Annotated in this window: 53 protein-coding genes, 1 tRNA gene and 3 pseudogenes (1 of these 57 running past the window's edge); 19 read left to right on the top strand and 38 right to left on the bottom strand. The window is 39.1% G+C overall.

Translation table 11 applies throughout. From position 1 onward, the window contains the following. The 7 genes from H0W62_11160 to H0W62_11130 form a co-directional block, all read left to right on the top strand. Nucleotides 1-78: the 3' portion of a response regulator gene (locus tag H0W62_11160; protein ID MBA3649088.1), read on the top strand. It extends 666 nt beyond the left edge of the window; 78 of the gene's 744 nt are visible here — the last part of the coding sequence; its start codon lies off the left edge, out of view; the stop codon is at nt 76-78. Between the two features lie 143 nt (nt 79-221). Next, complete coding sequence (locus H0W62_11155) at nt 222-764, top strand: hypothetical protein (protein MBA3649087.1); 543 nt, start codon at nt 222-224, stop codon at nt 762-764. A gap of 72 nt (nt 765-836) precedes the next feature. Next, entirely contained in the window at nt 837-1,052 is a 216-nt protein-coding gene (locus H0W62_11150; protein MBA3649086.1) for a hypothetical protein, read from the top strand. A 219-nt stretch (nt 1,053-1,271) separates the two neighbouring features. Beyond that, nucleotides 1,272-1,892, top strand: a complete 621-nt coding sequence (locus H0W62_11145) for a GNAT family N-acetyltransferase (protein ID MBA3649085.1) — start codon at nt 1,272-1,274, stop codon at nt 1,890-1,892. 252 nt (nt 1,893-2,144) lie between these two features. Continuing rightward, nucleotides 2,145-3,311, top strand: a complete 1,167-nt coding sequence (locus H0W62_11140; protein MBA3649084.1) for a glutathione-dependent formaldehyde dehydrogenase — start codon at nt 2,145-2,147, stop codon at nt 3,309-3,311. A gap of 44 nt (nt 3,312-3,355) precedes the next feature. Then, nucleotides 3,356-3,853 (top strand): DUF892 family protein, encoded by a 498-nt coding sequence (locus tag H0W62_11135; GenBank protein ID MBA3649083.1) that lies wholly within the window; start codon nt 3,356-3,358, stop codon nt 3,851-3,853. Between the two features lie 181 nt (nt 3,854-4,034). Continuing rightward, a complete protein-coding gene (locus H0W62_11130) occupies nt 4,035-4,820 on the top strand; it encodes an alpha/beta hydrolase (GenBank protein MBA3649082.1) in 786 nt (261 codons plus the stop codon). 49 nt (nt 4,821-4,869) lie between these two features. Here H0W62_11130 and H0W62_11125 read toward each other — a convergent pair whose 3' ends face one another. Further along, nucleotides 4,870-5,856, bottom strand: coding sequence for a helix-turn-helix domain-containing protein (locus H0W62_11125; GenBank protein ID MBA3649081.1), 987 nt, complete (start codon nt 5,854-5,856; stop codon nt 4,870-4,872). Nucleotides 5,857-5,964: 108 nt separating this feature from the next. Between H0W62_11125 and H0W62_11120 the strand changes: the two genes are divergently transcribed. The 5 genes and pseudogenes from H0W62_11120 to H0W62_11100 all read left to right on the top strand — a co-directional run bounded on the left by H0W62_11120 (nt 5,965) and on the right by H0W62_11100 (nt 8,421). Next, nucleotides 5,965-6,459 carry a DinB family protein gene (locus H0W62_11120; GenBank protein ID MBA3649080.1) on the top strand — a complete coding sequence of 165 codons (495 nt, stop codon included), beginning with the start codon at nt 5,965-5,967 and terminating at the stop codon, nt 6,457-6,459. A 101-nt stretch (nt 6,460-6,560) separates the two neighbouring features. Further along, nucleotides 6,561-6,948 (top strand): annotated as a pseudogene (locus tag H0W62_11115) (DUF1801 domain-containing protein). 118 nt (nt 6,949-7,066) lie between these two features. Next, nucleotides 7,067-7,517: pseudogene (locus tag H0W62_11110) on the top strand (SRPBCC family protein). 142 nt (nt 7,518-7,659) lie between these two features. Beyond that, nucleotides 7,660-8,048: pseudogene (locus H0W62_11105) on the top strand (VOC family protein). A 154-nt stretch (nt 8,049-8,202) separates the two neighbouring features. Beyond that, on the top strand, nt 8,203-8,421 hold the full coding sequence (locus tag H0W62_11100; GenBank protein MBA3649079.1) for a DoxX family protein: 219 nt from the start codon (nt 8,203-8,205) through the stop codon (nt 8,419-8,421). Nucleotides 8,422-8,754: 333 nt separating this feature from the next. Here the strand turns inward: H0W62_11100 and H0W62_11095 are convergent, their stop codons facing one another. The 3 genes from H0W62_11095 to H0W62_11085 form a co-directional block, all read right to left on the bottom strand. Next, nucleotides 8,755-10,113, bottom strand: coding sequence for a dihydroorotase (locus tag H0W62_11095; GenBank protein MBA3649078.1), 1,359 nt, complete (start codon nt 10,111-10,113; stop codon nt 8,755-8,757). 65 nt (nt 10,114-10,178) lie between these two features. Beyond that, nucleotides 10,179-11,162 carry a 6-phosphofructokinase gene (gene pfkA, locus H0W62_11090; GenBank protein MBA3649077.1) on the bottom strand — a complete coding sequence of 328 codons (984 nt, stop codon included), beginning with the start codon at nt 11,160-11,162 and terminating at the stop codon, nt 10,179-10,181. A 76-nt stretch (nt 11,163-11,238) separates the two neighbouring features. Further along, the gene (locus H0W62_11085) at nt 11,239-11,898 is read right to left on the bottom strand and encodes a VTT domain-containing protein (protein ID MBA3649076.1); all 660 of its coding nucleotides are present in this window, start codon (nt 11,896-11,898) and stop codon (nt 11,239-11,241) included. Nucleotides 11,899-12,124: 226 nt separating this feature from the next. Between H0W62_11085 and H0W62_11080 the strand changes: the two genes are divergently transcribed. Further along, on the top strand, nt 12,125-13,774 hold the full coding sequence (locus tag H0W62_11080) for a hypothetical protein (protein MBA3649075.1): 1,650 nt from the start codon (nt 12,125-12,127) through the stop codon (nt 13,772-13,774). A gap of 60 nt (nt 13,775-13,834) precedes the next feature. Here the strand turns inward: H0W62_11080 and H0W62_11075 are convergent, their stop codons facing one another. Then, nucleotides 13,835-14,212, bottom strand: a complete 378-nt coding sequence (locus H0W62_11075) for a MerR family transcriptional regulator (protein ID MBA3649074.1) — start codon at nt 14,210-14,212, stop codon at nt 13,835-13,837. A gap of 192 nt (nt 14,213-14,404) precedes the next feature. Here H0W62_11075 and H0W62_11070 point away from each other — a divergent pair, with 192 nt between their 5' ends. After that, nucleotides 14,405-16,039 (top strand): sulfatase-like hydrolase/transferase, encoded by a 1,635-nt coding sequence (locus tag H0W62_11070; GenBank protein ID MBA3649073.1) that lies wholly within the window; start codon nt 14,405-14,407, stop codon nt 16,037-16,039. Between the two features lie 34 nt (nt 16,040-16,073). Continuing rightward, on the top strand, nt 16,074-16,859 hold the full coding sequence (gene mazG / locus H0W62_11065) for a nucleoside triphosphate pyrophosphohydrolase (protein MBA3649072.1): 786 nt from the start codon (nt 16,074-16,076) through the stop codon (nt 16,857-16,859). A gap of 40 nt (nt 16,860-16,899) precedes the next feature. On the opposite strand, the gene H0W62_11060 is transcribed toward mazG, so the two are convergent. Continuing rightward, on the bottom strand, nt 16,900-17,679 hold the full coding sequence (locus H0W62_11060) for an enoyl-CoA hydratase/isomerase family protein (protein ID MBA3649071.1): 780 nt from the start codon (nt 17,677-17,679) through the stop codon (nt 16,900-16,902). Between the two features lie 127 nt (nt 17,680-17,806). On the opposite strand from H0W62_11060, the gene H0W62_11055 reads away from it, so the two are divergent. From H0W62_11055 to H0W62_11045, 3 genes are all read left to right on the top strand, one after another. Further along, on the top strand, nt 17,807-19,702 hold the full coding sequence (locus H0W62_11055; GenBank protein MBA3649070.1) for a tetratricopeptide repeat protein: 1,896 nt from the start codon (nt 17,807-17,809) through the stop codon (nt 19,700-19,702). A gap of 76 nt (nt 19,703-19,778) precedes the next feature. After that, the gene (locus H0W62_11050; GenBank protein ID MBA3649069.1) at nt 19,779-20,714 is read left to right on the top strand and encodes an isoaspartyl peptidase/L-asparaginase; all 936 of its coding nucleotides are present in this window, start codon (nt 19,779-19,781) and stop codon (nt 20,712-20,714) included. An 81-nt stretch (nt 20,715-20,795) separates the two neighbouring features. Beyond that, nucleotides 20,796-20,868, top strand: a tRNA-Lys gene (locus H0W62_11045). Nucleotides 20,869-20,947: 79 nt separating this feature from the next. Here H0W62_11045 and H0W62_11040 read toward each other — a convergent pair. From H0W62_11040 to H0W62_10990, 11 genes are all read right to left on the bottom strand, one after another. Then, on the bottom strand, nt 20,948-21,238 hold the full coding sequence (locus H0W62_11040) for a thermonuclease family protein (GenBank protein ID MBA3649068.1): 291 nt from the start codon (nt 21,236-21,238) through the stop codon (nt 20,948-20,950). A 779-nt stretch (nt 21,239-22,017) separates the two neighbouring features. Further along, nucleotides 22,018-22,629 carry a mercuric transport protein MerTP gene (gene merTP / locus H0W62_11035; protein ID MBA3649067.1) on the bottom strand — a complete coding sequence of 204 codons (612 nt, stop codon included), beginning with the start codon at nt 22,627-22,629 and terminating at the stop codon, nt 22,018-22,020. Further along, nucleotides 22,626-23,003, bottom strand: coding sequence for a helix-turn-helix transcriptional regulator (locus H0W62_11030; GenBank protein MBA3649066.1), 378 nt, complete (start codon nt 23,001-23,003; stop codon nt 22,626-22,628). Before H0W62_11030 ends, merTP begins: the two co-directional genes overlap by 4 nt. A 447-nt stretch (nt 23,004-23,450) precedes the next feature. Next, the gene (locus H0W62_11025) at nt 23,451-24,689 is read right to left on the bottom strand and encodes an efflux RND transporter periplasmic adaptor subunit (GenBank protein MBA3649065.1); all 1,239 of its coding nucleotides are present in this window, start codon (nt 24,687-24,689) and stop codon (nt 23,451-23,453) included. A 4-nt stretch (nt 24,690-24,693) separates the two neighbouring features. Beyond that, entirely contained in the window at nt 24,694-25,815 is a 1,122-nt protein-coding gene (locus tag H0W62_11020) for an efflux RND transporter periplasmic adaptor subunit (protein ID MBA3649064.1), read from the bottom strand. A gap of 12 nt (nt 25,816-25,827) precedes the next feature. Further along, nucleotides 25,828-27,066: a TolC family protein gene (locus H0W62_11015; GenBank protein ID MBA3649063.1), complete on the bottom strand. Its 1,239-nt coding sequence runs from the start codon at nt 27,064-27,066 to the stop codon at nt 25,828-25,830. A 5-nt stretch (nt 27,067-27,071) separates the two neighbouring features. Then, nucleotides 27,072-28,970, bottom strand: a complete 1,899-nt coding sequence (locus tag H0W62_11010) for an efflux RND transporter permease subunit (protein ID MBA3649062.1) — start codon at nt 28,968-28,970, stop codon at nt 27,072-27,074. Next, nucleotides 28,967-30,253: an efflux RND transporter permease subunit gene (locus H0W62_11005; GenBank protein ID MBA3649061.1), complete on the bottom strand. Its 1,287-nt coding sequence runs from the start codon at nt 30,251-30,253 to the stop codon at nt 28,967-28,969. The genes H0W62_11010 and H0W62_11005 overlap by 4 nt, the downstream gene beginning before the upstream one ends. 24 nt (nt 30,254-30,277) lie before the next feature. Then, nucleotides 30,278-30,517, bottom strand: coding sequence for a hypothetical protein (locus H0W62_11000; protein MBA3649060.1), 240 nt, complete (start codon nt 30,515-30,517; stop codon nt 30,278-30,280). Between the two features lie 128 nt (nt 30,518-30,645). Next, nucleotides 30,646-31,035: a hypothetical protein gene (locus H0W62_10995; protein MBA3649059.1), complete on the bottom strand. Its 390-nt coding sequence runs from the start codon at nt 31,033-31,035 to the stop codon at nt 30,646-30,648. A 503-nt stretch (nt 31,036-31,538) separates the two neighbouring features. Continuing rightward, entirely contained in the window at nt 31,539-31,730 is a 192-nt protein-coding gene (locus H0W62_10990) for a hypothetical protein (protein MBA3649058.1), read from the bottom strand. A 499-nt stretch (nt 31,731-32,229) separates the two neighbouring features. Here H0W62_10990 and H0W62_10985 point away from each other — a divergent pair, with 499 nt between their 5' ends. Continuing rightward, nucleotides 32,230-32,754: a CopD family protein gene (locus tag H0W62_10985; GenBank protein ID MBA3649057.1), complete on the top strand. Its 525-nt coding sequence runs from the start codon at nt 32,230-32,232 to the stop codon at nt 32,752-32,754. A 16-nt stretch (nt 32,755-32,770) separates the two neighbouring features. On the opposite strand, the gene hemH is transcribed toward H0W62_10985, so the two are convergent. From hemH to H0W62_10880, 21 genes are all read right to left on the bottom strand, one after another. Further along, nucleotides 32,771-33,823 (bottom strand): ferrochelatase, encoded by a 1,053-nt coding sequence (gene hemH / locus H0W62_10980; protein MBA3649056.1) that lies wholly within the window; start codon nt 33,821-33,823, stop codon nt 32,771-32,773. Between the two features lie 42 nt (nt 33,824-33,865). Further along, on the bottom strand, nt 33,866-35,146 hold the full coding sequence (gene hemL / locus H0W62_10975; GenBank protein ID MBA3649055.1) for a glutamate-1-semialdehyde 2,1-aminomutase: 1,281 nt from the start codon (nt 35,144-35,146) through the stop codon (nt 33,866-33,868). Next, nucleotides 35,133-36,122, bottom strand: a complete 990-nt coding sequence (gene hemB / locus H0W62_10970; protein MBA3649054.1) for a porphobilinogen synthase — start codon at nt 36,120-36,122, stop codon at nt 35,133-35,135. Before hemB ends, hemL begins: the two co-directional genes overlap by 14 nt. Nucleotides 36,123-36,132: 10 nt before the next feature. Then, nucleotides 36,133-37,038 (bottom strand): oxygen-dependent coproporphyrinogen oxidase, encoded by a 906-nt coding sequence (gene hemF / locus H0W62_10965; protein ID MBA3649053.1) that lies wholly within the window; start codon nt 37,036-37,038, stop codon nt 36,133-36,135. Beyond that, complete coding sequence (gene hemE, locus H0W62_10960) at nt 37,038-38,069, bottom strand: uroporphyrinogen decarboxylase (protein ID MBA3649052.1); 1,032 nt, start codon at nt 38,067-38,069, stop codon at nt 37,038-37,040. Before hemE ends, hemF begins: the two co-directional genes overlap by 1 nt. Further along, the gene (locus tag H0W62_10955) at nt 38,066-38,767 is read right to left on the bottom strand and encodes a uroporphyrinogen-III synthase (protein ID MBA3649051.1); all 702 of its coding nucleotides are present in this window, start codon (nt 38,765-38,767) and stop codon (nt 38,066-38,068) included. The genes hemE and H0W62_10955 overlap by 4 nt, the downstream gene beginning before the upstream one ends. Before the next feature lies 1 nt (nt 38,768). Then, a complete protein-coding gene (gene hemC / locus H0W62_10950) occupies nt 38,769-39,698 on the bottom strand; it encodes a hydroxymethylbilane synthase (GenBank protein MBA3649050.1) in 930 nt (309 codons plus the stop codon). Then, complete coding sequence (hemA, locus tag H0W62_10945) at nt 39,695-40,729, bottom strand: glutamyl-tRNA reductase (GenBank protein ID MBA3649049.1); 1,035 nt, start codon at nt 40,727-40,729, stop codon at nt 39,695-39,697. Before hemA ends, hemC begins: the two co-directional genes overlap by 4 nt. A 759-nt stretch (nt 40,730-41,488) precedes the next feature. Continuing rightward, nucleotides 41,489-42,121, bottom strand: a complete 633-nt coding sequence (chrA, locus tag H0W62_10940) for a chromate efflux transporter (GenBank protein ID MBA3649048.1) — start codon at nt 42,119-42,121, stop codon at nt 41,489-41,491. Next, entirely contained in the window at nt 42,031-42,333 is a 303-nt protein-coding gene (locus tag H0W62_10935) for a hypothetical protein (protein ID MBA3649047.1), read from the bottom strand. Before H0W62_10935 ends, chrA begins: the two co-directional genes overlap by 91 nt. A 17-nt stretch (nt 42,334-42,350) precedes the next feature. Continuing rightward, nucleotides 42,351-43,622 (bottom strand): efflux RND transporter periplasmic adaptor subunit, encoded by a 1,272-nt coding sequence (locus H0W62_10930; protein MBA3649046.1) that lies wholly within the window; start codon nt 43,620-43,622, stop codon nt 42,351-42,353. 12 nt (nt 43,623-43,634) lie between these two features. Next, nucleotides 43,635-47,960, bottom strand: coding sequence for a CusA/CzcA family heavy metal efflux RND transporter (locus H0W62_10925; GenBank protein ID MBA3649045.1), 4,326 nt, complete (start codon nt 47,958-47,960; stop codon nt 43,635-43,637). Between the two features lie 142 nt (nt 47,961-48,102). Next, nucleotides 48,103-48,411 (bottom strand): hypothetical protein, encoded by a 309-nt coding sequence (locus H0W62_10920; protein ID MBA3649044.1) that lies wholly within the window; start codon nt 48,409-48,411, stop codon nt 48,103-48,105. A 440-nt stretch (nt 48,412-48,851) separates the two neighbouring features. Then, entirely contained in the window at nt 48,852-50,054 is a 1,203-nt protein-coding gene (locus H0W62_10915; GenBank protein ID MBA3649043.1) for a chromate transporter, read from the bottom strand. 73 nt (nt 50,055-50,127) lie between these two features. Further along, nucleotides 50,128-51,216: an outer membrane beta-barrel protein gene (locus tag H0W62_10910; protein MBA3649042.1), complete on the bottom strand. Its 1,089-nt coding sequence runs from the start codon at nt 51,214-51,216 to the stop codon at nt 50,128-50,130. Nucleotides 51,217-51,275: 59 nt separating this feature from the next. Then, nucleotides 51,276-52,406 (bottom strand): sn-glycerol-3-phosphate ABC transporter ATP-binding protein UgpC, encoded by a 1,131-nt coding sequence (gene ugpC, locus H0W62_10905; protein ID MBA3649041.1) that lies wholly within the window; start codon nt 52,404-52,406, stop codon nt 51,276-51,278. Between the two features lie 5 nt (nt 52,407-52,411). Next, nucleotides 52,412-53,554 carry a glycosidase gene (locus tag H0W62_10900; protein MBA3649040.1) on the bottom strand — a complete coding sequence of 381 codons (1,143 nt, stop codon included), beginning with the start codon at nt 53,552-53,554 and terminating at the stop codon, nt 52,412-52,414. Beyond that, nucleotides 53,551-54,852 carry a hypothetical protein gene (locus tag H0W62_10895; protein MBA3649039.1) on the bottom strand — a complete coding sequence of 434 codons (1,302 nt, stop codon included), beginning with the start codon at nt 54,850-54,852 and terminating at the stop codon, nt 53,551-53,553. The genes H0W62_10900 and H0W62_10895 overlap by 4 nt, the downstream gene beginning before the upstream one ends. A gap of 5 nt (nt 54,853-54,857) precedes the next feature. Next, nucleotides 54,858-56,291, bottom strand: coding sequence for a glycosidase (locus H0W62_10890; GenBank protein MBA3649038.1), 1,434 nt, complete (start codon nt 56,289-56,291; stop codon nt 54,858-54,860). Nucleotides 56,292-56,432: 141 nt separating this feature from the next. After that, on the bottom strand, nt 56,433-57,260 hold the full coding sequence (locus tag H0W62_10885) for a carbohydrate ABC transporter permease (GenBank protein MBA3649037.1): 828 nt from the start codon (nt 57,258-57,260) through the stop codon (nt 56,433-56,435). A 34-nt stretch (nt 57,261-57,294) separates the two neighbouring features. Next, nucleotides 57,295-57,671: sugar ABC transporter permease (locus tag H0W62_10880; GenBank protein ID MBA3649036.1), on the bottom strand; the 377-nt coding region annotated here is incomplete at its 5' end.

Raw genomic sequence — 57,671 nt, 5'->3', positions numbered from 1 at the left:
GCAGTTCTTAAATCGGGCAAGCAAATTCCGGTAAGCAAAACCGGGTATATAAAATTAAAGGAAGTTTTAGGATGGTAATTCAACAATAATTTTGAAAAAGCACATCTGCTTGTAGAAAATTTTCCCCCATTATAGCGGCTCAGTTTGTTAACACCTACTATAATCAATGGCATAGTATTTATAATTAGCATTCATATTAATTTAACCAAATAACATTACAAATGGAAAACTTAAATTCTAATACCACTAATCGTCCAATGCTGACAGGAATGTTTAGCGATAGGGATAGTGCTGAACAAGCATATAAAGCCCTTCATGAGCGTGGTTATCAAAAAGACGACGTGAATGTAATGATGTCTGATGATACCCGTAAAAAGCATTTTAAAAATGATGATCGTCCTTCTACCGAATTGGGCAGTAAAGCAATGGAAGGCGCAGGAACAGGTTCTGCTATAGGAGGAACCTTAGGTGCTATTATAGGAGCCGTAGCGGCTATCGGTACCAGTTTGCTCATTCCGGGATTGGGATTGGTAGTAGCAGGTCCTTTAGCAGCAGCACTTGCCGGTGCAGGTGCTGGTGGAGTTGCAGGTGGCTTAATTGGTGCATTGATAGGAGCGGGGATTCCTGAAGACCGTGCAAAGAAATATGAGGAAGGAATAAAAAATGGACGTATTGTAATGGGGATACATCCCCGTAATGATGAAGATGCCTCTTATATAGAAAATCAATGGAGGTCAAGTAAAGGAGAAGAAATCTATCGTTGATAACTTAAAACAAAAAACTAACAGGATTAAAGTGATCCTGTTAGTTTTGTTGTTCAATCTAAAATTCCAAAAATGAAAAAGATTCTTATAGCCGTAATTTTGCTGAGTGGTTTTGCTATCACCTCCTGCAAATCAACTACACAAACAGATAATCAGACCATGAGTAACGATACTATGGTTATGAGACCCGACAGTAATAATATGCAACAGGATCATACCTCAATGAGTACTGATACCGGAATGCACCATGATGGTGGTATGATGAATCAGGATACGATGCACCGCTAAAAGCGATGTACAAGTCTGGTTTAAAATTGCTTAATAAACTAATGCCTTCAAATGAAGGCTTTTTTTATTTATTTGTAATGAATCTAATGCAGTAATTACTGTCATCACTACCTGTTCAATCCTTTTCAGGCAAAAAATTGGACCATACATTCACTTTTGCTTGTTGAATTTTATTTCTATTTAGACGATGATCCTAAATAAACTCAATCTAGACAGGTAATGGATGAATGGATAAAACATCCGGTTATTTTGCAGGGACAAATTATAAAATTGATGCCGCTGGAGAAACCTCATTTTGAGGAACTGATGAATGCTGCATCAGATAAAAAGCTGTGGGAGTTTACGCCAACCGATGCCTCAATTCCCGAAAACTTTAGAGCGCTTTACAATACAGCTTTAGCAGAAAGAGACAAGCGAAATCATTATCCCTTTGTAATTTTGGATAATCAAACGCAAAGACTCATTGGTTCAACCAGGTTATTTGATATTGTACCTAAAGACAGAAAGCTCGAGATTGGATGGACCTGGATAACATCAAATTATTGGTCGTCAGGAGTTAATTTCGAATGTAAATTTCTGTTATTGAAATATTGCTTCGAAGTTTTAAAAACCATCCGGGTTCAGTTAAAGACAGATGAAACAAATCTGCGTTCCAGAAAAGCAATTGAAAAAATCGGTGGCTGTTTTGAAGGCATTCTAAGAAAAGACAGGATTAAGGATAACGGTATAGCGCGAAATACTGCTTATTATAGCATAATAGATGATGAGTGGAATTTAGTAAAAGAAAAAATAGGCAAACAGCTTGATGATAAGCTAAAATTGATTTCATCCGTTAGATAATAATATATGCCCCGTAATGCCTTAGTCCACACATTTATTGTAGTTCATTAGAATATACACTAACCTATATACTTCCTTAATTGCCGGGTTATTCAACAGCAACCATTTCCACATCCATTAAAAAGGCGGGAAATGTTTTTCACAAAAAAAAGTACTCCTCCTATAGAATTCCTCCATTTATTGCTGGCTTAGTTTTTATTCAATTATTCTCATATTCTCATCCTTATTTTAATTCCCAACTAAAATCTTATTATGAAAGCAGCAGTATTTCACAAAATTGGAGATATCAGTGTCGATAACGTAGATGATCCCACTATTGAAGTTCCTGATGACATTATTTTAAGAGTTACTTCTACAGCTATATGCGGTTCTGATCTTCATATTTATGATGGATTTGTACCTCAGCTCAAAGACCAGGTATTAGGACATGAGTTTATGGGTATAGTGGAAGAAACAGGTTCGGCTGTAACAAAGCTACGGAAAGGTGACAGGGTGGTAGTTCCATTTACCATTGCATGCGGACAATGTTTTTTTTGTGCGCAGGGTTTTCATCCAAGCTGTGAGCATACCAATCCAAAAATGTATGGTCCGGAAGGTGATCTTTTGAAAGGAAAGGGTGGCGGCATGTTTGGTTATACAGACATGTACGGCGGTTACAATGGTGGTCAGGCAGAATATGTTCGTGTACCAAAAGCAAACGCAGGCCCTAAAATTATTCCGGATGAATTCACTGATGATCAGGTTTTATTTCTTACAGATATTTTCCCTACCGGGTGGAGCGCCGTTAAATGGGGTAAAGTAAAAGAAGGGGATAGTGTTGTAATTTTTGGGAGTGGACCCGTAGGGCTGATGGCACAAAAAGCTGCATGGGCTCACGGTGCTGCCCGGGTTATTGCAGTAGACCCTCTGAAATACAGACTGGATAAAGCAAGATCGGTAAATAATGTAGATACAATTGATGCAAACGATGATGACCTGATGGAACAGATCCGATCAATGACTAATGGACGGGGTGCTGATGTAGCTATTGATGCTGTTGGCATGGAAGCAAACAGAAATGTTTTTGAAAAGGCTAAGGCAGTTCTGAATGCAGAAAAAGGAACGGCAAAGGTTATTGAAATATGTACTGAAGCGGTACGCCGGAATGGTACTATAGCAGTTGTAGGTGTCTATGCAAGTCCTTATGATAATTTTCCTATTCATCGCATTTTCGACAAAGGTTTAATCCTGCAGTTTGGCCAGGCCCAAACGCACCTTTATATAGATCAGTGCTTTGATTACGTGCGAAGCGGTAAGGTAGTATTGGATGATATCATAACTCACAAATTACCACTTACCCAAGCGTCTGAAGCTTACGACATGTTTAAGAAGAAAACAGATGATTGTGTGAAAGTGGTTATGAAGCCGGGCCTTTCTTAGATTACATAATGAATCTTTATCTGTAAACAATTAAAATAGAAATTATGAAAGAAATAAATGACCTGGAAGACCTTTTCTACCATGAAATACAGGTGTTGTGGAGTGCTGAAAAATTGCTGGTAGAAGCCATACCAAAAATGATTGAGAAGGCGAAACATCCGGCATTAAAAAATAGCCTCGCATTTCACCTGGCTGAAACTGATCAGCATAAAGTAGCAATGGAATTTATAGCAAAGCAATTCGGAATAGATCCCGAAGGAGATTTCAACCCGGGTATGAAAGGAATCATTGAAGAAGGGGAAAAGGTAATGAGTAAAGACGTAACCGACGAAGCGCTCGACGCGGCTATAATTGCCGGTTCACAAAAGGTAGAGCATTATGAAATATCCGGTTATGGCTCCGCAGCTTGCTACGCCGAAATGCTGGGTTATGACGCCGTTGCATCCAAATTGCGAATGATATTACAGGAAGAGCAACAAGCTGACACGAAGTTGAATTTTCTGGCTAAAAATATAATAAATCAGAGAGCGCAAACTGCTTAACGGTTATTAATTATGCTGAATAATAATGGCCTGTGAACAGAAATACCAGGCTATTTTTTTTTACTCTCTTTATTTAATCATTATACACAATTTATATGTGAAGTATTTGTATCCTTTTTAGGTGGATCAGTTATCTGGCTAATATATCTTAATAAAAGACTTTATTTCAGTTCTACTCCTTATGACTAAAACAATAATATTTATCCACGGAATGTTTCAAAATGATAAAAGCTGGGAGAATTGGGTTATTTTTTTTGAACGGGTGGGTTACAATTGCATTGTGCAATCATGGCCTTTTCACGAAGGAGAACCTTCTGAACTAAGAAGAAATATACCGGATGGGTTAGGAACATTAGGGCTTCAAACTGTGATTAAGAAATTTGGAGATATTACAGCAAAGAATCCAGATGCCATTTTGATCGGACACTCAGTGGGAGGCTTGATTGTACAAACGTTAATTAATAAAGGATTAGGTGTTGCAGGTATTTGTATTGATTCAGTTGCTCCAAATAAAATGCTTGCTTTCGATTGGGGCTTTTTTAGAAACAGTATGTCTATAGCCAATCCATTAAAAGGTGATGAGCCCTATTTAATGACAGCTGAAGGTTTTCATAAGAATTTTGCCAATGCAATGTCCATGGAAGAGTCGAATCGTGAATATGAAAAGACTGCCACTCACGACAGCCGCAATATACTTCGTGATTGCATGATGGAAGACAGGCATGTGGATCTTGCCACCCCACATTCTCCACTGCTTTTTATTGGGGGCGAAATTGACGAAATAATACCTCCTGAATTAAATGAGAAAAACAGTAAGGCATACACAGATAAAGGAAGCATTAGTGCCTATAAAGAGTTTCCTAATCGCGGCCATTACATTTGCGGCCAGCCTGGATGGGAAGAAGTGGCTGAATATATTAGTGAATGGATTGATGAGAAAGTTACCGTCAGTTCTGATTCATTATAAGAATAAGCTCACCTTTTCAATTGCAACCCTACAGAATATTTCGTCTAAGCTATACATGCTGATAACTCATTTCCCGGTTATATTTATTTTTATATTCTATAGGCGATAATCCTGTAATCTTTTTGAATGTATTCCGGAAAGCTTTCGGATCAGTATAGCCTACGTTATACATAGCACCATTCACATTTTCGCGGGAAGATTCCAGGCTTAATTTTGCGGCTTCAATTTTTACTCGTTGTATATATTCTGATACTGTGTTAGAGGTCGCTTTTTTAAACCTCCGTTCAAAATTTCTGCGGCTGAAAGCAAACATGGAAGTCAATTGCTCAACGGTTATTTTTTCATGGAAATTTTTCTCTATAAATTCCTGGGCCTTCTTTATAGGTTCATCATCATGTCCTTTCTGACCCTGAAAAATAGTGAACGATAACTGGTTATCCCTTTCTATTTCTATTGCAAATACTTTAGCAGAAAGAACGGCTATTTCATGGCCCGCATATTTTTCAATCAGGTATAATATAAGGTTCAAGTAAGAAAAAGCTCCTCCGCTGGAATATATACCGAGTTCATCAGTAATAATCTTTTCAGTTACCAGGTTTACTTCAGGAAACATCCGGAGAAATTGATTTTCAGCCATCCAATGCGTGGCACATTTTCTTCCTTTTAATAAACCTGTTGAAGCCAATAAAAAGGCTCCTAAGCAAAGGCTTGCCACTTCAGCTCCGTTGTTATATTGCTTTATTATCCAGGGAATAAAATCACGATTTTTATCAATAGCCTCTGTTATATCTCCATCCAATGCCGGAATAATTATAAGGTCTGTTTTTTTTATATCATTCAATACGGCATCAGCATTTACAGTAAAAAGGCCACCGCTTACAGAAGTCTCATTGTCAAGCCCCACCAGTTGGACTTTAAACAATGGGGGCTCCTGCTTAGCTTTAAAAAACTCGTTTACTTGTGTCAGCAACTGTCGGGATCCCTCAAGGCTGCCTAAAATTGCTTTATTGGGAACGAGAATAGAAATATGTTTCATGATTCAAAATTATGAAAAATCATGGCGCAAATTACCCTCTAACTGCCGCAAAAGCACCTATAATAACTATTTTATGACAGTAACTTTGCATTTATAAAACAACTTAAAATGGAAACACAAACAGAAAGCAATAGAATGTTCTCCCTTATTGTATTATACGATATGCACACAGCATTTTTTACTAAAGCGCTGGATGGCATTTCTGATAAAGATGCGCATAGCCGCTTAAATACAAAAGCAAATCACATTGCCTGGTTAACTGGCAGTCTGGTTCAGCAGCGGTCTGAAATAGCTAGAAGTCTTGGAATAGATCAACAACAGGCAGCCAATGAATTATTTAAAAATAATAAAGGCATTCAGGACAATATTACTTATCCCAAACTAAGCACCTTTGAAAGCGATTGGGAAAGTACCAGCCCTAAGTTAAGAGAAGCATTCGTTAATATAAATGATAATAAATTGAATAGTCCTTTCGAAATGCCCGGTATCACCATGACCTTTTTTGATATGATCACCTTTATTATTTATCGGGAAGCAAATATTTTAGGGCAAATAGCTTTATGGAGAAGGTTATTAGGTTACGAAGCCATGAAATACATGTGAGAATGGTGCTGAGGCCGTGAAAGATGTTGAGAAACCAGGTTTTAAAAATTAAGTAAAGTATCAGAATTTTTCAGGAATTAAATATTAATAAAGAACACAGCATGAAGAAACCAATTTTAAAAGTAAATAAAAGTCCGTCTGAGCTAATCACCGCCCGCATTGGAGAGCTTGCTGACTGGCGGGGAAAATTGTTTGCCCAGTTACTTGAGTTCATTCGGAACACTAATCCGGAAATAGTTGAAGAATGGAAGTGGAATACGGCAGTCTGGTCGCACAATGGTCTGGTTTGCGGTGTAGCAGCTTTTCAAGGATAATGTAGGGATTAATTTTTTTCAGGGCGCCGCACTTGAAGATCCGCAGAAACTTTTTAACGCCGGACATGATGCTAAAATTTCCCGGTCTGTAAGGTTTTACGAAGGCGATACCATAAATAAGCAGGCTTTAAAAAATCTGTTAATTGCTGCTATTGCCCATAATTCATCTAAATAAATTAATAATGAGAACTTCAGATAAATTTCACTGTCAGGTTTAATTAAGAACAACCACCAAACTTTTTCACAATCAGGAGCCATAACAAATTTTTAACTGTAAACATCAAACCATAAAAATGAAAACCTTAAAAAAACTCATAATCGCAAGAACCATTGTTATCGCTATACCTCTTATTGGAGCATCATTTATAACGGATATGTGAAATATCTAAAAAACCAGGATAATTATAATAAGTGGATAATGACAGACCCTTTGATGAAAAAACAATTTAAAGGAACGGATGGCACCGTAGGTTTTTTATATGCCTGGGACAGTCAGAATAACGAGGTTGGTAAAGGAGAACAGGAAATTGAAAGGATAAAGGATGGCAAAGAATAAACATGAAAGTACGTTTCAAAAAACCTTTTGAAAATACCGCTGATATCTATATGAATGCAGAGAATGTTACTGATAATCAAACAAAATTAAAATGGGGAATGAAAGGCAGAAATCCATACCCTATGAATTTTATGAATCTCTATATAGATAATATGCTAGGTCAGGATTTACAAACAAGCCTTTTTTAATTTAAAAAATATTCTTGAAAAATCATAGCCCGGGATCTCAGGTTTATCGAGACACCTTGGGAAGGAATGCAAATGGATGCAGCGACAATAAACAGGGTAGAAAGGAAAAGACAATTCATTATCTAACTCTTAAAATAAAAAAATGGCAACAATTAATTCTTATCTAAACTTTAATGGTAATACGGAAGAAGCATTTAATTTTTACAAATCAGTATTTGGCGGAGAATTTACAACGCTTCAACGTTTAAAGGATACACCTGAAGCAGACAAGATATCGGCAAATGATCGCGAGAAAATTATGCACGTTGCTTTACCGATAGGAAGCAACCTTCTTATGGGTACTGATGTATTGGAAAGTATGCCACAGGTTAAATTCGGTCCGAAGCAAACCATTTATTCAAAGGCCTTTCATCTGGTGGAGAAGTTACCATGCCACTTGAAAAAATGTTTTGGGGTGCTTACTTTGGAATGCTTACCGACAAGTTCGGTGTTCAATGGATGGTAAATTATAATTATAGTCAGAACAGTTAAAGCACGCGGACAAGATTAATAAAGCATTAAACAAAAAAACTACAACAAATAACGGCTGGCAGTCCTGTACATTAATCTGTAAGGATGGTGAACTTTACTGCCAGCATCTAAAATTTAAATGGATAAACATTAAAAAAACAAAACAATTTATTGAGTGCTAACTAAGCTGCTTGCAGCATTAATGCTGGCACCCTCAATTCCGGATGTAATTAGTATGGCCGATGAAGTTAAAATGGTAACTGAGCATCTGGGTTATCCGGCTTATTTTATTCCTTTTATAGGGATAGCAAAGTTATTGGGTGTAATCGCAATACTCATTCTGGTTATCCTGGAATTAAGGAGTGGGCTTATGCGGGCTTTTCATATGATTTAATTGGTGCTATTTATTCCAGCGTAGCTGTAGGTGACCCGGTAACAGGATGGCTGCCTGTTCTTCTTCCTGTAGCTGTACTTATAGGCTCATATTATTTTTAGCATAAAATGTTAAAGGAATCTTCAGCGACTAATGCAATATTAGCGTGAAGTTTAGAAGCATATTATAAATAATATTCAGAGCGAATGCGTACAATGAATTTACCGGATCAGGATTTCCCGCTGGATCTAAAAATTTTCTAACTGACGTGGACATAATCCCAAGTGAGCAGAAATGATACCATCTATAAAAAACATGATTATTCTGTTCTGATAACTAATTCAGAAGTGAGATTCAATGGTTAAATAAAAGCCTCATTCCATTTATGCTTTCATCAAATAATCCATTTGCAAAAACCAATCGTCCGTTTACAAATGTATGCGTAATACTTCCGTGAAAAGTTGTATTCTCAAGCGGTGACCATCCGCATTTATACAGTATATTTTCTTTTTTCACAATAAAAGAAGTGTTCAAATCCAGCAGCACTAAATCCGCGAAATATCCTTCTCTGATGAAGCCGCGCTTTTTTACCCGGAATAAAGTAGCTGGGGCATGGCACATTTTTTCAACAATTTTTTCCAGTGAAATTTTGCCACTCCTGTATAGTTCAACCATAATGTTAAGCGAATGCTGGATTAAAGGAAGGCCGGATGGAGATTTGAAATAATTGATAGTATTGCCTTCGGCCATTGTATATTTTTCATCCCACGTATGAGGAGCGTGATCTGTAGCTATTAGGTCTATACGGTCGTCAATGATGGCTTGAAGAAGTTTATCTCTGTGGCGTGATTCTTTTATTGCAGGGTTGCATTTTATCTGAGGCCCTAGCCGGTCATAATCACCGGCTGTGAACCAGAGATAATGCACACACGCTTCAGCTGTAATTTTTTTTTGATCAAGAAGTGTTTGATTAGAGAAGAGTGCAGTTTCTTCTTCCGTTGAAATGTGAAGAACATGAAGCCTTGAATCGTATTTATTTGCCAGCTCAATAGCAGTTTTGGAAGATAAAAAGCATTCTTCTTCGTTTCTGATAACCGGATGAGATGTAATGGGTATACCAAGGCCATACTTATCTTTTAAAAGCTGTTCATTTAATTTGATTATTTGCTCTGTTTCGCAATGTGCTGCTATCAAAGCAGGAGCAAATCTGAAGATGTTTTCCAGCGCTAATGTATCATCTACCAATAATTGTCCTGTTGAGGATCCCATAAAAATTTTAACCCCGCAGATTTTTCCGGCATCCGTCCTTTTTATTTCTTCAAGGTTTTCATTGGTTGCTCCCAGATAAAATGAAAAATTAGCAAGCGATGTGGTTTGCGCTATTTGATATTTCTGCTCCAGCAATTCATGAGTAACTGCAGCAGGAATGCTATTAGGCATCTCCATAAAAGATGTAACACCTCCGGCTATTGCGGCCTTAGATTCGGAGTAGATAGTTGCCTTCTGCGTTAAGCCTGGTTCACGAAAATGGACATGGTCATCAATAATTCCAGGCAATAAATATTTTCCTTCACCATTAATTTCTGTGAATGCTTCTTTTATTGTTATCTGCGGGTTAATATTTTCTATATGCCCGTTTTTAATCAACAGATCGGAAATAAATATTTTTCCCTCATTCACTATAGACGCATTCCTTATAACAAGACTTCTCATAGAATTTGGATTTCGGGATTAAAGATGTGTGCAGAAATTCAGACTGACTACACTCACGTAAGGCATCAGATAGTAAGTATTTCAGCCAGCTTAAGCATTTGAGGATTTATTTCAAGGTGATGCTTTATTGCTTTAGAAAAAGGTGTGTGAATCACGTCGTGGTGCATTACACCTATCATCTCGTTTTTCCGTCCGTTAAGCAGTGCTTCCACTGCGGCAAACCCAAAGCGGCTCGCTATTACGCGGTCCTGGCAGGTGGGGCTTCCGCCTCTTTGCATATGGCCGATTATAGATACACGGGTATCGTAGTAATCGAATTTTTCTTTCACTTTTTTAGCTACTTCAAAAGCTCCGCCTTCCTCATCCCCCTCCGCAACAATTACAATACTGGAAGACTTTTTTCTTTTTGCACCCTGATCTAATTTTTCTATCAGTTCGTCAATAGTCATGTGTAATTCCGGAACCATAATAGCTTCTGCACCACTTGCCAATCCGCAACGCATCGCAATAAAACCCGCATCACGGCCCATTACTTCAATAAAAAAAAGACGGTTATGTGCATCAGCTGTATCCCTGATCTTATCTATTGCTTCCATGGCAGTATTAATGGCTGTATCGTAACCTACGGTATAGTCAGTACCATATAAATCGTTATCAATGGTGCACGGTATACCGATAAAAGGAACATCATACCGCTCACTGAATTCGAAAGCGCCCTTGAATGTTCCATCGCCTCCCATTGCAATAATTCCATCAATCTTTTTTGCTGTGATCTGATCGAATGCTTTTGACATTCCTTCAACAGTTATAAAAGCAGAACTTCGGGCTGTTTTAAGAATAGTGCCTCCGCGATGGATAATATTGCTTACCGACCTGGAATCCATATCTAAGAAATCTCCTTCTATAAGCCCCTCAAACCCGCGCATAATACCCACTATATTTAAACCATAATAAATTCCTGTTCTCACTACAGCACGTATTGCGGCATTCATTCCAGGTGCATCGCCGCCTGAGGTTAATACTCCAAGCGTTTTTATTTTTTCGGGCATTTTTTGATTGATAATAGTGCGAAAATAGGAAATGAGATAATAGCGTATTTCAAAAAAGCAGGAGAGGCAGCAATACTTATTTAGTTTTGATTCCGCGGGAACTGCGAACGATTTTCAAAATCACTGGCAGGGTAAGACCAATGATCATCCCGAGTATAATATATTTTAAGTTCTTTTCTACAAAGGGGACATCTCCCAGGAAATACCCGGCAAGTACTAATATATTTATCCATAGCAAAGCTCCTAAAAGTGAACAAAGCACGAATCTGGGGAAGGGGTATTTAACAACACCTGCTATAACGGGCGTAAAGGTTCTTATTATGGGAAGAAAAAAACATCCGGTAACAGCAATTGCTCCATTTTTTTGGAAAAACTGATCGGCGGTTATTAAATGTTCGTGTTTAAAAAAGATAGAATCTTTTCGTTTAAAAAGTAAGGGCCCTGCTTTCCTTCCAAAAATATAAGCAGAAAGATTTCCCATGAAGGCTGCTATTACCAATACAATACACACTGAAAGTATTGGTTGATCAAAATTTCCGGTTGCTACAAATACGCCGGTTGTAAAAAGCAAAGCGTCACCAGGTAAAAAAAAGCAAAAAAATAATCCGATCTGTGCATAAACGCACAGAAATAGTAAAAGCATGCCACCATATTTTATAATGTCCTCCGGCTTAAACATTGCCATCGGATGGTGAAAAATATCCTTAAAAAAATCAAAAATGCTGAGGATCGTCATTTGATACTTTACAATGTACTAAAATAATTATAGAGGAATAATTTGGAAAAGGTTGCGAATCTGCTGCTGAAATAAACTCTATTTTTGATTATAGCCTTTGTTTATATCAATACTTAAATTAAATTTCTATCAGATCGCATATCTTATTATCTGGTAGCTTAACTCTTCTATATTTTCTTCAATGAATGGTTTTCCTGCGTTCAATGTAATGTTCAGATGCTGCTTGATGGTTTGTTGGCTTCTTTTTTTTTCTCCCTCAAAAAAGGCCTGTGCACAAAGTGCTTTCATCCCTTTAAACGATTTTTCCTATAATTATCTTTCCCGTTTTGAGATTAAATCGGGAAAAGTTTCTGATGACCTGCATTTTTCCTGCCTGCCTTTACTTCGCCAGAATGCGATTCGTTTTCTCGATTCAATGCGGGGTAAATCTATATCCCTGTCTAACACAGATATAATGGCTATTGAATACCTGCGACTTGATAACCAGGAATGGAGCAACGATAGCGCTGAAAGTCGCCATTCATTTTTAAAATATTTTTATAATTCACCCGCGGATTTTTACCAATACCATTCAAATGATTTCCTGATAAAGATTAACCCGGTATTTGAATTTAATATAGGAAAAGAGTCTGCATCTGACCGCACACTGTATATCAATACCCGTGGAGTTGATTTACGTGGCTGGATCTCAAAAAAGGTTGGCTATTATTTTTTCTTAACTGAAAACCAGGCGCGGTTTCCCTTGTTCGTAAGAGAGCGAACGGATTCTTTCGGTGCCTTGCCAAATGAAGGATACTATAAAACTTTCGGTAAGGAAGGCGTCGATTTTTTTGATGCAAAAGGATATTTCGATTTTAAGGTGGCAAAATTTATCACTGTTCAGTTTGGGCATGATAAAAATTTTATCGGTAATGGTATTCGTTCGCTTGCACTCTCTGATTTTTCGGAAGATTATATCTTTTTAAAACTCCAAACCCAGGTATGGAAGTTTAGCTATCAAAATATTTTTGCTGACATGACCGGTAAATTTCTGAGAGGCGGTGATCAGTTGCTTCCCAAGAAATTTGCAGCATTTCATCACCTGAGCATCAATGTTACAAAGTTTCTAAATGCAGGCTTATGGGAAAGCGTGGTTTTTCACCGTAACAATGGATTTGAACTGCAATATCTCAACCCGATCATTTTTTACCGATCTGTGGAACAATTGATTGGAAGCCCTGATAATACAATGCTTGGCGCCGATTACCGGATTAATTTTTTACACCATTTTTCCTGGTATGGTCAATTGATGATAGACGATCTTAATATAGGTGAATCTAAAAATGGTAAAGGATATTGGGGAGATAAATACGGTCTTCAAAATGGCATTAAATATATAGACGCATTTGATATACAGAATTTCGATTTGCAGTTGGAATGGAATCATGTTCGCCCGTATACTTATACTCATTACGACACTGTTTCCAGCTATACTAATTACAACCAGGCACTGGCTCACCCACTTGGAGCGAATTTTAATGAGTGGACCGGAAAAATCCGTTACCAGCCTGTTTTTCCTGTTACCATTCAATGGAGATGGACGTTCGCCCGCCAGGGAAACGATACCTCAGGATTGAATTACGGGGCTAATATTTTTTTTCCAACGGACCAAACCAATGTGATTCATATCTACAATAATGAGGTAGGGCAGGGTGTAAAAACAAAGTTATTTCTCAGTGAATTAAGCGCTGCCTGGATGATCAAACACAATCTGTATGTGGATGTGTCTTATGTGTATCGCAGAACAAGGTCCAATGTTTCTTCATCTGCTTCCTCAACTTCTGTATTCCAGGCTGGGGTCAGAATGAATATACCCGGCAAGAATTTTCAGTTCTGAAAAGATAAAAATGGATAGCACCTTTTCATTATCCAAAAGGCAGCAGCCGACACTTTATATCTATTTACTGCTAATTTCTTCAGTGCCTTCCTTTTTCTCCATGGAATCTTTCAGGGTAACCAGAAAAGAACGGATTTTTTTTAAGGAATCTAATACTGCCACACGGTCAGTTACAAGATCCTGGTTCTGCATTAATTTCTTCCGCGCACCATCAATGGTATATCCCTTTTCCTTTAACAGGTGATGGATAAGCTTAAGATATTCCAAGTCTTTTTTTGTAAAGAACCGGTCACCTTTAGCATTTTTTTTCGGACGGAGTATTTCAAACTCTTTTTCCCAAAACCTAAGGTTGGAAACAGAAAGGTTAAGCATTTTGGCAACCTCACCTATTGCATAATATTGCTTTTCGGGATAATAATCGTCGGGCCTTACAGGCATAAAAAATTTCTTTTTCGATTATAAAATTAGGCTTTTGCCTTTAAAGCTACACCTTCCGTTAAAAATCAGATTACCTTTTTAATCAGGATGTTAGATGTGCTTATCAATCCTATAACAATATTAAAATACCGGTGAATAAATACTTTTATCCGTCCGGCTGAAATATTCTAATATTGCTCTATAACACCTTGCATGAAGTTTATTGTTTTCTGTTTAATGTTAATGGGCGGATTTTGTTATTCCCAGACAAAGCCGAACGTATTACTTATTTTGCTTGACGATGCCCGGTTTGATTCCTTTTCACCCAATGGTGGCCCGGATTTTTTCAATGATTCCAGTATTTCGCGTATTGCGAATGAAGGTGTCAATTTCTCAAATTCTTACTGTGTTTATTCCCTGTGCGTTCCCAGCCGTGCGTCTCTGCTTACAGGTTTATATCCCCATAAGAACGGAGCCAGAAACAATGGCTTTACACCTGACTCCACGCTCATTCAATTGCAAAGTATTTTAAAGACCAACGGCTATCGCACTGGCTTTGTCGGAAAGTATGATTGGGCCACTGACCCGCAGCAGGGATGGGATTATTGGTTCGCATCCATCGGCGAAGATTATAGCAATGCTCAGTTCAATTACAATGGAGTAGTACGTTCTTATTTTGGACATAAAACGGATATTATTACTGACTCAGCGGTTGGCTTTCTGCTGGATGAGCCTGCAGACACACCATTTTTCTTAATGGTTAGTCACCTCGCTCCGCACACACCTTTTCAGCCCCGTCAACAGGATGATTCGCTTTACGATAGCATTCCGATGCCCATCCCGGATAATTTTTATTTTTTCCAGCATAATTATCCAAGCTTTCTCCGGGATTTTCACTTTTACATACAGGATACTATAGATTTAGATACCACTTTGCGCCTCTATTATCAGATGCTTGCCGGTGTGGAAGCCAGTGTGCAGCGTATTTTCAGCAAGCTCACGAGCAGGAATTTTTTGGATAATACCATGGTGATATTTACCAGTGATAACGGACACTTATGGGGCGAACATCAGCTCCAGGTAAAGCGACTGGCTTATGAAGAATCGAGCAAGGTGCCTCTGTTCATACGCTTTCCAGCATGGTTTCCAATTAGCGGAATCGTAAATGATCAGTTTGCTTTGAATGTTGATCTTGCTCCAACTATCCTTGATGCTGCCGGCATTGATCCATCTGTCTATAATTTTGATGGTATTTCGCTGAAACAATTATATGATGGCTCTGTGAATCGTAGCTCGATTTACTATGAAGTCCTTTCTAATGAAACATTGCCTGCATTAAGACAAGTGCGTGATAAAAATTATGCCTATACATACTATTACTGTGATGGGTTGACGGAAGAATTTTTTGATCTGAATAAAGATCCGGAAGAAAATGAAAACCAAATACTAAACTCAAACTATCAGCAATTAATCCAGCTGTACAAGGAAAGGCTCGATAGTTTTAAGGTTGCATTAAATGACACTATAGTTGAAAGTGTCCACAACTGCTACCTGGAAGATACACTGTACCTGGCAAATGGATCTTCTCCAAAATTTCCATTCACTTTAAATTACTCAGTCTTACCAGGTGAAGTAAATGTTCAGCTATACGCTCCATCGCCTGTAACCATTTCAATTTCATTAGTGAATATGCTGGGACAAGTTGTATACGCTAAAACAGATATCAGCATCATGCAACAGCAAAGCCTTTCCATAAACACCAGTAATCTTACAATTGGCAGTTACCTGTTAGTTGCACAGGGAAATCAATTACTTGGCTCTGCAAAAATCCTTATAGGAAATAAATAATTTTATCTGTACTGAGAATTTGAATGGGTATCTCATGACTCCTGCCGGAATTGCCCTTGATCGCTTATTGAAAATTATGGACGAGTTGCGGGAGCAGTGTCCCTGGGATAAAAAGCAAACCATTGAATCCCTTCGGCTGCTTACCATTGAAGAAACCTATGAGCTTACCGATGCCATAGATGAGAAAAATATGCAGGGACTGAAGGAAGAGCTGGGGGATGTGTTGCTGCATCTAGTTTTTTATGCAAAAATTGCTGCTGAAAAAAAAGAATTTGATATTACGGAAGTTATCAATTCGCTATGTGATAAGCTCATTAAACGTCATCCTCATATCTACGGTGATGTAAAGGTCAATTCCGAAGCGGATGTAAAGCGTAATTGGGAACAGATAAAAATGGAAGAGCGAAAAAAATCTGTTCTCGAAGGGGTTCCAAAATCTCTTCCCGCTGTAGTGAAAGCTTTTCGGATCCAGGATAAAGTAAAACAAGTAGGCTTTGAATGGGAAAATAAGGAAGAGGTGTGGAAGAAAGTGGAAGAGGAACTGAATGAATTCAGCGAATATTCACACAGCGAAAACCTTTCAGCCTTTGAAAAAGAAAAGATGGAAAGCGAATTTGGTGACCTGCTTTTTTCTTTGGTTAATTTTTCAAGATTTCTCTCTATTGATCCTGAAGCGGCATTGGAAAAGACAAATAAAAAATTTATTAATCGCTTTCGAATGATGGAAGATTTAGCCCAAGAGAAAAATCAAAAGCTTAAAGAGATGACTCTGCAGGAAATGGATGCTCTGTGGAATACGGCAAAAGAAACTTTTAAGTAAAGCAAATCTTGAAGATTAGGCTTGCTAACTCATTCTGGTGCTACCAATTGATTTTTTCTTTTTTCAGAAATGATTCAATACCTTTTTTGCAATCTTCACTTGCACGGGTATTGGCGTTCATTCGTGCGGCGTAATCAAGCGCACTGCTCAAATCCATTGAAGAAATTTTGTTCAACATTTCTTTTGTGGCAGCTATTGACTGTGCAGAGGCTTCGTTGCACAAGGCAGTTGCAAAATCTTTAACAAATATTTCAATTCGATCCTGATCAGCTACAGCATTTATCAGTCCAATGGCGGCTGCCTCGTTTGCGCCTATCAGTTTGCCGGTAAGTAATAATTCCTTTGCTTTAGACCCATTAATTTTCCTTATAAGAAAAACCATTACCAGTGCAGGGATAAAGCCAATCTTCACTTCGGTATATCCAAATTTTGCATCGGGAACGGCAAAGCAAAAATCACACACGGTTGCCAGGCCGCAGCCTCCCGCAATAGCATGGCCTTCCACCTGCGCAATCACCACTTTTTTTGAAGTGTATATATGTAGAAACAAATCCTTAAGGTGGTTGGAATCAGCAAGATTTTCTTCGAAAGAAAAATTTTGAAGTTGCTGCAGATATTCAAGATCAGCCCCGGCGCTAAAAACATTCCCCTTTGCTTTTATGATTATCACTTTTGTGGAATTGTCATTTTCTGCTGCTTGCAATGCATCTTTCAGCTCCGTGACAAAATCATAATTGAGCGCATTTTTTTTTTCCTGGCGTGAAAGGATTATATATTGAATACGGTCGTTTTTCTCAATTTCTATATAGGAATAACTCATCATCTTAAATTTACAATTATAACGTGGTAAGCTATACTGAAGGGATGGCATAAAAGTAATAAACCAAAGAGTAAAGATTGTGTTCCTTTATCTTTGAAACCAGTATTACCTTTCAGCCTGAAAGATTATGAAAGAGAAAAAGAAAAAGCGGGTTTCCGGAATAAAACAACAGCCGCTAAATCCCCTGATTGAACCACGGGGTAAAACAGGATTAGACGCACTATTTTCTTCCCGAAAAAATCAGGTTATAACTGTTATACTGCTTTCATTTCTTTTTTACGGAAATTCCATATGGAACGGATACGCGCTGGATGATGGATTAGTGCTGCGCGATAATGCATTTGTCCAGCGGGGCATCAGCGGCATTCCGGACATCCTTTCCCACGATAGCTTTTATGGATCTATCGGTCAGTCAAAAAATTTATCCGGAGGCAGATACCGCCCCTTGTCACTTGTCTCCTTTGCCATAGAAAACTCTTTTTTTGGAAATGGTCCTGCAATGCATCATTTAATAAATGTGCTGTTGTATGCTTTAACTGGCGTTGTGCTCCTGGTTCTTCTACGGAAGTTTATATTACCAGGCTTCCAAATCGGAGCATTTTGTGCTTCCATTTTGTTTGTTATTCACCCCGTACACAGTGAGGTAGTAGCGAACATAAAAAGTCGTGATGAAATCTTTTCATTGCTTTTTCTATTATTAAATCTCTACTTCCTGCTTCTGTACATTAACCAGACCCATAAAATAAAACACTTTATTTTTTCTGTTATTTTTTATTTCCTTGCATTATTTTCCAAGGAAAACGGATTCACCTTCCTCTTCATCATTCCGCTTACACTTTATTTTTTCGCGAAAGAAAGTTGGTTAAGGATTTTTAGACTTACCATTCCATTTTTACTGGTTGCCGTGTTCTATGTGCTTATCCGTATTTCTTTATTAGGCTTCCAGAACAATGAAATAAAAAGCGTTTTGGATAATCCGTTTGTGCTTGCAACACCTCTGCAGAAGTACGCAACCGTTTTATTGGTTTATCTTAAAAATTTGCATTTGCTTTTTTCCCCCTATTACCTCACTTACGATTATTCTTTCAATCAGATTCCGTATCAGAGTTTTGCCAGTCCCCTCGTATTGCTTTCACTCATCATCCATGCTTCACTCATTGGTTATGCCATCTATAAATTAAAGTCAAAAGATCTGGTCAGCTATTGCATACTTTTCTATCTCGCAAGCATATTCATTGTTTCCAATTTGCTGTTTAACATTGGAGCGCCTATGGCAGAGCGTTTTCTTTTTCAGCCATCCATTTCTTTTGTAATAATAGTAGTTGAAATCTTACGAAGGGCGGTTATGAAATTGAATTGGAGGATGGCTGTGCAATCCGGCGTGGCCGTGGCACTCACTTTCATAGTAGTTATATTAAGTGCAATTAAAGTGATCTCCCGGAATACAGATTGGAAATCAGATGAAACATTATTTCTGCATGATGTAAAATTGTCTTCAGGAAGTGCGCGGGCTAACGCCTACGCCGGTGTTGCACTGGTGCATAACAGTGACCAGGTAACGGAGCAGGCTCAAAAGATCAGCGATTTGAAAACATCTATCGGTTATTTCAAAAAAAGTATTGTCATTCAACCCGGGTTTATTACACCATGGCTAAACATCGGCGTGGCGTATGTGCGGCTGGACAGCACCGAAAAAGCAGAGGCGGCATGGAATAAGGCCCGTGCTATCGATCCTGATGATGGAAACTTAAAGGAGTACGATAAGTATCTTGCTAATTACCATTATAAGAAGGGAATGACGGAAGGTACCAGCCAGAATTTTGATGCATCCATTACGGAGTTTTTGACAGCAGTCCGATATGCACCAAATGATGCGGAGGGCTGGTATAACCTTGGAGGAGCTTATTTTTCAAAAAAAGAATATGAAAAGGCAAAACAATGCTGGCAGAAAACGCTGTTCCTGAATCCGCAGCATGCGCAGGCATTGGCAGGAATGGATGCCATAAAACAATTGGGATTGTAATTTTTGTAAACGAAAACGTTTATACCTTATCAATAAAATGATCATTGAAACCATTCAGGAATAAAAAAATTACCTGTTGAAAAAATTTGCAATTGCCGTGCATGGCGGAGCCGGCACCATTTTTAAAAAAATCCTGACTTCGGAAAAAGAAAAAAATTACCGGGCAGCCCTGGAATTGGGCATAGAAGCAGGTTACAGGATTCTGGAAAACAATGGAAGTGCCATTGATGCAGTAGAAGCTGCGGTGGAATGCCTAGAAGATTATCCTTACTTCAATGCAGGCAAGGGTTCTGTCTTTAACCATGAGGGAAAGCACGAAATGGACGCCTCTATTATGGATGGTTCTGATCTGAAAGCAGGTGCGGTAGCGGGTATAAAGCATGTAAAAAACCCCATCGCCCTGGCTAAAGAGATAATGCTTCATTCAGAGCATGTTTTTTTATGCGGCGAAGGTGCCGAAGAATTCGCCCGTGAAAGAAATCTTCGGCTGGAAGGTGATGACTATTTTTTTAACCAGGAACGATACAATCAATGGCAGCACGCCTTAAAGCACGATGTTATTACACTTGACCACGGCGGAGAAAAAAAATACGGAACGGTAGGAGCAGTAGCTCTCGATGGTTATGGGAACCTTGCAGCGGCGACTTCGACGGGCGGTATTACCAACAAGCGCTTCGGACGGGTAGGGGACAGCCCTGTAATTGGAGCCGGCACGTATGCTAATAACAGTACGTGTGCGATATCGTGCACCGGCCATGGAGAATTTTTTATCCGGGCTGTAGTAGCCTATGATGTACATGCCTTAATGGAATATAAAGACATGCTGCTGCGGGAGGCCTGCGACCTTGTTGTGCATAAAAAATTAGTTTCCCTGGGAGCAGAGGGCGGATTGATTGCCATTGACCGGTTTTGCAATATTGAAATGCCTTTTAATTCTGAAGGCATGTACCGCGGATACCGGAAGAGTGGCGGATTGGCTGTTACAGCAATCTATGCCGACAACCAGACATAATTTATTGGGTTTTGGGAAATGAACGATAGAATTTGAAAATACTATTGTTCAGGTTATCTTTGCCCACACTTTTTTAAAATTGATCTCGTAGCTCAGTTGGTAGAGCATAACACTTTTAATGTTGGGGTCCTGGGTTCGAGTCCCAGCGGGATCACGTATATGTAATATAATATATTGCAAATCAACTAATTGCACTCCATTTTTCTTTCTGTGGGAAACATATGGGAAACATTCTAAAATAACGGTGCAAGAGCATACAATCCTTGTCTGGCTTGCTGTGTAGCGAAATTAATTCGCTCATATTCTAACAACATTTTGCAGTAGTATTCAGCCTCTGGTTTTGCGTATCCTTCACGAATCAACAGTTTATTTAAACAGCTTCCATCAGGAAGTATCACGTATGCTAACTGTCGCTTATAATAATCGTAAAAATTATTATCCTCGGTGTATAACGTTACATGTACACCCAGTGGCTGAACACTGAATAAAAATACTGTAGCAGCCCTTCCAGGGTTATAAGTAATTCAGCAGCAATGCGATTTTCTTCATCATCTCTTAACTTCCTGTTGTATTTGTTCTCTGGAGCCTCCAATGCAGAAGTTAAACAGATAATGGTTAGACTACTTGGACTTGATGGACTTATTTACTTCACGGGAACGGAAGTTTTTTTGATTGAGAGGAAAAAAGCGATTGCAAACAGAACTATTGCGATATTAACCTGCGGCTGATGAAGGGCAAAAGCACTCACTATGAAAAGTGAAAACATTAAAATGTTAGTGAAGACGGTTATTCTCATATTAAAGGCCGTTGCAGTTCTAATTTCCATAAGATTTATTAACCCTGCAAATATTATGGCGATACCTGAACCAATAAAATACAGAGTATCAATATCAAACTCATGTCTGCAACGGGCAAAATAAATATGAATTAATCCGAGTAGAATTATGAAATATGAGATTATATAATGTATTCTTGTTTTTCTGATTAACAACAGCTGTCCCCTTCCTGCTGTGGAGGACATTTTACAGTTCCGTAACTACAATAAACACAACAGGCCCCTTGTTTAGTTTTTAAAACTGCATTGCAATTTTCACATTCGTAAAAATACTGGCAGGCATCAACCGGCATTGTTTCTTCCTTCTTGTTACCACATGACGGACATGTAATTACTGATTCTAAAAAAATAGTGGCGCTCATTTCACTTCGGTTTGTGGTGAAGTGCTTGCATTGCCAATTTTGCAGACATGGAATGTAATTGCAGCAAATTCAATGATCGAAAGAAGAATAGTTTTTTCATTGTAGTTTATTTTTTGATTGTAGAACTTGTAACCTGATAACCTGTGGAGTTAATTGCTTTTTCTATTTCACTGGCATTCGTTTTAGAATTGTCGAACTGGATTTGCGCAAATGCCTTTTCATACGATACCTCAGCTTTGACAAGTCCATTTACTTTGTTGACTTCGTGCTTTACTTCCTGTTCACAACTGCTGCAACTCATTCCTGAGATTTTAAATTCGGCCGTCTGAATGTTTGACTGGTCAGCTACAACAACCAGTTTTGCATTGTCAGTAAAAAATATTTTTGAGTAGTATGGAAATGTGATCATAAGCACTGAAAAAATTGTAATGAGGCCAAGAAATATTTTTGATTGAATGAAATTTGGTTTTTCATCCACTTCACACCCACAATCATCAACCGGCTGAGGTTTTAATTTCTGATACCAGGCGAATCCGAAAATAAGCACGGTTAAACTGATCAGATAAGGGCGTAAGGGTTCAATCCAACTGAATGAAGCGGCTGCTCCAGCAAGTCCGCCTATTAAAGCAATTACAGGAATGATACAGCATAATGAACCTGCGACAGCAGCAATTATGCCTGCCAACAAACCACTATCTGACTTTGCTTTCACATTCATACAGGTTGAAGTTTAAGGTTTTCATGATTAATAATTTTGAAAAAGGAGCGCAGAATTTTCAAGTGTTCTTTTTTTAGCGAATAAAAAATTGTCTGACCTTCTTTTCTTGATTCAATTATATTTCCATCTTTCAATTTGCGCAAATGCTGTGAAACTGCGGGAATGCTCATTCCAAGTATGTCGCTGAGATCGCAAGGGCAAAGCTCATTTTCTTCTTCTAACAGATAAAGGATTTTCAAACGCACTTCGCTGCCTGCCAGTGAAAGAATCTGACCTGACTGCGCGAATGATTTATCATTAGCTTTTAATTTCTCACGGCAGTTATTGATTTGACTAATATCAGCAAAGATGCGATTGCAAGTGTTTTTGTTCATTCCAATAGTTTAACCAAGCAAATTTAATTATTATTTGCTTATTTAAGCAAATACTTAAATTTAAAGACGGGAACGCGGGTCGGTAAAAGCAAGTGTAACGATTGAGTGAGCTGAACGACTACTGATTTTATAAGGTAACGATAAGAGGAAACATTGTGGAGTTACCTGAATGCGTGTAGCAGTATCAAGTGGCAAGCCGGGCCGTTACACCGCGAGAGCTCGTCCCGCTTACGGGGCAGTTGCCACTGCGGAACGCCAACAAAAGCAACGAGCGACTATTAGCGATGTTGCGATGTTGGAGCGGATGTATTTTTTTATAATAGTGATTGCAGCGGAGAGCCTTTTCTATTTCATAAATGATTGGAGCCTAAAGCCCGACACGTGGAAGAGTTCCCTACGAACTATTTTATTTAAGATTTCTAATTTAATTATATTTCAATAAGATTGCTACATTTTCATATTTGGCATATTCATTCCCTGCAAAGGATTAGTTCCATTACGAAAGGTGTATTCGCTATTAATCAGATATGCGCCGGAGGTAACTACTATATCACCTTCATTTATGGCTGAAATGATTTCGGTACTATCATTGCGACTAATACCGGTATTTATCATTCTTATTTCAAAATTTTCTTTTTGATTTTTGATCCATACCCAACTATTTTTTGAATCATGCATTACCGCATCGGATGGAATTAAAAATGACTTTGAATTTTTTCCTCTTAGCACGACGTATGCCATCATGCCCGGTTGATATTTGCCGGTTGGATTCAGCACTTTTATTCGCACTAAATTGATTTCGCTTTGTGCAACAAGTTCAGGGTTTTCAAAATCTATTTTACCTTTGATGATTTCATTCGGGAACGCTGCAATTTTTACTTCTGCATATTCCTGGTTGTGCAACATGTCCACTTGATTGCTGTACACCTGCGCCTCTATCCATAAAGATGAAAGATCGGCAAGCTCAAAAAGCTCGCTTCCCATGTTCACATAATCACCTTCATGAACTAAAGCATTGGTTATAGTACCATTTACCAAACTGTAAACAGGAACGGATAATTGAACCGTACCTGATGATTGAAGGGGTTCAATTTGTTTTTCACTCATGCCTGCAAGCAGTAATTTATTTTTTGCAAAAGCCATAAGATCCTCATAATTGATTTCATTATTGCCAAGCGTTTTCTTTTTGGCAATAGCCAAAAGAAATTCTTGCTGTGCTGCCTGTAACTCCTGACTGAAAATATCATAGAGATGATCGCCTTTATGAATTACTTCGCCTGTGTTTTTAAAATACAGATGATCAATTCTCCCGCTGATTCGTGAACTGATCTGTTGAACATTTTGAGCGTTTATCACTGCGGTGCCGTTGAGAATTTTTTCATCGCTTACATTTTGAAGCTTCATTGTATCGGTATGAATGTTTCCTAACCGCATCTGCTCGGCACTAAGTTTTACCTCATTCATATCTTCAGGTGACATTTCAACTTTAGTCAGCTCCATATGACAGATTGGACATTTACCCGGATGCTGCTCATGTACCTGCGGATCCATCGAACACGTGTAATAGACATTCGCATCGGTGTCGTCTTTTTCCATACTGATGCAAGAAGAAAGAAGAAATATACTGCCCACGAAAATTACGAAAGCAATTATGGTGGCGACTGAATACCTTTTTGCAATGCTCATAATTTTAGTTTTCGCGGTTTGAAGTTTTTATGAAGCTTTCGCTGTCAATTAAAAATTGTGCTTTAGAAGCAATTTCATCATCGGATGTTATTCCATTTATAATCTGAATGAAATCGCCTGCGCTTGCACCGGTTTGAATTTTTCTTGACTGAAAAACAGTTTTGTTTTTCAGAAACACTACCCAATTATTTCCCAAATCAACCGTAGCCGATTTTGGAATCCATAATCCTGTAATGCTATCTGTTTTAATTTTTGCCACTACTCTTGAACCTACTTTAAACGTGTGCATCATGTTTTCGGTGTACACCCGAACATTAAGTGTTTTACTGCCATCGCTGAAAGCAGGTTCAATAAAATCAACGTGCGCATTCCATGACATACCCGGTTCATCCTGCATGGAAATTTCCATAGATTGATGCAGTTGGATCTTGCGGATATCATTTTGATAAATTTTCAGGATTGCCCAAACATGATGCGCATTTACCACGTTGAATAATGCTTGCCCTTTTTCAACATACATTCCTTCTTTGAGTGATAGCAAAGCATCAGAAAGATTTTTATTTATTCCGTCAGCGGTGCTCATCATAGAGCTATTCATTTCATGAATGTGCCCATCGTATTGGCTGTAAACCGGCAACGCGTTATCCGCTTTTTTTGTGGCAACTACTTTTTCAATTTGCTTTTCATTCAATCCAAGTGTTCGTAATTTTTGCTTTGCGGCATTGATGAGGGTAGCGTTATCTGCATCGTTTACCAGAATGAAAATGAGATTGTCTTCTGCATTTACAATGTCGGGACTGTAAATTTGGAAGAGCAATTCTCCTTTATGAATTTCCTGATACGCATACTTTACATTCAACTTGTCAATGCGACCGCCATATAACGTTGTAATGGTGTTGAAGGTGCGCGTATCATAATCAATGTATCCCTGGGCGGTAATGGTGTCGCTGAATGTTTTCACCATTGGTTTAGTGGTTGAAACCGAAGCAACTACGGATTGATCGGTGGGAGCAGTGACACTGCTTATGTCAACAGGATTGGAATTTCCACTTGCGGAAGATGAAGGTTTTTTGCAGGAAGCAAAAACGAGCACTGCCAAACCGATGATTAAAATCTTTCTTTTCATTGTTCAATAATTTTATCGTTGTTCAATTTCCTGGTCGTAGCTCACTTGCAATTGTAACTGTTCCTGTTGCAAATTCAGATTCTCTAATTGCGCGTCGCTCATAGCACGGATAGCATCCAGCACCACAAAAAAATCTTCTTTGTTCTGCTCATAGGCGAGTAACGTAGTATGATAATTATTTTGCAATGCTGGAATGATGTTTTTGTGATACATCTCTAACTGTATTTTCTTATTTGAAATATCAGTCTGAATAGATTGCAGTTTACCCGCCGTTTCGTTTACGATGGATTGCTTTTGATTTTGCATTGCCTCTATTTCATATTGCATGCCGGCAGCATTCGAATGATATTGCTTCTTCGACCAAGGTGCTATCGGTATGGTAACCATTCCAAGAATTGAATAGAACAGAGGTTGATTTCCGAAGGTTTGCATGTGCTCACAGCGGATACCGAAATCAGGTTTGAGATTGGAGAGTTCAGCCTTCTGGTTGAGCAACTGAACATTGATGCTTTGATCGATGGAGCGAATGTCGCTTCTGAATTTATTAATGCTTGTGGTATCAATTAAAGTGGTTTGATAATCTCTCACTACGATATTTGTATCCACATCGAACACAAAATTCTTATCGCGATTCATCAATGTGCTCAGTGCTATCTGCTTTTGTTGGATTTCATTTTCATTCATCACCTGCTCAATATTCAATTCAAAGAGTTCAGCCTTCGCTTTGTACACGCTGCTAAGATTGTCCTGGTTGTAGGGATATCGCAACTCTGCATCTTTGATGATGAAGGTGAGCAAGCTGTCAATGGAAATGAGCACACTTTGTTTTCTTTTCAGAATCACCCAATTGTAGTAATTCAATTTTGCTTCAGATAAGAGTTGGTTTAACGCATAGCTGCGATTAGCACTTTGAACTGAACCTTTTGCGTTCAGGAAATTTTGTTTTGCTTTTAGCTTGCCGGGGTTCGGAATGGATTGTTCCGCAGCAAACATGAGTTGTCCAGAGTTTTTGTAATCACTATTGAAGAAATGACCATATGGCGTATTCCATATCCCGGCTTGTATCGTTGGCGCGTCCCAACTTTTTGCACCTGATGCATAAGCGCTGTCTGCAAGAATGTTTGCCTCGTAAACCTTCAATTGCGGATTATTTTTTTCAATTCGATTCAAAACACTATCGAGCGTAAGAACCTGTCCCTGGCTCCAATGAGCGACTAAGAGTAATACGAGTGATGCAATAATTTTTTTCATGACGATTAATGTTTAAAACCAAGCACTTCAATAGTACCGTGCTTTTTTAATTCGCGTTCTTTGGTGATTAAAAAAATGATGGGAGTAACAATGAGCACATGAATGGTGGAGGTGATCATGCCACCAATCATGGGTAATGCAATGGGTACCATTACATCACTTCCTGTTTCGTGAGAGAAAAGAATTGGTATCAAGCCAAATAGGGCAGTGGCAACCGTCATCAACTTCGGGCGTAACCTTTTTGCAGACCCTTCGATCACGGCATCTTTAAGATCATTTTGAGTAATGGGTTTATCTCCCTTGTCTTTTTTCATTTTTGTGATGGCTTCATCCAAATAGATAACCATCAGCACTCCAGTTTCTACTGCAACACCAAGTAACGCAATGAAACCCACAGCAACTGCCACCGAATAATTTACTCCGTAGAAATAGACCAGGTACACGCCACCGATCAACGCAAACGGGACACTTAAGGAAGTGATCATTGCCTCTTTCCAGGAGCGATAAATGAAAACGAGCAGGAGGAAAATAAGAATGAGCACAAGGGGAATAATGATGCGCAAGCTCTGATCGGCGTGAATTTTATTTTCCCATTGCCCGCTCCATTCTATACTATATCCGTTGGGAAGTTTTTTGAAAAGATCATTCAGTTTTTGTTGTGATTCTTTTACGGTGCTTCCTAAATCGCGGTTGCGCACATTGAATAAAACGGTTCCTCTCAACATCGCATTTTCAGAATTGATCATCGGAGGTCCCTCCGATAATTTCACATCCGCAATGAGCGAAAGGGGAATGGATCCGTTATCCGCTGTTTGAATAGTGAGTTGTTTAATCGCATCAAGATTATTTCGGTAATCCTGTGCAAATCGCGCATTCACATTAAAGCGTTGTCTTCCTTCAACAGTAGTTGTCAAATTCATTCCGCCCAATGCTGTTTCAATAAAAGTGTTCACATCATCCTCACTCAATCCATATCTGCCAATCACTTCTTTCTTTATTTGAATGTCGAGATATTTTCCGCCAACAATCGGTTCCACGTATAAATCTTTCACGCCGTCAATTCCCTGTAAAGAATTTTTCATTTGAGTTGCTAATTTGTAAATGCTGTCGAGATTTTGCCCGTACACTTTCAACCCGACATCCGTCCTTATTCCTGTTGAAAGCATGTTGATGCGATTGATGATCGGTTGCGTGAAGCCATTCACCACACCGGGAATCTGGAGTTTTGCATTGAGTTCATTGATGATATCATCTTTTGTTATGCCCGGGCGCCATTGCGATCTGGGTTTTAAAATCACCATTGTTTCTACCATGCTGATGGGAGCGTTGTCGGTCGCAGTATTTGCTCTTCCTGCTTTGCCCAACACATTATCTACTTCAGGAACGGACTTAATGATCTTATCCTGCAATTGCAGAATCCGCTTTACTTCTGAATTAGAAACATCCGGAAGGGTGACAGGCATAAATAGAATAGAACCTTCATCCAATGGCGGCATAAATTCTGAACCCGTTTTAATGAACATCGGAACGGCAATGATCAATGCAGCGATGTTGATAACAAGCACGAGCTTTTTATATTTCAATGCAAAATGCAATACCGGTGCATACAGGCGATTGAAAAAGTTGGTGACAGGATTTTTGTTTTCAGGCCTGATCTTTCCTTTCAAAAAGATGACCATCAACACCGGCACTAGGGTAATCGCCAATACTGCCGAACCCAGCAACACAAACGTTTTGGTGAATGCCAATGGTGAAAACAATTTGTATTCCTGGCCTGTGAGCAGAAACACCGGCAGGAATGATACTATGATGATGATGGTAGAAAAAAAGATGGGGCGCCCAACCTGGTGTGCTGATCTTTCGATGATGGCTACCCGTTCTTTATTATTTAAAATGGTACTCATGATTTTCTTTTTAGCATAAAAAATTCCTGCGCTTCACTTAAATGGCGGTACGCATTTTCCACCATCACGATTCCGGCATCCACGATTACCCCGATTGCCAATGCAATACCTGTGAGTGACATGATGTTTGATGTAATGTGAAATGATTGCAATAAAATGAAGCTGATGCCAATAGAAACAGGTAATTGAATAAGAATGACCAGCGTGCTTCGTGCATTGAATAAAAAGAGCAACACAATGAGTGACACGACAATTATTTCTTCAATCAAGGTTTCCTTCACCGAATCAATCGAAGCTTCTATCAACTGGCTGCGATCGTATGCGAAATGAAAGGATACACCTGGTGGTAACCCTTTTTTTACTTCCTCTATTTTTGCCTTCACGTCTTTAATAACCTGGTCGGCATTTGCACCATAGCGCATCACGATGATACCACCTACTGCTTCTCCTTCACCGTTCTCATCAAATATTCCATTCCGCAAATCGCCGCCCATTTGCACAGTTGCAATGTCTTGTATGCGAATAGGAATCGTTTGATTTGTACCAACAGAAATGTTTTCTACATCCTGAATGTTTTTGATATAACCCAATCCGCGAACGATGTAGCTTTGATCACTCATCTCAAATTTTCTTCCTCCCACATCATTGTTATTGCTTTTTACGGCATCGAGCACATTCTTCATTGAAAGATGATAATAGATAAGTTTATTGGGATCGATGGTGATCTGGTATTGCTTTTGAAAACCACCGAAAGAGGCTACTTCACTCACTCCTGGTACAGTCTGTAATCCAAACTTTACATACCAATCCTGTGCAGCTCGAAGATCTCCAAGATCGGTTCCCTTACCCTGCAGCGTGTACCAAAGAATGTGTCCTACGCCTGTACCATCAGGTCCCAGGGTTGGCGTTACACCTTCAGGCAATAATCGCTGAGCATAATTCAACCGTTCTGTTACCCTCGTGCGTGCCCAATAAATATCTGCATCGTCATCGAATACTACATAGACGAAGCTCATTCCGAACATGGAGGTGCCGCGAATGTTTTTTATTTTAGGAATCCCTTGCAGGTTGCTCACGAGAGGATAGGTAACCTGATCTTCCATCAATTGCGGGCTTCTACCTTGCCATTCAGTGAATACGATCACCTGGTTTTCGCTGAGGTCTGGAATTGCATCTACCGGATTGTGCTTCATAGAGTAGATGCCCCAACCTAAGAGCACGGAAGTCACAGTTAGTACGATAAAGCGATTGCGGATTGAAAATGAAATTATTTTGTTGATCATTTTACTCAGTTGAGCTGTTAAAAATTATTTCACATGAGATAAGCTAACGAGCAAGTGCTCACGAATGCCATCGTGATCTTTTATCATGTCCATTCCGCAAACCGGACACGTTTCTGGCTTGGCACTCGTCTCATCCGGATGCATGAGGCAGTAATACAAATCTGCTTGATCGATAGTTGCCTGCTCTGATGATAGCGTTTTAGAATTATTGCCTGAGGAACAAGCAACGAGCGCCGTGCTTATGATAGCAGTCATCGCTACCATGAAAATTGATTTTTTCATGAATTGATTTTTTTAATGACAGATACAAAAGAAATGCGAAAAGCGAAAAGAGTATCGCTTTCAGGATGGCTTACTGCGCAGTATAGCGAGCAAACCCATTGAAGAAGAAATCAAATGCGGAAAACAGCGTGAAGAATAAAGAGGGCAGGTTCGGATGATAAAGGCGGACCATGAATATCATTGGAAATTGACTGAATGCTATTTAAAGATAGCAATTGGTTATGACTGAAGGGAGTAATTACTAAAAGACTAAGCGGCGCGGGAGGATTAAAAACTGATCCTGCACTGGCTACGTGACTGTCACTTATTCTTAAAACCAATTGCTTGTGGGAGCAACAATTCTTTGAGGCATCAGGAGAAGCACAACAGCACCTCTTTGCACCAATACCATCAATGGAAACGGAGGACTTCACCCCAAAGCAATATTGACTATTTATCGTTACTCCCGCAATGGAAGTAAGGTAGATCAATGCAAAAAAGATGGTGAGAAGCTGTTTCATTAAAATGACTTACGGGTACAAAAGTAGCAATTCTGAAATTAGCATTTGTCGGATATGCGATAATTCGGGGAATCTACAGGAACCAAAGATTCTCCTTGCTGAAGGCAGGGTATGATTCTGACATAGCTTTCAACAGGGCTTTTAAGCGACATGTTGATGAACCCCCTGCACAATGGAGAGATCATGCCAGAATACATTTGGTGGCATAAATATGTAATGCGGCATAGCCTTTTCGTATCCCCCTTCCTGGCGCAAGCGTCCGCTTGTGACACTGTCATCGAGCAAAACTATTTTGAGTAATCTGCATTCTCCTGCACTGTGCCGAGTAAAATGTTTTTGCTCATTCCTGATAAACAGATCTACCCAGCTAACTACTGCGAAGGAAAGAAATAGAGTTTCGGCTGGTCAAGAATTGTATATTTCTTGCTTATCTAAAGTTTGCTGAAATTAATTATTCAGGCACAGGCTACTCGATAAGCTGCATACCCGCTTTGTTGGTGTAGTTAGAATCTTTTTGGTTTAATGTATTCAACTTCTTTCACATTGAATTTTGCATAACTGAAATCGCCTTTGTCTAATCTCCATAAAACATCAAAAGCTGTCGGTATAAATACATTATTAAATTCCTTGTAATTGGTGGCTTTGATAACCCAAGTTTCTAAATTTTTATCGCCCATATAACGCTTGGTCTCCATCTCGGTTATCTCACCAATTTCGTTAAATGTAATTTTGAAAAATAAGGAAAGTCCATTGTAATTAAAAGTAAGTTTTGCTGTTTTTGAATCATTCGGCAACCATTGTAGCCGTTGATGGTCTCACTGTCGCCAAAAGATTTTCACCCTCTTAGTGGCGCAAGCGTCCGCTAGTGCCGCTGTAATCCCGGCAAACTATTCTTAGTTCCTTAATTTCTCCTGCATAATTTCTTGCACAATGTCGGGTAGGAATGTTTTATACTCATCCCTGCTCTACAGACTTATCGGGTTAATTACTGCAAAAGAAACGAAATAGAATTTCATCTGTTCAAGAATTTTATATTTGCTGCTTATCGAAAATTTGCTGAAATTAATCAGGCACAAGCGGACGCTTGCGCCAGGGTTGGTATAAAAAACTAATTTATTTGAGCCTTAGTGCAAAGTTTTAATTGCAAGACTAAGCAGCAGATTTTTTAACCAATTATTTTTGAAATTGACTTGAATGTATTTCTACGTTAAGACACTCCACATAATTTTTATTGTAACCTGGTTCAGCGGTTTATTTTATATCGTGCGCCTGTTTATCTACAATGTAGAGGCGGAAGAAAAAACAGAAGCAGAGAAAACTATTCTGCATACTCAATTCAATCTCATGATAAGGCGTTTGTGGTATGGAATTACATTTCCATCTGCTATTTTAACATTGGTGTTCGGTTTGTGGACTATGTATTTGTATGGTTCACTTCCCGATTGGTTAATTATTAAATTATGTTTTGTAGTGGGATTATACGTTTATCATTTCACACTACATATCATTTTTCGACAGCAGATGCGCGGTGAGTTCAGGTACAATTCTAATCACCTTCGGCTATGGAATGAAGTAGCAACCATTTTTTTAGTTGCCATTGTGATGCTGGCAGTAGTGAAAGAGAATTTAAGTTTTGTATGGGGATTAATCGGGCTTGGCTTATTTGTAGTCCTTTTGATGAGTGCTATTAGGATTTACAAACTCATGCGAAAAAAATAGCTTAATGTTGCTGGCATTAATTCCACCAATCTTTGTAAGTGGTTTCAGAGTTTTTGCAATAAGAAGAAAAAGTTTCTGTCCATTCGTCAGAAGTATTGAGGCAGTTTACCCGCTCAAAGATTTCACCTCCATTTTTCAAAAATATTTTCCTACCCCTGAGATCAATCTCCTCTTGTGTTTCCAGACAATCGGCTACAAATGCAGGACATGACACTAACAATTTTTTCACGCCTTGTTTCGGAAGTTCAGCAAGCAATTTATCGGTGAAGGGTTGAATCCACTTATCAGAACCAAGGCGCGATTGAAATGAAATCATCACTTTTTTTGCATCGAGATTTAGTTTTTCCGAAACAAGCTGGGTAGTTGTTTTTACCTGATGTTTATAGCATGTTTGCCATGCTGCTGAAATTATTTCGCAGCAGTCATCATTCATGTAACAATGATTTTTTGTTGTGTCCGATTTTTGGAGATGCCTGATTGGCAAACCGTGATAGCTGAATAAGAAAGCATCAAAGTCATATTTAGCAAGATAGCTTTTCATGTTTGCTGCAAGTGATGAAATGTAAGCAGGTTCATTATAAAATGGTTTCAGCACATGAATTTTACAATTTTTCAGTAACGATAAAATTTGATTTTTTACATGTGCAACGGCGGTTTCATAAGAACTCATGGCATAATGCGGATACATCGGTGCAATTAAAACTTGATCGAGTTTTTCTGCTTTGTTCTTTAAATCTTTCAAGGCATCAGCCGGAGTTGGATTTCCGTATCGCATTGCAACGGATACAGGTATTTCAATTTTACTCTCAATAATATTGGCGAATTCTTCGGTAATAACTTTCAATGGCGAGCCCTTACTTGTCCAGATTGATTGATAGGCTTTGGCGGATTTTCCAGAGCGGGAAGGAACAATAATTCCTTTCACCAATATTTGCCGCAGCAAAGAAGGAATATCAATCACTCTTTCATCCATCAAAAACTCCTTCAGATATTTTCTCACATCCCTTACCAAATAACTTTCAGGTGAACCCAGATTGATTATAATAAGCCCTTTGTTATTTGAATTCATTGTAATAAAAAGTGAAATGGTTTTTAAAAAGATGAATCAGCATTAACTTACAAAACTTTCACACACCAATAAAGTGTGGTTTAAATTTTCATTGCTCAAAGCCGCGCTCAAAAACCAACTCTCAAATGCTGACGGTGGTAAGTAGATTCCATTATCAAGCATGTGGTGAAAGAACTTTTTGAAGGTGTCGTTATTACCTTTTGAAGCAGATTCAAAATCGGTTACCGCATTTTCACAAAAGTGAACGCTAATCATCGAACCGATTTGGTTGATAGCTTGTGTAATTCTTTTAGCAGTAAAAATTTCATTCATCTTTTTCTTGAGGAAATTTCCTTTGTTTTCTAATTCGGAATAAATGGAAGAATTTGAATTTAATTCGGAAAGTGTTGCAAAACCGGCTGTCATTGCCAATGGATTTCCGCTGAGAGTTCCTGCCTGATAAACATTCCCGAGCGGTGCAATGCAACTCATCATATCTTTTCTTCCGCCAAATGCGCCAACAGGCAAACCCCCACCAATTACTTTTCCGAAGGTTACCAAATCAGCCCAAACATTTAATCGCTCCTGTGCACCGCCTTTTGCTAAACGGAAACCGGTCATCACTTCATCAAAAATTAAAACGATATTATTTTCAGAACATAACCTGCGCATCAGTTCAAGATAACCTGCTTTGGGTGGCACACAGCCCATGTTTCCCGCAACAGGTTCAACGATGATTGCAGATAATTCATTTTTATTTCCATTCACGGTTTGTTCCAATTGTTCAAAATTGTTGAAGGCGACAACAATGGTATCATCCGTTACCGCTTTTGGAATTCCTCCTTCCTGTTTAATGTTTAAGGTGGCTACTCCACTTCCTGCTTTCTTCAAAAACATATCGGCATGTCCATGATAATGCCCTTCGAATTTTATGATTTTGGATTTCCCTGTAAATCCACGCGCTAACCGAACTGCGCTCATACATGCCTCTGTTCCACTATTTACCATGCGCACCATGTCAATATTCGGCACCATGTCTTTGATGAGTTTTGCAAGTTCAACTTCTAAAGTTGTTGGTGTGCCGAACGAAAAAGCAGTTTTCACTTGTTGCTGAACCGCATCAACAACCTTGGGATGATTATGTCCGAGAATCATCGGTCCCCAGCTATTGAGGTAATCAATGTATTGATTGCCATCCTCATCAAAAATGTAAGCACCATCAGCACGCTTCATGAAAATGGGTGTGCCTCCCACTTGTTTAAAGGCGCGCACAGGCGAGTTCACTCCACCAGGAATGTGGAGTTGGGCTTCGTTGAATAATTCTTTGCTCTTATTGGTGTTCATTTTTTACACTTGCACTATACTTCACAAAATCTTTTGCAAAATAAGTGGCGATTAAATCTGCCCCCGCTCGTTTAATGGAAGTAAGCGATTCAATAACTGCAGCTTTTTCATTTACCCATTCGTTTCGCGAAGCGGCTTTTATCATTGCATATTCCCCGCTCACCTGATATGCAGCAACCGGAACATGGACTGCATTTTTTACTTCGCGAATAATATCGAGATACGATCCGGCAGGTTTCACCATTACCACATCCGCTCCTTCACTTATATCATCCAACACTTCTTTGATTGCTTCTTTACGGTTGCGAAAATCCATTTGGTAACTTTTCTTATCTCCAAAACCGGGAGCACTGTATAAAGCATCCCTGAACGGTCCGTAAAAACACGAAGCATATTTTGCGCTGTATGCAAGAATCCCTGTTTTGGTAAAATCGTTTTGCTCCAAAGCTTTTCTGATAGCACCGATTCTGCCGTCCATCATATCGGATGGAGCAACAAAATCAGCTCCGACAGTTGCATGAAGTACACTCATTTCAGCAAGAACTTTTACTGTTTCATCATTCAATATCTCGAAATCTTTCACCAAGCCATCATGCCCGTGAAGAGAAAATGGATCAAGAGCAACATCCGTCATTACACACATTTCAGGTTGTTTTTCTTTTACTGTTTGAATTGCGCGAATCATCAAACCATTTTTATTTAATGCTTCAGAACAATTATTATCTTTCAGTTTATCGGGAACCATTACAAACAGCAAAACACTTTTCAATCCTAAGTTCCACAACTCATCAATTTCGTTTTTCAGATTATCTAAACTCATTCGAAAGTAATCGGGCATAGAAGAAATTTCTTCTTTCACTTCTTTGCCCTCTGTAATGAATAGCGGAACAATAAAATCGTTTGGGGTGACATTCGTTTCTGCCACCATTTCGCGAACGGCAACTGATTTCCTGAGTGTTCTGTTTCTTCTTTGCATCCTGTAAAATTTATATCCAGTTAATCGGGTTCATCAATATCCGTTGCAATTTTTCTTCTTCCGAATTTTTTTCCGGTCGATAATCGTATTCAAAACGAACATGCATTGGTAAACTAATTAAAATACTTTCTGTCCGTCCATTACTTTTCAATCCGAAGAGCGTTCCTCTGTCGTGAATTAAATTAAACTCTACATAGCGCCCTCGGCGAATCAATTGCCAATGCTGTTGTTCTTCGGTGAAAGACAATTTCTTCCTCTTTTCTACAATAGGAAAATATGCTTTAATAAACGCTTCACCATTTGATTTTGCAAGCTCAAACAACTCATTCGCAGTAAATGTTTCGGAAGGTTTAAGATAGTCATAAAAAATCCCTCCTATACCTCTTCGTTCTCCGTTGCGATGATGATTGACAAAATAATTATCACATTGCGTTTTGAATTTCGGATATAAATCTTCTCCGAATTTGTCGCAACTTTTTTTGAATGTTTGATGAAAATATTTTGCATCTTCTTCAAACAAATAATATGGAGTTAAATCTGATCCGCCACCAAACCAGCAATTAATGACATCTCCGTTTTTATCATACACTTCAAAATACCTGAAGTTAGCGTGAACGGTAGGAACCATCGGGCTGTATGGATGAAGCACCAAAGAAATTCCGTAGGCAAAAAATTTTTCTCCTTCTACTTTTAATTGTTCGAGTATTTGAGAGGTTATCTTCCCAGAAACTTCCGAAGTATTTACTCCTCCTTTTTCAAACACAGCACCGTTTTGAATTATACGCGTAATTCCCCCGCCACCTTCTTTGCGTGTCCATTTATCTGTAAAAAACTTTTCCTTGCCATCAGCAAGTTCTGCTTCGAGGCAAATTCTGTTTTGAATTTCTTTTATCCAGTTTGAAAATTCTTCTTTCATCACACAGAATAATTTTTTACTGAATCAACAAAAGCTTTCGCATGGTCAACTGGTATATGAGGTAAAATTCCGTGCCCGAGATTGGCGATATAACGTTGCGAGCCGAACGCATTAATCATCTTTTTTACTTCTAGCTGAATTTCTTTTGGAGGTAATAAAAGTTTCACCGGGTCGAAATTTCCTTGCAGAGTAATTTTGTTACCGGTTTGCTCTTTTGCATAATCGGCAGTAATCGTCCAGTCAATTCCAATTGCATCAGCAGATGTTTTACTTAATTGTTTCAGGGCATACCAACTTCCTTTAGGAAAAAGAATAACCGGACAAAGCGGACTTAGTGCATCTGAAATTTTTTTGAGATAAGGCAGCGCAAAAGTTGTGAAATCATCTGCCGATAACATGCCGCTCCAGCTGTCGAATATCTGCACGCAATCTGCTCCGGCAATTACCTGTGCTTTTAAGTATTCTATTGTTGAATCGGTAATTTTTTGTAGTAGTTGCTGAGCCAATACCGTTTGAGTAAAACAAAATTGTTTTGCCTTATCAAATGTTTTGCTTCCCTTACCTTCTACCATGTAACAAAGAATGGTGAAAGGTGCGCCTGCAAATCCGATGAGCGGAACTCTGCCGTTCAATTCTTTTTTTGTGAGCGAAATTGCTTTGCACACATAATCCAATCTTTCAGCCACGCCTTCCGCCTGAAGAATATCAATATCTTTTTGTGTGCTGATAGTTTTTGGAAGCGAAGGTCCTTTGCCTTCTTCCATCAGCACTTCGACTCCCAATGCCTGCGGAATAACAAGTATGTCGGAAAAAATAATAGCAGCATCGGTGCCGATAATGTCAATGGGTTGCATTGTGATTTCACAAGCGAGTTCAGGTGTTTGAACGCGCGTAAAAAAATCATACTTCGCTTTCAACTTCATGTATTGCGGAAGGTAGCGACCGGCTTGCCGCATCATCCAAACCGGAGGGCGCGAAACAGTTTCACCCCGCAATGCTTTCAGCAACAAATCATTTTTTAATTCACTCATAATTCTATTCGGCTATTTTGAAAATATTTGGCGATAGCTTCAATTATTGATTGAAGTGATGGTTGTCGGGGTAAAATAATTTTTGCGGTGCTATTTTTTTTTCTCAATGCCATTGCCGTTGTTTCTCCAATACAGCAACAAACATTTTCATTATTCAATTTATTTGCAGCAAAAAAACTTTCCACGCCACTCGGACTATAAAACATGACAACATCAAAATCTTCATTCAATACAATTTTGTTTTGCAGAATTGTTTGATATATTATCAACGAAGAATATTCTATTCCGGCACCTTTCAATTTTGCTCCAAGCACCTCCAATGTGAGATTACCGCAAAAATGCAAAACCGATTTCGCAAGTTTAGCTTGAATAATTACTTCTGCTAAATCATCCGCGTTTTCTCCTGTGTAAATTGCTTTGAGGTTATATCTTGCTAGTTCCTCTGATGTCTTTCCTGCGAGAGAAAAAATGTTTTTGCCTCTTAATAAATTCAAAGCATTTTGATTCCCGAAAAAATATTTCACGGCATTGGCACTGGTGAAAGCAATCGAATCGAAGGTGTGCGAATGAATGGAATGAGTGTCAAAATCAACTCCATTAACTTTTATAAAATCAACACACCGAATATTCAAATTCAATGTGTGAGCATGAGCGATTGTTTCCCCATCAATCATTTTAGTCGAGAGCATTTTTATCATTTCACTTTTTATTTCTGATTTCTTCTATCAACTCAAGTGCTCCGTTTTGTTGCAAAAGTTTTTCGGCTAATACCTTTCCCGCATTTTCCCATTCAGTAAACGGCATGGCTCTGCGTATTTCAAAGCATCTGCTACCGTCATACGAGTGCATGGCTCCTTGAAAATCTATTTCATTTCCATTGATTTTAACGAATGCGCTTATGGGAACTGAACATCCGCCCATTAATGTTTTTAAAAATTCTCTTTCCACAAACCCTGCAATGAACGATTCGGGATGATTTATTTTGTTGCAGATTTCTTTCATCTCTGTATCATCATCCCGGCAAACAATTCCGATAATTCCCTGGGCAGGTGCAGGTAACATCCAATCGAGTGTTATCGAATTTTCGGTGAGCAGATTTAATCTTTCCAATCCGGCTTTCGCTAAAATGACGGCGTCAAGATGTTTATCTTCTTCAAACTTTCTCAATCGTGTTTGCACATTGCCGCGAATGGGAACGGTCGTATGCTTCGGATATTTTGCTAGCCACTGTGCGCTGCGCCTTAAACTACTGGTGGCAATGGTTGCTTGTGCAGAATTAATTTCCAGTATTTCTTTTCGTTTTACCACCACCAAATCTTCATGGGCACCTCTTTTTAGAACCGCAGCGAGAAAAATATTTTCAGCTAATTGAGTAGGAACATCTTTCAAAGAATGAACTGCAATCTCCGCCTGGTTATTCAGTAATGCAGTGTCTAATTGTTTTGTGAAAACTCCTGAAATTCCCATTGTATAAATGGGTTGAGTCACTTGCACATCGCCTGTGCTCTCAATATGTATCAACTCGCATTTGTCACCAGCAGATTCCAGTTCTTCCTTCACTTCATTTGCCTGCCACAAAGCAAGTGGGCTGCTTCGCGTAGCAACATGAATTACGCGAGAAGATTTCATTTTTTCTCTTCTTTAATCGAATACAATTCTCGTCTCCTCTCCCATTCTTGCAACTCAGTGATATGCTGTTCTATAATTTCCGATGCAAGAGGGATTTGATTTCTGCGTTTCGAAATAGTTTCGTTTACAATTTTAGAAAGGTTATCAATGTCGTAAAACTTTAAATCTTTTACTTCTTTGACATCATCACTCACATTTGATGGAACAGACAAGTCGAACAGCAATTTTATTCTGGAAGATTCAATTTGCAACTTTGTAATAAGCGGATGGTCAGCAGCTGTTGCGACTATTAAAACATCCGAGTTTTGAAGTGCTTCGCTTTGCTGTTCGAAGGTTGCATAGCTTACATTATATTCATTGGCAGCTGATTGCGCTCTGATTTCATTTCTGTTTATCAATGTAACTTTATGCCGGGGCAAATAATGTTTAAGATTTTTTAAAGTGAGTGTTCCAATTTTACCAAGCCCCATCAAGCAAATATTCATTGCTATGTTGTTGCCTATTTCCTGGTTCATCAATTGAATGACGGCATATGAAATTGAAGTAGTTCCATCAGAAATTGAAGTGCGATTTCTTACTTGACGTGATGCCTGCAACGAGGTATTCATCAACTTCTCCATTATGCCGCTGGTCCGATAATGGGATTTAGCGAGTGCAAAAGCATTTTTTAATTGCCCGATTATTTCATAATCACCGAGAATCTGAGAATCGAGACCACAAGCAACATGCAGCAGATGTTTAATCGCCTCGTATCCTGATTTGATATAGGTGTACCTGTTTACCTCGTCAGCACCAATATAGTTGTAACGGGTGAACAATTCACACAGTTGTTCGGGTTGTTTTGTAAAACTGTAAATTTCTGTTCTATTACAGGTAGAGAGAATAAAAAAATTAACAGGGTAGTTGCTACTCTCTTCTTGATAAATTCTTTGGACAATCTCTGTTGTAAAGGCAAATTTATTTCGAATCTCTAATAATGTTTTTCTATAACTTACTCCTGTAATCGAAAAGTCTTGTACATCTTCATTCATGAAAAACATTATGTTTATAATAATGGGGCAAAGCTATTAATCCAACTCTGATAAAGACAACTTGGAGCAGTAATTCTCGAAAAATGGACATTACTATGACAATTTCCATCGACATCAAAAGATCCAACAATAACTTACAGAACAATTTTTCGGTTGTCACCGATCCATAGAAAGTTCTTTAACTCATCAGTTGAAAATATTTACACCATTAAACTAACTCACTCCTAAGCTTGCGACTACTCCGAAAACGAAAATACCAGAGCAATAATTTACTATTGCAGTCTTTTCTTAGAGAAAGGATTTTCGGTTCAAGCTCTTATTGCAAAAAGAGCAAGACTCACCCATTGCACCGCGCGGTGCGCGTGTTGCTGCGAGTGGGGTTGTTACCCCACACTCTTCTCGCGAGGCGGGTAATTTCCTTCGTTGCTGCGCAACTTCAGGACAACAAAATTGTTACAATTAAAAAACATTACTCGTGCTCTTGCACTTCGTGCAATACGCTTGTTCCTCCACGCAAACCTCCCTACTCAGCAAGGAATCCGGTAAACGGTTCGTGTGAAACCACTCTCGATTTTTCACCTTGCTGTTCCGTTTGCGCAAGATTATTGTTAGGAATGAAAGGCGGGTCTTGTGGATTAATTTGAAAAAATGAATGGATGGTTTGGGTGTAATAATAATGAAGAATTTCTGTATGGAGACAGACTCTTCAGTGCTGGTGAATACTATCAAAGAGTGAACTCCTCTTAGAGTCGATTTGGCTTATTTAAAAACCCACGTTTTTAAAATCAAACCCAAGACAGCGGCGATAAAAATAATATATGGTTCCTGAATTTTTTTTATATACAATAGCGTCAGGACAATTGCCACTGCAATAAGTACAGAAGGAATATCAACCACCACTGTGTGGTTGCGGGTAAATGTATTTATGGCAATAATGACTACGGCTCCAGTGAGTGCGCCGATCACGGCTGCTGTAATGCCGTCCACGAAGGCCTTGATGCTTGCGTTCTTTGCATACTTCTTAAAGTAGGGTGCAGGTATAACCGTAAAAAAATAACAGGGAAGAAACGTACACGCTGCGGCGATACAGGCACCTGGAAAGCCGGCAGCTAAATAACCAATGAAACCCACAGTGATTACAACAGGTCCGGGGGTAATCATTGCTACAGCAACGGCATCGAGAAACGTGTGCTCATCAATCCAATGGTACTGCGTAACAGCGCCATGCAAAAAAGGTATGATTGCCAGGCCACTTCCAAAAACAAAGGCACCTGCTTTGGTAAAGAACAGTGCAATCTGACCTAAGGTTTTTGAGTCATAATCCCAAAAGCTACTGCTGCCTCGGGATATTCGCCTAAATAAAAAGCGCCTGCTACCCCAATCAGCATCAATAAATTAATACTGCTGAAATTGATTTTGGCAAGCGACCTTAATCCATTCCAAATTCCCTTATAGCCTATTGAGAAAATAAAAGCTGCAAAAACGAATGGAGCATAAGGCATTGGAATATGAATACCCGTTAGCGAGAGTATTTCTAATACTATCACAATGACTACTGATGAGAGCAGCAGAATGAATTTTTTGTCTTTGAAAGGTAACTTCATTTTTTTCACTTTAAGTTTTATTCTTCTTCACCGCCTTTGTTCATTTCAGAAAGTAAAGCATAAGCTCCTTTTATTACTATTTGTGTTTCCTCTGAAAGTTGCTCACTAGAGGTAATTGCTATATAGCCCATATCACCGGAACCAACAATGATCTTGATTTTACGAAAGGTGTGTGTTGCACCTGTTTGTTCACTTTCTTCTTTTGATTCACTTTCACTTTTATTATTTTCTGTTTCTTTATTTTTTCCTTCGGCTATAAAAATAAAATGATCATCACCCTGCGAAACGATTGCATCATCAGGAACTGCCAGAGCACGGTCATTATCAATCACGATTCTTGCTTCTACATACATGCCGGGTAACATGATTCCTTTTGGGTTTTGAATTTTTGCATGAACAACTATTGCCTGAGTCTGCGGGTCAAATTCTTTATCAATTGCAAATACTGTTGCAATGTCCTGCTGCTTTTCATTTCCAGAATTTGTGTAGCTAAAAGTTACTTTTTGACCAATGTTAATTTGCCGAACATCTTTTTCAAATACCTGCAGGTCTATATGCAAATCGGTGTTATTGATGATTTCAAATAGCATTGAATTGGGTTCTGCGAACGTGCCGATGTTTGTTGTGATGTCCTGCACATAGCCACTGATGGGGGCGGTGATAGTGAGGTTAGGAATTATTTTACCTTCCTTCAAATTTTCAGTGTTGATATTGATCAATTGCAATTTTGCTTTTAATGCATTGTCTTTTCCTACCGTGCCATTGTAATCAGCTTCTGTTTCCTGAAAATGTTTTTGCGATGTGATGTTATCTTTCTGTAACGTTTTTTGTCTTTCATAATCAGTTTTCATAAACTCAAGATGTGAAGCATTTTCCAAATAATCCTGCTGCAACTGTATGATGTCAGGGTTTTGAATAATTGCCAACACAGTTCCTTTATTTACCTGCTGTCCCGTTGAAACTTTTATTTCTTGCACGATACCCCCATAGGGGGTGCTTATTGTTGCTTTATTCTGAGGGGGCAAAGACAATCTACCGTTCGATTTGATTGCGCTGGTGAGATTCCGGTATTCTGGTTTACCTAATTCAATTTGCGCTGATTTGAACTGCTGCTCTGTAATATTTACTTCTAATGGGTTCGACTTTTCTATTACAGCATCAGCTTTAACTGTTTCATTTTTTGATCTGCTTCCGCAGGAAGAAATCAAAACTGTGATTGCAAAGAGCAAAGCAGTATGCTTTGCAGCTTTGCTGATAGCTTTAAAATTATTTTCTATGTTGCAATTCATTTTTCGGAATTTTTATTTACTGATTAAGTAGTTTAAATAGATGACTGACTGATTATAGTTATTGAGTGTTTGCAGGTAATCCGTTTTAATAAAAATTGCCTGTTTTATGCTTTGCACATATTCCACATAATTTATTTCTCCCTCCTGATAGCCGATTTGTGCACTGCTGAGAATTTTATCTGCCATTTGCAAACCTGAGGACTGATAGTATTGCAATGACTGTTTGTATTTATTGAAATTCTGAATAGCGGTTGAGTATTCCGTATTCAACTGTAATTTAAAATTGTCTGCTTCGCTTTGTGTTTTCATTACATTGAAATGTGATGCTCTTGAATTGTTACCCACACCTGATTTGAATAGTGGTATTTGAGCACCAATAATGTATCCCTGGAATCCTTTAGCATTGTCCATGCTTTGATTGAAGTAACCGAACGAAAGTGAGGGAGCAAATTTTGATCTGTCGTATTTCCATTCAGCATTTGCAACGTTTACCAATTGCTTTTGATACTGAAGTAAAGGACTGCCGTAAAGCTGTGATGTGTCTAATGCAATGGGCGGGGAGATGGCTTGCAGGTTTTGTTCTGACAAAACGATGGGTTGAGTTGTATTTAACCATTGCTGCAAAGTGGTTTGAAAAATTTCAACATCACTTTGCGCTTCATGCGATTTTATTTTTAACTGCTGCCATTGAGATTGCGTGGTAAATTTTTCTAACTCTGCTGTTTCACCTGCCTGATATTTTTTATCCGCAACTTCTGAGAAGTTTTTGAAAATGCTATCCAGCTGCTCATATAATTTCAATTGCTCGTGACCGTAGAGTAATTGGTAATAAGCGGTGGTTACATTTTTTACCAATTCATTTTTTGTAAGTGTGTATTGCTGTTGCGCTAATTGGATATTCTGATTGTTCAATTTACTTTGAGCAGCATACACAGTTGGGAATTGAAAACCCTGCTGCACGGTAATATTGTAATCCCTTGCTGCTGTGTTTATTTGTCCATTAGTGTATTCTGCACTGAGCGGAGAAAGGGTAAATGAATTTTTCTTCAAAACCTGTTGCTGCTGCAAATTATAACCTGCTGTTTGCAAATAAGGATGATTTTGCAAAGCAAAATTTACCAGGCTGCCAAGCTGTGTTGTTTGTGCATTTGCACTTGTTGCAAATGCTGACGAGCCAATTATCAGGATGACAATTGCGGTAATTGATGAGGACGATGAAATTTTATTTTCATTTTTCTTTCTGCTGAAAAATAAACTATACAATACGGGTAAAACAATCAGTGTAAGAATGGTTGATGAAATCAATCCGCCAATTACTACCGTTGCCAACGGTTTTTGCACTTCACTGCCCGGTGATGTGCTTAATGCCATGGGGAGAAAGCCCAATGATGCAACGGCTGCTGTTGCAATAACCGGTCTTAGCCGTGATTTTGTTCCTTTCATTATTCTTGTTGTTATATTTTCTTCTCCTTCGTTTTTTAAGCGATTGAAATATGCTATCAACACAATTCCATTTAATACCGCTACTCCGAATAATGCAATAAAGCCTACACCTGCACTAATACTAAAATTCATTCCTCTTAACCACAAGGCAATAATGCCTCCTATTGCAGAAAACGGAATAGCTGTAAAAATCATCAGTGTTTCAGAGACGGAACGAAAAGTGAAAAAAAGCATGAGCAGGATAAGAAGCAATGCAACCGGCACGGCTATGCTTAACCGTTTTGATGCCTCCTCCAGGTTTTGGAATTGACCACCGTAGGTTATAAAGTAGCCAGGCGGCAATTTCAATTTTTCATTTAATGTTTTTTGAATATCTTTTACTACGCTTTGCACATCCCGACCTCTTGTATTTAATCCAACATAAATTCTGCGCTTTGCATCTTCCCGTGAAATCTGAACAGGATCTGATTTGAATGAAACATCTGCAACTTGTTGCAATGTTATCTGGCTGCCGGAAGGAAGCGGAACGAATAAATTGCGAACACTTTCAATATCACTCCTGTGTTCTTCATCGAGCTTAATTATTAAATCAAATCTTTTCTCCCCTTCATATACAGTTCCGGCTTTTGCGCCAGCAAAAGCTGTATTTACAGTAGTATTTAATTCATCTACATTCAAACCATACTGCGCCATTTTTGCACGGTTGTAAATGATTACAATTTGCGGCAGACCATCTACCTGCTCCACTTTAGTGGAAGCTATACCATTAATATTTTTTATTAGCGACTGCACTTCATTTGCTTTCTGAGTGAGAATGTCTAAATCTTCACCGAATATTTTTATTGCCACATCTGATTTTATTCCGGCAATCATTTCATTAAACCTCATTTGAATAGGTTGCTGAAATTCCACATTTAACCCAGGAATAACTTTTAAAGCATCTTCCATTTTTTCGGATAATTCCTCCTGTGTGATGGCTGATGTCCATTCAGATTTATCTTTCAGTATTATCATAATGTCACCACTTTCAATAGGCATTGGATCTGTTGGAATTTCACCGCTTCCAATTTTTGAAATGACCTGAATTACCTCGGGGAATTGTGCTTTTAAAATGCGTTCAGCTTCTGAAAAGCTTCTTACAGTTTCATTCACTGAGCTGCCCTGCATTATTCGAGCTTCCACAGCAAAGTCACCTTCCTGTAAGGTTGGAATGAACTCGCCTCCAAGATTTATAAAAATGAAGATACTTATGGCTAACATAGCTGCTGCCACTGCAACAGTGCTTTTGCGAAAGCGAAGTGCAAAACGCAATGCCGGTTCGTAAAACCGTTGCATTGCATGAATGATTTTATCGGCAACTGTTACTTTGTCTTTAATATTTCGATTGATAAACAATGAACACATCATTGGAACATACGTGAGTGAAAGAAGCATAGCACCTATCAAAGCGAACCCAACTGTTTGTGCCATTGGACGAAACATTTTTCCTTCTATGCCTACCAATGAAAGAATGGGTAAATACACAATGAGAATTATTATTACACCAAACACTGCAGGGCGAATAATTTTTACAGATGTTTTCTCTGTTTCTTCATCCATTTCGTTTTTAGTGAGCATTTTATTTTTAAAATGCGAATGCAGATGATGCAAAACGGATTCAACAATTATTACTGCACCGTCCACAATCAAACCGAAATCAAGAGCACCCATACTCATGAGGTTTGCTGTGATGCCAAAGGCATTCATCAGGATAATTGCAAAAAGCATTGACAGGGGAATAACTGATGCTACAATTAATCCTGCACGGAAATTACCGAGCAACAAAACGAGAATAAAAATTACGATTAATGCACCTTCCAATAAATTACGGCTGACTGTTGAGGTAGTTTTATCAATAAGTTTTGTTCTGTCAATGAATGGCTCAATGATTACGCCCTCCGGTAAAGAACTTTCAATTTGTGTGATGCGCTCCTTTACATTTAAAATGACCTCTTTTGAATTTGCCCCTTTAAGCATCAGCACTACTCCGCCCACTACCTCACCTTCACCGTTGCGGGTAAGCGCACCGTAGCGATTAGCTGCGGAGAATTGAGCTGTTGCAATATCACGAATGAGCACGGGTAGTCCATTGTTGTTTTTTACTACTATATTTTCAATATCGGAAATTGATTTTGCCAAACCTTCGGCACGAATGAAATATAGTGAAGGTCCTTTTTCAATGTAGCTGCCCCCGGTGTTGTTATTATTTTTTTCAAGGGCTTCAAACACTTCACTGATGCTGATGTTCATACTGCGCAGCTTGTCAGGATTTATTGATACTTCGTATTGCTTTAGCTGGCCGCCAAAGCTGCTGATGTCGGCAATGCCTGCAACTCCCATTAGTTGCCTGCGAACAATCCAGTCTTCAATGGTGCGCAAGTCCATTGCATTGTATTTTTTTTCATATCCGGGCTTTGTATGCACCACATATTGATAGATTTCTCCCAAGCCGGTAGTGTTGGCTGAAATTTCAGGCTTGCCGAACTTTTCAGGAATATCCTGGCTTGCGCTGTTTAATTTTTCTCCTACAAGCTGCCGGGCAAAATAGGTGTCCATATCATCCCTGAAAACCACTGTAACCACTGATAAACCAAAACGTGAAATGCTTCGCACTTCCGTAACTTTTGGAATGTTTGACATGGTTTGCTCGATAGGAAATGTAATGAACTGTTCCACTTCCTGCGCAGCAAGGTTTGGCGACCATGTAACAATGTTTACCTGATTGGTTGTTATGTCCGGCAATGCATCTACTGAAAGTCTTGTGAGGGAGTATATGCCAAAAGCAGTCAGGAGCAAAGTAAAGATGCCAATGATGAGCTTGTTTTTTATACTGAATGCAATAATTCTATCAATCATCCTGAGTTGAAATTTTATTAATAAGAAATATTTAATGATGTTGCGCTGCAACAACAGCATGTTAATTGCGATATTGCAAAAGCAACATAACCTGCGCCATTGCTTTAGCAATGCAGCGGTGAAATGCAATTAACGAAATGAATTAAGAAAGGCGGGGAGGCTGCCAGTGGCTATCAGGGATACCACAAATAAAGCGTTCGGTATAAAGCGTAAAATGTTTCTGTGTAAAAGCAGGAAGCGTATTGGAAGTTCTGAAATGAGCAATTACCACAAAGCCATGACAGCAATTACACTGGCAGAAAGGTGAGCAAAGCTCATTGTCCTGATGGTGCTGTTCCTGTGACTGCTGAATTGTTTGAGGGATATTGGCAAGCCCAACGTTACTGTCGCAACATGGCGCAAAAGAAAGTGCCAATGTGAAGCAAGCGAATATGAGGGCTAAGAATTTCATGGGGGCAAAGATAATTTTTTTGAGGTTGCTGTAAAAGTTATGCTATTACCTTTTTCTCCACTCCCCAAACTTTATTTATTACATTTTATTTTTTGCTTCCATTTTGCTTCCCGTTTTTTGTGGCTTCGATGGTTGATAAGTCTTCTTGCAAGTGTCTTTCTATTGTGTTTTGCTCTTTGATAGAAGGTAAAGAATGTCAACATTTAATCGCAGATCTATTATATCCTATCTGTTTTAGGTAAGATAACTGTAGTTCAATTATAAATAAATGTATTTAAGACCTACATGTAACCAACACACAAAAAATGAAGTATAAAACAAAGGTTGAGGGGTCTGCCTACGGTGTAATGATAAAGAAGAAATTTCTGTATGGAGACAGGCTCTTCTGTGCTGCTTAATCTTTCAAAGAGTTAGTTTCTCCTATAGTCGATTCGAGCTATTTAAACCCACGTCTTTAAAATCAAACCCAAGACAGCGGCGATAAAAATGATATATGGTTCCTGAATTTTTTTTACATACAATAGCGTCAGGACAGTTGCTACTGCAATGAGTACGGAAGGTATATCGAGAATCACGCTAGGGTTCCTCGTGAAAGTATTTATTGCAATAATAATTACAGCTCCGGTGAGTGCTCCGATTACTGCAGCGGTAATGCCGTCAACAAATGCTTTGATGGATGCATTCTTAGCATACCTCTTAAAATAGGGCGCGGGAATCACGGTAAAGAAATAACAGGGAAGAAACGTGCACGCTGCGGCGATACAGGCACCTGGGAAACCAGCCACTAAGTAACCAATGAAACCTACTGTGATCACCACGGGCCCCGGCGTGATCATCGCCACCGCTACTGCATCGAGAAAAGTATGCTCGTCAATCCAATGGTACTGGGTAACGGCTCCATGTAAAAAAGGAATGATCGCCAGGCCACTTCCAAAAACAAACGCTCCTGCTTTAAGGAAAAACCAAAACATTTGTCCCAGTGCTTTCGAATCATAGTCCCAAAAACCAATTCCCGTCAGAAGCATAACCGGTAGTGTTGAAGTTCTTTTTGCCCATGCCGGTGGTGCTTTTATGAACATATACAATAGCCCCGCTGCAAGGAAAACCGGAAGCACTTCCGTTTGTGAAATGAGCGTGATGACTAAAGTGGTGAGAAAGAAAAGCCATAACATCCATTTTGTTCTGAATGATTCAAGATTGAATTTGCCAATTGATTTTGTGGTGAGTTTGTAGCTGCTCATCACAATTATTCCAATCACTGCTGCTCCTACTCCATAAAAAACGGCCTGCATCCAGGGCAAACCGTTGAACATCTTGTAAGCAATTCCCAAAGCGACTACCATTAAAAAAGATGGCAGCACGAAAGCAATGGCAACTAATGTGGCTCCTAGGTAGCGGTAATGCACGAAGCCCAAATAAATACCAAGCTGTGCCGCCAATGGACCGGGCGCAAGCTGTGAAAGGGTTAAGCCTTCCTTGTAATCTTCTTCTGAAATCCATTTACGCTGCTCGACAAGATCACGGTGCATATAGCCTACCAATGCAACGGGGCCTCCGAAGCCCGCATAACCCAGCTTCAAAAAATAGAGTACAAGTTGCCGGAGGGAATATCTTGGTTTATTTTCTGTATGGGTAAATTGCATTGTTGTTATAGGAATTTATAAGATAATTAATGGCTTTGGCAGTATGCAGTGCTAAAGATCGAGCTTCCATGATTTACTGTGGAAAATACAAACCGAAATTCAGCATCGCTTCCAGCCTGTGATTCGTTGACTTAGTATCTGAATAAAAAATTTTCTGACCTGAATCTGCGGTAAGATTTCTACCTTCGAGCCGCACATAAAAATTATCCGTTGGCTTATACTCTGCACCGAGTGTGATGCCCCAGAGCTTTATACCCGAAAATTCATTTCCTTCATTCAAGAACACACCTGATAACATTCCCTGCGGATCGTGGAAGACTTCTCCTCTGCCGTAAATGCCAAACCGGTTTACTGCCTGGTAGCGAAGGGCCAGCAAAGCACTTGCATAGCTTGCAGATTTTTCTGCGTTCTTGAGGTCACCATGCTGTTGTACAGCTAAATCGGCACCGGCAACCATCCTGATTTTTCCTTTCTGAAAATTTAAAAACACATTGTTGTAAAACCGGGTGCGTGAAACGGTATCGTCTTCTGCTGCATCGTTTCCCAGGTAATTATTATACCCGATGCTAACAGCGTCGTTAACAGTATAGGCAGCGAAAAGTCCGATCGATTTTTTTTTGTTATTATCCTCATAGAGGTTATACCCGTTTAGCAAATAAAGGTTGAGCAGTAACTTATCCGTTGGCGTATAATTTAATCGGAATCCTGCCTCGAAATAAGGTTCAAAAAAAGTAGCCACAGCTACAGAGCTGGTTATATTTTCTTTAGGAAAAAGCCCTTCCGTTCCAATATGCGTACGGAAGAATCCGCCATCGATCCATAAATTTTTATAAATCCGAAACCCTGCATTAGCTTCCTGTATAAAGTTAAAAGTAGATGACCAGGAGCTGCGGGGAATGTCGCCATAGTGAAGCGTAACGATTGACCGCATGCGGTCTGCAGAATATTTTACAGTGATGGAGGCAACGTTCAATCCGAACTGCTTGCTTCTGGGTGAAATACTTTGAAATTTTTGGTAGTTACCGGTTCCCACGGAATCCGTGTAATATGCTAAATAAGCATCCACCATTCCTGAAAACGTGAGCGTGCGGTTTACACTGTCTGATTGCGCCAAGACACTCATTTGGGCAAAGACGAATAGTAAAATAGTCAGCTTTTTCATTGCCTGCTATTTAACTATTTAAATTCAAATTTATACGCAGTTAAGTGTGGATCGAAGAATTAAAGCAGGTTCTTATTTATTACCGCCCCGCTCACTGCATCCATATAAATAATTTTTTCTATTAAAAATTTAATCTCTTTTTCATTCCCAACGTCAATAATTTCGCGTGGCGGGGTTCTTACAATTAGTGTTTGATTTGACATGGAAAAATATACCAGTTGTTCGTTGCCCATGTTTTCGTAAGCCAGGACTTTTAAAGTACAGTCACCTGGATTGGCTTCCCCTTCTTCACAAATTAGAATATGCTCCGGCCGTATGCCAATCAGAATAGCTTTTCCAACATAGCTTTCTAAAGACGCGGGAATTGAAGTTCCTAAAGAAATCTGACAACTTTTTGTTTCGGGAATAAAAGAATATCTGTTCTGGCGCACAATAGAGCCCTCCATAAAATTCATGGTAGGCGAACCGATAAATCCCGCAACAAATTTATTCGCCGGGTTATTGTACAAATGCAGCGGAGTATCCAATTGCATGAGCTTGCCTTTGTTCAACACAGCAATCCTGTTTCCTAACGTCATGGCTTCAGTCTGGTCATGCGTTACATAGATCATCGTCGCATTGATGTCGCGGTGCAGCTTTTGAAGTTCTATGCGCATCTGGCTTCGAAGCTTTGCATCAAGGTTGCTGAGCGGCTCATCAAATAAAAAAACTTTAGGTCTTCGGATAATAGCCCTTCCAATTGCTACCCGCTGGCGCTGACCTCCGGATAAAGTGGTTGGTTTGCGATTTAGCACCTCCTCCATTTCCAGCAGCTGGGCAGTCTGAGTTACTCTTTGTTTTATTTCGGTTTTGCTGAAGTGCTTTAATCTTAATCCGAAAGCCATGTTATCATAAACGGTCATGTGCGGATATAAAGCATAATTCTGAAACACCATTGCAATATCACGGTCGCGCGGATCCAGATCATTTATCCTTTTTCCATCTATGCTGAGAGTGCCTTCACTGATCTCTTCGAGCCCTGCAATCATCCGTAGCAATGTAGATTTTCCACAGCCGGAAGGACCTACGATCACCATAAATTCTTTATCGTGCACCGTAAAGGAAATATCCTCAATGGCTTTAGAGGGTGCTTCTTTTTTTGCACCACGTGGATAGATCTTTGAAATATGCTCTAATAAAACCTCCGCCATCTTTATTAAAAGTGTTCGCTTGAAAAATATTTTTTTGATATCCTGGTGATCCGACATGCCAGGTCTAATTCTCCGGATGCGATAATAAAATCATCGCCATGTTCCACAATACCGGTGGTAAATACAACATCTTCAAGATATTTCTGATGGCTGATACCATCAGTAAGCAATGGATTTGCTTCCAGCAAAGGCACTTTATCTTCCAAACGAGTAATTTTTAACGGATCGTCCTTATCCAGCAGTGCCCAGAAGGTGCGGTAGATGCCTACTTCACCTTTCTTTTCAACTCCATGATACAGCATCAGCCAGCCGTAGGGTGTTAACAAAGGCGGAGTTCCGCCACCTATTTTCATATTGGATAAAGATGATCGCCGTGCCCTCAGAAATGCGGTATCGGATGGTTTCCAATGCAGTAAATCCCGTGAAGAGGACATTTGAACAGATGCGCAGGAATGGTAAGTGGAAGATGGTGGCGTGGCAAAATAATTTTCCCCTAATGGTCTTGTTAAAGCGTAGTAAATATTATTTATTCTTCCTTCAAATACCAGCATATCCTTATTCTGGTGGTCAAGCACAATGCCAAGACATTTATAATTTAGGCCATCATCTGAAACATATAACATCGTTGAATGACGCTCGCTGCCTACACAACAAGCGGTCATATAATACTGGTTTTCAATGGTTGAAATCCGGGCATCTTCTATTCCGTATTCCTGACTGGTAAATTGCGGTGAAATAATTTTATCGTAATGTACTTTAATTACTGCCGTGCCATCGGCATTCAGTTCTACCGGCAACAGCCATGATAGAGACGTTAATGCATAAACAGGAAAATCATAAGTTTTAATTCTGAATTTTCTTGGATCTTTCATATCCACTTCAATCAATGGCCATGCATCGATTACAAATCGCTTTTCTGAATCCCATCTTATGCTGTGCACGCTGTCTCCTTTAACAGAGTTTGATAAAGCTTCCGCCACACGTACTATCATCAGCAAATTGCCATTCGGCAAGCGACATAAGCCAGGATTAAAAGTACCAAGCACAAAAGTATTTTCCTTAATGCCATTGCGAAGTGGTGAGTATGATAATTCTACATCACCAGGTTTAAAAATCAGATGGTCGGCAATTATTGGAGTTGCATTCATTTTTTATATTTATCCAGGGCCGTTATTACCGCCGGATAATTTTCAGCATTTTGCAAAGTAAGCAATGCCTCGATGGTAGATTCAGCGCCGGAATTATAGTTGACACCACCCGCAGATAATCCATCGTAGCAGCGGCCTGTGGCTGTATCATACATACTGATTCCTAAATCATTTGCTCCCAGGAGCCATGCAGCAAGATGCCCTGCGAGATCAGCATAGGTATCATTTCCTGTTTCCTTATAGGCTTCGATTGCAGCAAAAACCATAGGCTCTATTCCATAGGCAATCTGATCATATTTGTTATCAGTTAGTGTCTGAAATACATTTCCACTTTTTGCGAGTAAAAGAGAAGATTTATAACCATTCTTAATCAGCCAGGGATAAAAGTTATCTATTTCTACTAATGCTTTCGAGGTGTATTGCGGATCATTCAGAAACAGGCCCGCCTTCAATAAAGCATAAGCCTGGATGTTCCCATATGCATGCCATGTATTTTCCCAGCTTAAAAAACAGCCATAGGGATAGTGAGAGGAATCACCGGCTTGCATGAGCGCAATGCCATCTGCCAATTTTTTAATATAGTCTCTTAAAACAGCATCATTCGTAGACTGGCACCAGGGAATTAGCCCTATAATAAGCAATGCCGACTGATCTGTGGCACTTCCTGCGGGAAGCCATTCCGGAACTGTAATACCATTTACAATTTTTGTTGTTTGAGGGATATTGACCAGGTCTAATTTTATTTGAGCAATCAATTTAATTATTGCAGCATCCATTTGCGCAAATAAAGGTGGGTTTAGGTTCTTTATAAAAGGTTCGCCTTCTATTAAAGTTTGTAAGGCTCTCCACGACCACCAGTTAGGAATATTTAAACTGGTGCTTCCTCCTGTGTTTATCAGTCCGCTGGAGAATAAAAAATTATAGAAATAGCCGTTATCTGATTGCATCCCCAGAATAAAGCGGATCAGGTTCATAGCTTTAGCCTGGATGGCTGTATCTGTAGAAAACCGGGTGCTTCTCAAATAAACTAACGCAGCTCTTGATACATCATCTACACATGAAAATCCTTCACCAGACGCCTCAACACGGTGATAATCCGGGGCATCTGCATATATGTAAACGCCCGCGGATTTGCTGCCCGCCGGAAAAGTAAGAGGCGTATAGAGGTAATCAAGGTGAGCTGTATTCACCAATTCCGTATCGACTGCCGGAGCCTGGTTCATTGCGGTTTTCGAACAGGCTATAAACATGATTATGAGTGCCGATAAATAGAATAAACTCTGTATTTTTTTATTCATAAGGTTTATGGTGCAGGTTTCATCTCGTTGAGAATTTCTTCTAATCCTATTGTTGCAAAAGCCGTTGCAGAGTCAGACACTGCATAAGGAATAACCAGTGTTTTATTGTGAAGCATAGAACCACAAGTATAAACTACATTCGGAACATAACCTTCACGTTCGGCTTGATCAGCTTGGATGAGCGGTTTATCAAGCCTGCCAATAATCTGAGTGGGATCATGCAGATCCAATAGTATGGCGCTTATAACATAAGTGCGCATTAAGCCCACGCCATGTATCAGCAAAAGCCAGCCTCTTTCTGTCTTTACAGGTGATCCGCAGTTACCTGATTGCAGCAGCTCCCATGGATAGTATGGCTCCATCAACAGCTGGTAGCTTTTCCATTCATAAATATTTTCAGAAAACATGATACTTATATTCTCACCACCCTGGCGTGAAACCATCACATATCTGCCATTTATTTTTTCAGGAAAGAGCGCCATTCCTTTGTCTGATACAGCCTCGCCGTATAATGAGCGTATTTTAAATTCATTAAAATCTGAGGTTTCAATCAATTGCGACTGTATCTGATGGCCGTCATAAGCAGTGTAAGTACCGTAATAAATTGCGATACCGTTATCACTAAACTTTACAAATCTCACATCTTCCATTCCCATGCTTTCTATTCTTGCTACAGGAAATATTACTTTTTCATTGATCGGTATTTGTGAAGAACTTATGAGATTGTAATTAGCATCCCATATTTTTTCTATTTGGCTGATAGAGTTTGTCGCTACATTCGTCTTTACTGTTGCAGATTTTAGGAGAGAAAGCGCTTCCGCTTCTGAAAAATGTTCCGGTAAAGAATCAACAACGCTAAAATCAAAATCTTTAAATAATACCGCACGGCTTCGTATAAAATCCCGGCTATATCTTGTGTCAATTTTTTTTTGCAGACAAATAAAATAGCCCGAAGAACTGTCGAGCGTGATGCGGGCATTCTCGTCTGCTATTCCTGTTTTAAATATTATAGAAGAAATGTGACCTTCTCCGGTTGCCCTCAGGCTCATTATAAATCGCTGTTGGCCTGACTTTAATCCTTGTTGATCTGGATGGGGCACAATGGAGGGATTAAATAATGCTGCAGCCTGTATAGAATATTCTTTTGTAAAAAATGCACCCAGCAATAGTTTTTTTGCAACAGTGAAACGGGAAAGGTTAATTCCGTTCTGCTCTTCTATTTTTTGAAAATGATTCAAGAGGGTTTGATCCAGATCTCGATGGCGGGCGGCAAAATCTTTGGTTAGGATTTGGAGGCATTCATCTGCCTCATTAGCACTTAAATTTTCCACCCGATTTATCATGTTAAAGATCCGCTTCTCTTGTGACAAAAATAAAAATTGAGTAATTACCGCCTTTGCATCAGCATATAAGTGTAATGAATCTTTAATAATGTTCATCGATCGTTGGCGATTCTGGTTTAAACTAAATTAATTTTTTAAGATGCTGAAAAATTAGTTATCTGGTTATAATTCTTTGCTGCATTTCTCCGGAGAAACATCGGCAGGAGTTGCAGGATTCGTCAATTTATAATTTCCTGGTTAATCTTTTAAACCTGCCGAAGCCATACTCTGGATAAAGTGCTTTTGAAAAAATAGAAACGCAACAATAACCGGAACGGCAAGCAACACCCCTGCAGCAATCTTAACTCCCAGCTGCGCATCTGCACGGCCACCTACCACAAACAGGGTTACCAGTTGCGGCATCGTCATTAATTGTTCGTTACGGATGACGATGAGCGGCCACAGTACTTCATTCCAGGAGCCGATAAAGGTCAGGATAGCCACAGTTATTAACGTAGGTTTTATATTCGGCCACAGAATTCTAAATATAATCTGCAATTCATTGCAACCATCCAGCCGTGCTGCATCAATCAAAGCTTGTGGCAGTCCCTGGAAAGCCTGCCGGAACATTAGGATACCGAAAGCACTGACTGCAAAAGGCATAATAAGAGCAAGATAGGTATCCACTAAATGCAGGTTCACCATCGTAATATAATTTGGAATCAAGGTAATCTGAAAGGGAAGAGACATGGTAAAAACGATCACGTAAAAAATCATAAGCCGTCCTTTAAACCTCATTTTTGCCAGGGCGTATCCCACCATAGATCCGGTAACCATCACCAAAGCCGTAGTGCATGTGGCTACCAGTAAGCTATTAACCAGTGACCTGCCAATGGGGATTTTTTCCACCATTGCTTTAAAGTTGCTCAGGGTAGGATGAGATGGAAATAGTGTAAGCCTGCTGATCTCATTTTCCGGCGATAGTGCAGCACTTACCATCCACATAAAGGGATAAATGAAACTAAGTGCAGCTAACAGCAACGCTGCATAAAACATCAGTTTTTGAAATGAGATCTTTTGTGTCATAATTTATTTAAGGCCATACAGCAGCTTGTAATGGTTAACTCTCTCTTTCAATAAATTTCTTTTGAAGCACTACAACAGTCATGATCATGATTGCATAAAAAAACCCAAGAGTGGCCGAATATCCCATATTGTAAAATTGAAAAGCCTGCTTATAAATGTATAATACCGCTGACAAGGTTTGATTCAATGGTCCGCCGCCGGTAAGAATGTATGGTTCAATGAAAAGTGAAAACCCACCGATAGTAGACAGGATAACTACCATAAAAATAGTAGGGTTAATCATAGGTAAAGTAATGTGGTAAAATTGCTGCCATTTTGTAGCACCTTCCAATTTTGCTGCTTCATAGTATTGTGTAGGTACCGTTTGTAAACCCACTAAAAATAATATTATATAAAGCCCTACGTTTTTCC

Source organism: Chitinophagales bacterium (assembly GCA_013816805.1).
In the GTDB taxonomy this organism is placed as follows: domain Bacteria; phylum Bacteroidota; class Bacteroidia; order Chitinophagales; family UBA10324; genus MGR-bin340.
The sequence above is the reverse complement of the archived record's forward strand: the minus strand, read 5'-3'. Positions and strand labels throughout refer to the sequence as shown.

What these genes read in the sequence shown, in the direction of transcription:
- H0W62_11155 (MBA3649087.1), top strand. Translation starts at nt 222, where the DNA reads ATGGAAAACTTAAATTCTAATACCACTAATCGTCCAATGCTGACAGGA.
- H0W62_11150 (MBA3649086.1), top strand. Translation starts at nt 837, where the DNA reads ATGAAAAAGATTCTTATAGCCGTAATTTTGCTGAGTGGTTTTGCTATC.
- H0W62_11145 (MBA3649085.1), top strand. Translation starts at nt 1,272, where the DNA reads ATGGATGAATGGATAAAACATCCGGTTATTTTGCAGGGACAAATTATA.
- H0W62_11140 (MBA3649084.1), top strand. Translation starts at nt 2,145, where the DNA reads ATGAAAGCAGCAGTATTTCACAAAATTGGAGATATCAGTGTCGATAAC.
- H0W62_11135 (MBA3649083.1), top strand. Translation starts at nt 3,356, where the DNA reads ATGAAAGAAATAAATGACCTGGAAGACCTTTTCTACCATGAAATACAG.
- H0W62_11130 (MBA3649082.1), top strand. Translation starts at nt 4,035, where the DNA reads ATGACTAAAACAATAATATTTATCCACGGAATGTTTCAAAATGATAAA.
- H0W62_11125 (MBA3649081.1), bottom strand. Translation starts at nt 5,856, where the DNA reads ATGAAACATATTTCTATTCTCGTTCCCAATAAAGCAATTTTAGGCAGC.
- H0W62_11120 (MBA3649080.1), top strand. Translation starts at nt 5,965, where the DNA reads ATGGAAACACAAACAGAAAGCAATAGAATGTTCTCCCTTATTGTATTA.
- H0W62_11095 (MBA3649078.1), bottom strand. Translation starts at nt 10,113, where the DNA reads ATGAGAAGTCTTGTTATAAGGAATGCGTCTATAGTGAATGAGGGAAAA.
- pfkA (MBA3649077.1), bottom strand. Translation starts at nt 11,162, where the DNA reads ATGCCCGAAAAAATAAAAACGCTTGGAGTATTAACCTCAGGCGGCGAT.
- H0W62_11085 (MBA3649076.1), bottom strand. Translation starts at nt 11,898, where the DNA reads ATGACGATCCTCAGCATTTTTGATTTTTTTAAGGATATTTTTCACCAT.
- H0W62_11080 (MBA3649075.1), top strand. Translation starts at nt 12,125, where the DNA reads ATGGTTTGTTGGCTTCTTTTTTTTTCTCCCTCAAAAAAGGCCTGTGCA.
- H0W62_11075 (MBA3649074.1), bottom strand. Translation starts at nt 14,212, where the DNA reads ATGCCTGTAAGGCCCGACGATTATTATCCCGAAAAGCAATATTATGCA.
- H0W62_11070 (MBA3649073.1), top strand. Translation starts at nt 14,405, where the DNA reads ATGAAGTTTATTGTTTTCTGTTTAATGTTAATGGGCGGATTTTGTTAT.
- mazG (MBA3649072.1), top strand. Translation starts at nt 16,074, where the DNA reads ATGACTCCTGCCGGAATTGCCCTTGATCGCTTATTGAAAATTATGGAC.
- H0W62_11060 (MBA3649071.1), bottom strand. Translation starts at nt 17,679, where the DNA reads ATGAGTTATTCCTATATAGAAATTGAGAAAAACGACCGTATTCAATAT.
- H0W62_11055 (MBA3649070.1), top strand. Translation starts at nt 17,807, where the DNA reads ATGAAAGAGAAAAAGAAAAAGCGGGTTTCCGGAATAAAACAACAGCCG.
- merTP (MBA3649067.1), bottom strand. Translation starts at nt 22,629, where the DNA reads ATGAATGTGAAAGCAAAGTCAGATAGTGGTTTGTTGGCAGGCATAATT.
- H0W62_11030 (MBA3649066.1), bottom strand. Translation starts at nt 23,003, where the DNA reads ATGAACAAAAACACTTGCAATCGCATCTTTGCTGATATTAGTCAAATC.
- H0W62_11025 (MBA3649065.1), bottom strand. Translation starts at nt 24,689, where the DNA reads ATGAGCATTGCAAAAAGGTATTCAGTCGCCACCATAATTGCTTTCGTA.
- H0W62_11020 (MBA3649064.1), bottom strand. Translation starts at nt 25,815, where the DNA reads ATGAAAAGAAAGATTTTAATCATCGGTTTGGCAGTGCTCGTTTTTGCT.
- H0W62_11015 (MBA3649063.1), bottom strand. Translation starts at nt 27,066, where the DNA reads ATGAAAAAAATTATTGCATCACTCGTATTACTCTTAGTCGCTCATTGG.
- H0W62_11010 (MBA3649062.1), bottom strand. Translation starts at nt 28,970, where the DNA reads ATGAGTACCATTTTAAATAATAAAGAACGGGTAGCCATCATCGAAAGA.
- H0W62_11005 (MBA3649061.1), bottom strand. Translation starts at nt 30,253, where the DNA reads ATGATCAACAAAATAATTTCATTTTCAATCCGCAATCGCTTTATCGTA.
- H0W62_11000 (MBA3649060.1), bottom strand. Translation starts at nt 30,517, where the DNA reads ATGGTAGCGATGACTGCTATCATAAGCACGGCGCTCGTTGCTTGTTCC.
- H0W62_10995 (MBA3649059.1), bottom strand. Translation starts at nt 31,035, where the DNA reads ATGAAACAGCTTCTCACCATCTTTTTTGCATTGATCTACCTTACTTCC.
- H0W62_10990 (MBA3649058.1), bottom strand. Translation starts at nt 31,730, where the DNA reads ATGGAGACCAAGCGTTATATGGGCGATAAAAATTTAGAAACTTGGGTT.
- H0W62_10985 (MBA3649057.1), top strand. Translation starts at nt 32,230, where the DNA reads ATGTATTTCTACGTTAAGACACTCCACATAATTTTTATTGTAACCTGG.
- hemH (MBA3649056.1), bottom strand. Translation starts at nt 33,823, where the DNA reads ATGAATTCAAATAACAAAGGGCTTATTATAATCAATCTGGGTTCACCT.
- hemL (MBA3649055.1), bottom strand. Translation starts at nt 35,146, where the DNA reads ATGAACACCAATAAGAGCAAAGAATTATTCAACGAAGCCCAACTCCAC.
- hemB (MBA3649054.1), bottom strand. Translation starts at nt 36,122, where the DNA reads ATGCAAAGAAGAAACAGAACACTCAGGAAATCAGTTGCCGTTCGCGAA.
- hemF (MBA3649053.1), bottom strand. Translation starts at nt 37,038, where the DNA reads ATGAAAGAAGAATTTTCAAACTGGATAAAAGAAATTCAAAACAGAATT.
- hemE (MBA3649052.1), bottom strand. Translation starts at nt 38,069, where the DNA reads ATGAGTGAATTAAAAAATGATTTGTTGCTGAAAGCATTGCGGGGTGAA.
- H0W62_10955 (MBA3649051.1), bottom strand. Translation starts at nt 38,767, where the DNA reads ATGATAAAAATGCTCTCGACTAAAATGATTGATGGGGAAACAATCGCT.
- hemC (MBA3649050.1), bottom strand. Translation starts at nt 39,698, where the DNA reads ATGAAATCTTCTCGCGTAATTCATGTTGCTACGCGAAGCAGCCCACTT.
- hemA (MBA3649049.1), bottom strand. Translation starts at nt 40,729, where the DNA reads ATGAATGAAGATGTACAAGACTTTTCGATTACAGGAGTAAGTTATAGA.
- H0W62_10935 (MBA3649047.1), bottom strand. Translation starts at nt 42,333, where the DNA reads ATGAAGTTACCTTTCAAAGACAAAAAATTCATTCTGCTGCTCTCATCA.
- H0W62_10930 (MBA3649046.1), bottom strand. Translation starts at nt 43,622, where the DNA reads ATGAATTGCAACATAGAAAATAATTTTAAAGCTATCAGCAAAGCTGCA.
- H0W62_10925 (MBA3649045.1), bottom strand. Translation starts at nt 47,960, where the DNA reads ATGATTGATAGAATTATTGCATTCAGTATAAAAAACAAGCTCATCATT.
- H0W62_10920 (MBA3649044.1), bottom strand. Translation starts at nt 48,411, where the DNA reads ATGAAATTCTTAGCCCTCATATTCGCTTGCTTCACATTGGCACTTTCT.
- H0W62_10915 (MBA3649043.1), bottom strand. Translation starts at nt 50,054, where the DNA reads ATGCAATTTACCCATACAGAAAATAAACCAAGATATTCCCTCCGGCAA.
- H0W62_10910 (MBA3649042.1), bottom strand. Translation starts at nt 51,216, where the DNA reads ATGAAAAAGCTGACTATTTTACTATTCGTCTTTGCCCAAATGAGTGTC.
- ugpC (MBA3649041.1), bottom strand. Translation starts at nt 52,406, where the DNA reads ATGGCGGAGGTTTTATTAGAGCATATTTCAAAGATCTATCCACGTGGT.
- H0W62_10900 (MBA3649040.1), bottom strand. Translation starts at nt 53,554, where the DNA reads ATGAATGCAACTCCAATAATTGCCGACCATCTGATTTTTAAACCTGGT.
- H0W62_10895 (MBA3649039.1), bottom strand. Translation starts at nt 54,852, where the DNA reads ATGAATAAAAAAATACAGAGTTTATTCTATTTATCGGCACTCATAATC.
- H0W62_10890 (MBA3649038.1), bottom strand. Translation starts at nt 56,291, where the DNA reads ATGAACATTATTAAAGATTCATTACACTTATATGCTGATGCAAAGGCG.
- H0W62_10885 (MBA3649037.1), bottom strand. Translation starts at nt 57,260, where the DNA reads ATGACACAAAAGATCTCATTTCAAAAACTGATGTTTTATGCAGCGTTG.